The sequence below is a fragment of the Streptomyces sp. GSL17-111 genome, from assembly GCF_037911585.1.
GTDB lineage: Bacteria > Actinomycetota > Actinomycetes > Streptomycetales > Streptomycetaceae > Streptomyces.
Genome location: NZ_JBAJNS010000001.1, coordinates 1,049,296 through 1,106,966, shown reverse-complemented (window position 1 = coordinate 1,106,966; position 57,671 = coordinate 1,049,296). Strand labels below are relative to the sequence as shown.

45 protein-coding genes (2 of these 45 only partly in view) are annotated in these 57,671 nt (G+C 73.7%); 29 read left to right on the top strand and 16 right to left on the bottom strand.

The genetic code is table 11. From position 1 onward, the window contains the following. Positions 1 to 1,666: the 5' portion of a SpoIIE family protein phosphatase gene (locus tag V6D49_RS04590; protein ID WP_340557348.1), read on the bottom strand. The gene continues 959 nt to the left of window position 1, outside the view; the window shows 1,666 of its 2,625 coding nt (coding positions 1–1,666); its start codon is at positions 1,664 to 1,666; its stop codon lies beyond the left edge, outside the window. Positions 1,667 to 2,145: 479 nt separating this feature from the next. Here V6D49_RS04590 and V6D49_RS04585 point away from each other — a divergent pair, with 479 nt between their 5' ends. From V6D49_RS04585 to V6D49_RS04550, 8 genes are all read left to right on the top strand, one after another. Further along, on the top strand, positions 2,146 to 7,506 hold the full coding sequence (locus tag V6D49_RS04585) for a HAMP domain-containing protein (protein ID WP_445330618.1): 5,361 nt from the start codon (positions 2,146 to 2,148) through the stop codon (positions 7,504 to 7,506). 243 nt (positions 7,507 to 7,749) lie between these two features. Further along, positions 7,750 to 8,433: a response regulator gene (locus tag V6D49_RS04580; RefSeq protein ID WP_340557344.1), complete on the top strand. Its 684-nt coding sequence runs from the start codon at positions 7,750 to 7,752 to the stop codon at positions 8,431 to 8,433. Between the two features lie 159 nt (positions 8,434 to 8,592). Then, on the top strand, positions 8,593 to 11,364 hold the full coding sequence (locus V6D49_RS04575) for a DNA translocase FtsK (protein ID WP_340557342.1): 2,772 nt from the start codon (positions 8,593 to 8,595) through the stop codon (positions 11,362 to 11,364). Between the two features lie 237 nt (positions 11,365 to 11,601). Then, a complete protein-coding gene (locus V6D49_RS04570) occupies positions 11,602 to 12,429 on the top strand; it encodes a helix-turn-helix domain-containing protein (protein ID WP_340557340.1) in 828 nt (275 codons plus the stop codon). A gap of 118 nt (positions 12,430 to 12,547) precedes the next feature. Continuing rightward, positions 12,548 to 14,023 (top strand): 30S ribosomal protein S12 methylthiotransferase RimO, encoded by a 1,476-nt coding sequence (gene rimO / locus V6D49_RS04565; RefSeq protein ID WP_340557338.1) that lies wholly within the window; start codon positions 12,548 to 12,550, stop codon positions 14,021 to 14,023. Beyond that, positions 14,020 to 14,658: a CDP-diacylglycerol--glycerol-3-phosphate 3-phosphatidyltransferase gene (pgsA, locus tag V6D49_RS04560; protein ID WP_340557336.1), complete on the top strand. Its 639-nt coding sequence runs from the start codon at positions 14,020 to 14,022 to the stop codon at positions 14,656 to 14,658. The genes rimO and pgsA overlap by 4 nt, the downstream gene beginning before the upstream one ends. A gap of 101 nt (positions 14,659 to 14,759) precedes the next feature. After that, positions 14,760 to 15,263, top strand: a complete 504-nt coding sequence (locus V6D49_RS04555; RefSeq protein ID WP_445330617.1) for a CinA family protein — start codon at positions 14,760 to 14,762, stop codon at positions 15,261 to 15,263. A 94-nt stretch (positions 15,264 to 15,357) separates the two neighbouring features. After that, the gene (locus V6D49_RS04550; protein WP_191209893.1) at positions 15,358 to 15,738 is read left to right on the top strand and encodes a helix-turn-helix domain-containing protein; all 381 of its coding nucleotides are present in this window, start codon (positions 15,358 to 15,360) and stop codon (positions 15,736 to 15,738) included. Positions 15,739 to 15,869: 131 nt separating this feature from the next. Here the strand turns inward: V6D49_RS04550 and V6D49_RS04545 are convergent, their stop codons facing one another. Further along, on the bottom strand, positions 15,870 to 16,613 hold the full coding sequence (locus tag V6D49_RS04545; RefSeq protein ID WP_340557332.1) for an SDR family oxidoreductase: 744 nt from the start codon (positions 16,611 to 16,613) through the stop codon (positions 15,870 to 15,872). A gap of 74 nt (positions 16,614 to 16,687) precedes the next feature. On the opposite strand from V6D49_RS04545, the gene V6D49_RS04540 reads away from it, so the two are divergent. Continuing rightward, positions 16,688 to 17,167: an RrF2 family transcriptional regulator gene (locus V6D49_RS04540; RefSeq protein ID WP_340557331.1), complete on the top strand. Its 480-nt coding sequence runs from the start codon at positions 16,688 to 16,690 to the stop codon at positions 17,165 to 17,167. A gap of 42 nt (positions 17,168 to 17,209) precedes the next feature. Here the strand turns inward: V6D49_RS04540 and V6D49_RS04535 are convergent, their stop codons facing one another. Together V6D49_RS04535 and V6D49_RS04530 are read right to left on the bottom strand one after the other, a co-directional pair. After that, the gene (locus V6D49_RS04535) at positions 17,210 to 18,028 is read right to left on the bottom strand and encodes an Fpg/Nei family DNA glycosylase (protein WP_340557330.1); all 819 of its coding nucleotides are present in this window, start codon (positions 18,026 to 18,028) and stop codon (positions 17,210 to 17,212) included. A gap of 12 nt (positions 18,029 to 18,040) precedes the next feature. Further along, positions 18,041 to 22,642 (bottom strand): ATP-dependent helicase, encoded by a 4,602-nt coding sequence (locus tag V6D49_RS04530; RefSeq protein WP_340557329.1) that lies wholly within the window; start codon positions 22,640 to 22,642, stop codon positions 18,041 to 18,043. A gap of 157 nt (positions 22,643 to 22,799) precedes the next feature. On the opposite strand from V6D49_RS04530, the gene V6D49_RS04525 reads away from it, so the two are divergent. The 3 genes from V6D49_RS04525 (at position 22,800) to recX (ending at position 25,079) form a co-directional block, all read left to right on the top strand. After that, the gene (locus V6D49_RS04525) at positions 22,800 to 22,994 is read left to right on the top strand and encodes a DUF3046 domain-containing protein (RefSeq protein ID WP_340557327.1); all 195 of its coding nucleotides are present in this window, start codon (positions 22,800 to 22,802) and stop codon (positions 22,992 to 22,994) included. Between the two features lie 300 nt (positions 22,995 to 23,294). Next, on the top strand, positions 23,295 to 24,446 hold the full coding sequence (gene recA / locus V6D49_RS04520) for a recombinase RecA (RefSeq protein ID WP_340557325.1): 1,152 nt from the start codon (positions 23,295 to 23,297) through the stop codon (positions 24,444 to 24,446). 15 nt (positions 24,447 to 24,461) lie between these two features. Beyond that, positions 24,462 to 25,079 (top strand): recombination regulator RecX, encoded by a 618-nt coding sequence (recX, locus tag V6D49_RS04515; protein ID WP_340557323.1) that lies wholly within the window; start codon positions 24,462 to 24,464, stop codon positions 25,077 to 25,079. Position 25,080: 1 nt separating this feature from the next. Here the strand turns inward: recX and V6D49_RS04510 are convergent, their stop codons facing one another. Both V6D49_RS04510 and V6D49_RS04505 read right to left on the bottom strand, forming a co-directional pair. Further along, the gene (locus V6D49_RS04510; RefSeq protein ID WP_340557321.1) at positions 25,081 to 26,511 is read right to left on the bottom strand and encodes a sensor histidine kinase; all 1,431 of its coding nucleotides are present in this window, start codon (positions 26,509 to 26,511) and stop codon (positions 25,081 to 25,083) included. Positions 26,512 to 26,521: 10 nt separating this feature from the next. Then, entirely contained in the window at positions 26,522 to 27,256 is a 735-nt protein-coding gene (locus tag V6D49_RS04505; RefSeq protein WP_340557320.1) for a response regulator transcription factor, read from the bottom strand. A 292-nt stretch (positions 27,257 to 27,548) separates the two neighbouring features. Here V6D49_RS04505 and V6D49_RS04500 point away from each other — a divergent pair, with 292 nt between their 5' ends. The 5 genes from V6D49_RS04500 (at position 27,549) to V6D49_RS04480 (ending at position 32,620) form a co-directional block, all read left to right on the top strand. Further along, the gene (locus V6D49_RS04500) at positions 27,549 to 28,334 is read left to right on the top strand and encodes an amino acid ABC transporter ATP-binding protein (protein WP_340557318.1); all 786 of its coding nucleotides are present in this window, start codon (positions 27,549 to 27,551) and stop codon (positions 28,332 to 28,334) included. Positions 28,335 to 28,378: 44 nt separating this feature from the next. Further along, the gene (locus V6D49_RS04495; protein WP_340557316.1) at positions 28,379 to 29,197 is read left to right on the top strand and encodes a glutamate ABC transporter substrate-binding protein; all 819 of its coding nucleotides are present in this window, start codon (positions 28,379 to 28,381) and stop codon (positions 29,195 to 29,197) included. A gap of 86 nt (positions 29,198 to 29,283) precedes the next feature. Then, positions 29,284 to 29,961, top strand: coding sequence for an amino acid ABC transporter permease (locus tag V6D49_RS04490; protein WP_340557313.1), 678 nt, complete (start codon positions 29,284 to 29,286; stop codon positions 29,959 to 29,961). Continuing rightward, positions 29,958 to 30,872: an amino acid ABC transporter permease gene (locus V6D49_RS04485; protein ID WP_340557311.1), complete on the top strand. Its 915-nt coding sequence runs from the start codon at positions 29,958 to 29,960 to the stop codon at positions 30,870 to 30,872. Before V6D49_RS04490 ends, V6D49_RS04485 begins: the two co-directional genes overlap by 4 nt. Positions 30,873 to 31,042: 170 nt before the next feature. Continuing rightward, a complete protein-coding gene (locus V6D49_RS04480) occupies positions 31,043 to 32,620 on the top strand; it encodes an FAD-dependent monooxygenase (RefSeq protein ID WP_340557309.1) in 1,578 nt (525 codons plus the stop codon). Here the strand turns inward: V6D49_RS04480 and V6D49_RS04475 are convergent. Continuing rightward, positions 32,610 to 33,605 (bottom strand): TAXI family TRAP transporter solute-binding subunit, encoded by a 996-nt coding sequence (locus V6D49_RS04475; protein ID WP_340557307.1) that lies wholly within the window; start codon positions 33,603 to 33,605, stop codon positions 32,610 to 32,612. The genes V6D49_RS04480 and V6D49_RS04475 overlap by 11 nt on opposite strands. Positions 33,606 to 33,698: 93 nt before the next feature. Here V6D49_RS04475 and miaB point away from each other — a divergent pair, with 93 nt between their 5' ends. Further along, the gene (miaB, locus tag V6D49_RS04470) at positions 33,699 to 35,180 is read left to right on the top strand and encodes a tRNA (N6-isopentenyl adenosine(37)-C2)-methylthiotransferase MiaB (RefSeq protein ID WP_340557306.1); all 1,482 of its coding nucleotides are present in this window, start codon (positions 33,699 to 33,701) and stop codon (positions 35,178 to 35,180) included. 132 nt (positions 35,181 to 35,312) lie between these two features. Then, positions 35,313 to 36,020, top strand: a complete 708-nt coding sequence (locus V6D49_RS04465) for a class III extradiol dioxygenase subunit B-like domain-containing protein (protein ID WP_340557305.1) — start codon at positions 35,313 to 35,315, stop codon at positions 36,018 to 36,020. Between the two features lie 78 nt (positions 36,021 to 36,098). Here V6D49_RS04465 and V6D49_RS04460 read toward each other — a convergent pair whose 3' ends face one another. After that, positions 36,099 to 36,359, bottom strand: a complete 261-nt coding sequence (locus tag V6D49_RS04460) for an antitoxin (RefSeq protein WP_340557303.1) — start codon at positions 36,357 to 36,359, stop codon at positions 36,099 to 36,101. Positions 36,360 to 36,829: 470 nt separating this feature from the next. On the opposite strand from V6D49_RS04460, the gene miaA reads away from it, so the two are divergent. The 8 genes from miaA (at position 36,830) to V6D49_RS04420 (ending at position 46,630) form a co-directional block, all read left to right on the top strand. Further along, complete coding sequence (gene miaA / locus V6D49_RS04455) at positions 36,830 to 37,786, top strand: tRNA (adenosine(37)-N6)-dimethylallyltransferase MiaA (RefSeq protein WP_340557302.1); 957 nt, start codon at positions 36,830 to 36,832, stop codon at positions 37,784 to 37,786. A gap of 224 nt (positions 37,787 to 38,010) precedes the next feature. Next, a complete protein-coding gene (locus V6D49_RS04450) occupies positions 38,011 to 38,430 on the top strand; it encodes a hypothetical protein (protein WP_340563677.1) in 420 nt (139 codons plus the stop codon). Between the two features lie 98 nt (positions 38,431 to 38,528). Further along, positions 38,529 to 39,416, top strand: a complete 888-nt coding sequence (dapF, locus tag V6D49_RS04445) for a diaminopimelate epimerase (protein ID WP_340557300.1) — start codon at positions 38,529 to 38,531, stop codon at positions 39,414 to 39,416. Positions 39,417 to 39,638: 222 nt separating this feature from the next. Then, positions 39,639 to 41,699 carry a RelA/SpoT family protein gene (locus V6D49_RS04440; RefSeq protein ID WP_340557298.1) on the top strand — a complete coding sequence of 687 codons (2,061 nt, stop codon included), beginning with the start codon at positions 39,639 to 39,641 and terminating at the stop codon, positions 41,697 to 41,699. Positions 41,700 to 41,839: 140 nt separating this feature from the next. Continuing rightward, positions 41,840 to 43,336: a M1 family metallopeptidase gene (locus V6D49_RS04435; RefSeq protein ID WP_340557296.1), complete on the top strand. Its 1,497-nt coding sequence runs from the start codon at positions 41,840 to 41,842 to the stop codon at positions 43,334 to 43,336. 170 nt (positions 43,337 to 43,506) lie between these two features. Continuing rightward, the gene (gene hflX / locus V6D49_RS04430; protein ID WP_340563675.1) at positions 43,507 to 44,994 is read left to right on the top strand and encodes a GTPase HflX; all 1,488 of its coding nucleotides are present in this window, start codon (positions 43,507 to 43,509) and stop codon (positions 44,992 to 44,994) included. Positions 44,995 to 45,430: 436 nt separating this feature from the next. After that, positions 45,431 to 45,961: a hypothetical protein gene (locus V6D49_RS04425; RefSeq protein ID WP_340557294.1), complete on the top strand. Its 531-nt coding sequence runs from the start codon at positions 45,431 to 45,433 to the stop codon at positions 45,959 to 45,961. 54 nt (positions 45,962 to 46,015) lie between these two features. After that, positions 46,016 to 46,630: a hypothetical protein gene (locus V6D49_RS04420; RefSeq protein ID WP_340557292.1), complete on the top strand. Its 615-nt coding sequence runs from the start codon at positions 46,016 to 46,018 to the stop codon at positions 46,628 to 46,630. A 157-nt stretch (positions 46,631 to 46,787) separates the two neighbouring features. On the opposite strand, the gene V6D49_RS04415 is transcribed toward V6D49_RS04420, so the two are convergent. From V6D49_RS04415 to V6D49_RS04405, 3 genes are read right to left on the bottom strand one after another with little or no spacing between them, the layout of a single operon-like run. Beyond that, positions 46,788 to 47,186, bottom strand: coding sequence for a cation-transporting P-type ATPase (locus V6D49_RS04415; RefSeq protein ID WP_340557291.1), 399 nt, complete (start codon positions 47,184 to 47,186; stop codon positions 46,788 to 46,790). Next, positions 47,173 to 48,051 carry a universal stress protein gene (locus V6D49_RS04410; protein ID WP_340557289.1) on the bottom strand — a complete coding sequence of 293 codons (879 nt, stop codon included), beginning with the start codon at positions 48,049 to 48,051 and terminating at the stop codon, positions 47,173 to 47,175. Before V6D49_RS04410 ends, V6D49_RS04415 begins: the two co-directional genes overlap by 14 nt. Then, positions 48,048 to 48,953: a universal stress protein gene (locus V6D49_RS04405; protein ID WP_340557287.1), complete on the bottom strand. Its 906-nt coding sequence runs from the start codon at positions 48,951 to 48,953 to the stop codon at positions 48,048 to 48,050. The genes V6D49_RS04410 and V6D49_RS04405 overlap by 4 nt, the downstream gene beginning before the upstream one ends. A gap of 341 nt (positions 48,954 to 49,294) precedes the next feature. Between V6D49_RS04405 and V6D49_RS04400 the strand changes: the two genes are divergently transcribed. Continuing rightward, a complete protein-coding gene (locus V6D49_RS04400; RefSeq protein WP_340557285.1) occupies positions 49,295 to 50,017 on the top strand; it encodes a response regulator transcription factor in 723 nt (240 codons plus the stop codon). 43 nt (positions 50,018 to 50,060) lie between these two features. Here V6D49_RS04400 and V6D49_RS04395 read toward each other — a convergent pair whose 3' ends face one another. The 3 genes from V6D49_RS04395 to V6D49_RS04385 form a co-directional block, all read right to left on the bottom strand. Then, positions 50,061 to 51,767, bottom strand: coding sequence for a sensor histidine kinase (locus V6D49_RS04395; protein ID WP_340557283.1), 1,707 nt, complete (start codon positions 51,765 to 51,767; stop codon positions 50,061 to 50,063). Between the two features lie 72 nt (positions 51,768 to 51,839). Continuing rightward, complete coding sequence (locus tag V6D49_RS04390) at positions 51,840 to 52,529, bottom strand: helix-turn-helix domain-containing protein (RefSeq protein WP_340557282.1); 690 nt, start codon at positions 52,527 to 52,529, stop codon at positions 51,840 to 51,842. A 149-nt stretch (positions 52,530 to 52,678) separates the two neighbouring features. Next, positions 52,679 to 53,560 carry a universal stress protein gene (locus tag V6D49_RS04385; protein ID WP_340557280.1) on the bottom strand — a complete coding sequence of 294 codons (882 nt, stop codon included), beginning with the start codon at positions 53,558 to 53,560 and terminating at the stop codon, positions 52,679 to 52,681. A gap of 266 nt (positions 53,561 to 53,826) precedes the next feature. On the opposite strand from V6D49_RS04385, the gene V6D49_RS04380 reads away from it, so the two are divergent. Further along, on the top strand, positions 53,827 to 54,750 hold the full coding sequence (locus tag V6D49_RS04380) for a universal stress protein (RefSeq protein ID WP_445330464.1): 924 nt from the start codon (positions 53,827 to 53,829) through the stop codon (positions 54,748 to 54,750). Between the two features lie 37 nt (positions 54,751 to 54,787). On the opposite strand, the gene ppdK is transcribed toward V6D49_RS04380, so the two are convergent. Continuing rightward, positions 54,788 to 57,436: a pyruvate, phosphate dikinase gene (gene ppdK, locus V6D49_RS04375; RefSeq protein ID WP_340557276.1), complete on the bottom strand. Its 2,649-nt coding sequence runs from the start codon at positions 57,434 to 57,436 to the stop codon at positions 54,788 to 54,790. A 45-nt stretch (positions 57,437 to 57,481) separates the two neighbouring features. After that, positions 57,482 to 57,671: the 3' portion of a universal stress protein gene (locus V6D49_RS04370; RefSeq protein ID WP_340557274.1), read on the bottom strand. The gene runs 692 nt beyond the window's last position; 190 of the gene's 882 nt are visible here — the last part of the coding sequence; its start codon lies off the right edge, out of view — the gene reads right to left on this strand; the stop codon is at positions 57,482 to 57,484.

Below are 57,671 nucleotides of genomic sequence, written 5' to 3'. Positions count from 1 at the left end.
GGCTGCGGAGCGAGGTGCGCAGGGCGGTCGAGTGGGCCGCGTCGCCGGGTGCGCTCCAGCCGCGGGCGCCGGGCGCGAGCAGCGGCTCGGGCGGGTCCACCTTCGACAGGAGGGCCTTGAGCCCGTCGATGCGGTCCTCGTCCTCGTGCAGCACATAGGCGAGTTCGGGGTCGGAGGCCGGATCGGCGATGGTGTAGACGGCGCACCAGGTCGCCAGCGTGGGCACGGTCATCTGTGCCATCAGCGCGAGCGTCTGGTCACGGTCCAGCGTCCCGGCCAGCAGGTCGGAGGCCTCGACGAGGAACGACAGGGAGCCGCGGCGCAGCCGCTCCAGTTCCGTCAGACGGGCCGACTCGACGGCGAGGGCGATCCGGTCGGCAGCGAACTGGAGCCGCAGCGCCTCCTCGTTCGTGTAGCGGCCGGGGCTCTCGGAGGCGACCCCGAGCGAACCGGTCAGCCGCCCCTCCACCTTCAGCGGCACGGTGACCACGGAGCGCATCCCGGTGCCCGTGAGCACCGGCACGGCGCCGGGCACGGCCGTCAGGTCCTCGTGGACGGACGGCATGCGGGCACTTCCGTAACGCCCGGTGCCGGCCTCGACGGGTACGCGGGCGAAGCGCTGCCGGGCGGAGGCGAGCCCGGTGGAGGCGCGAACCTCCAGCTCCGTCTCGTCGTCGGTGGCCAGCAGCAGGTAGGCGGCGTCGGCGTCGAGCATGTCGCGGGCGCGCTCCACGGTGCGCTGGAGCAGTCCGTCGAGATCCTCGGGCGCCGGGGAGCCGATGAAGATCTCGAACGGGTCCGTCGCGCGTTCCCGGCTCTCGCCGGGCCCGCTGCCGGCCTCCGGAGCGGTCGGCCGCTGCGGGGTCTGGAGCACGGCCCGCTCGTGGTCGCGGACGAAGAGGCACACGGTCGAGGGCTCGCCCTCGGCGTCGCGCACCCGCAGGTGGGAGGCGTATACGGGCACGGTGCGGCCGTCGGAGCGGCGGAGTCCGTAGGTGCCCTCCCAACGGGAGAGCAGCAGCGCCTCGGCGATCCCGGTGCCGGTGCCGGGGGTGTGCGGCCAGGCGGCGAAATCGGTGAACGGCTTCCCGGCCACCCGGTCGGCCGGATACCCGGACAGCTCGGCGGCGTCGTCGTTCCAGACGGTCACGGCACCGACGCGGTCGGTCTGGACGACGCCGACGCGGACGCGGTTCTCGGCGACGGGCAGCGCCTCGTCGGGCAGCGCCGGACCGGCGCTGCGGGTGCCGACGGGCCGGTCGGGCAGCTGGAGGCGGAACCAGACACGCTTGTCGGAGGACGTGTAGTCCACGCCCCAGCGCGTCGCGAGGGCGGCGCAGAGCAGCAGGCCGCGGCCCCCCTCGCGATCGGGACCGGGGACGGCGGTGGTGGCGTCCCTGAGGGGAATCTCACGCTCCGGGTATCGGTCGACGACCTCGACGCGCACGCCGTCGCCGTCCCGAAGGCAGAGCACCTCGGCGGAGGTGCCGGCGTGCACGACGGCGTTGGTGACGAGCTCGCTGGTCAGCACCACGGCGTCGTCCACGATGTCGGCCAGGCCCCAGCCCTGCAGGGTGTCGCGCACGAAGCCGCGCGCGGCGGCGACCGACCGCCCCACCGGTTCGAAGGTGGCTGCGGCCCGTGCGGTGATCACTGCGCTCCTCATGGATGTCTCGGTCGTGCGGCTCGTCGGCTCCGCGCCCGTCCGCGGGGTCCGCTGGGCGCCTACGCGACCGGCTTGCCCCAGACCGGCGCTCTGCTTGTCCACCCCGGCGCCCTCTCCTTGCCCGATTGCTGCCCGTTCCCGCGCGGCGGTCGACCCGCGCCGCCGTCGGAGCCAGGTTACTGACGTCGGACGGGCGGACGGGTGCCGGATGCGAGTGTTTCCCCCTGCCGTCACGGTGGCGGGCCGTGTGCGATGCTGCCGAACTGTTATCGCCTCCTCCGGTCGAGGTGAAACACTGGGAAGGTTGGTTCAGGCAGCCGAACGAGAATGGTCGACCCTGCAGGAGGGACGCGGTGGACTCCAGCGGAGCGGCGCGCAGCAGCGCGAGCACGCGACCGAAGGGCGGACGGGCCCGCAGAAGCGGGACCGTCGAAGTGGACAGGGCTGCCCTGGACCGGCTCCGGGTCGCGCTCGTCGCCATGCGCGACGGCAATTTCCGTAAGCGGCTCACTGTCGCGGGTGAGGGACCGATGGCCGAGATCTCGGCCATTTTCAATGAGGTCGCCGATCGCAACCTGCACCTGACGAACGAGCTCAGCCGGGTGCGCCGGGTCGTCGGCCGGGAGGGCCGGCTGACCGAGCGCCTGGCGGCGGGGGCGTGTGAAGGGTCCTGGCTGACGGCCGTGGACGCCTCGAACGCGCTCGTCGACGATCTCGTGCGGCCCGTCTCCGAGGTGGGGCGGGTGCTGAGCGCTGTGGCCGAGGGCGACCTGGGCCAGCGCATGGACCTGCGGGTACAGGGCTCCGACGGTGCGCCGCCGCACGCCCTGCGCGGAGAGTTCCTGAAGGTCGCCCGGACGGTGAACGGGCTGGTGGACCAGTTGTCGGTGTTCACCGACGAGGTCACCCGGGTGGCCAGCGAGGTCGGCACCGAGGGCAAGCTGGGCGGTCAGGCCAAGGTCCGGGGCATGTCCGGCTCCTGGAAGGACCTCACCGACTCCGTCAACACGATGGCGTCCCGGCTGACGGCGCAGGTGCGGGACATCGCCCTGGTGACGACCGCCGTGGCCAAGGGCGACCTCTCGCGCAAGGTCACGGTGCACGTGGCCGGGGAGATGCTGGAGCTGAAGAACACCGTCAACACGATGGTGGACCAGCTCTCCTCCTTCCAGTCCGAGGTGACGCGCGTCGCCCGGGAGGTGGGTACGGAGGGCGAGCTGGGCGGCCAGGCCCGGGTCGAGGGCGTCGGCGGCGTCTGGCAGGACCTCACGGACTCGGTCAACCTGATGGCGGGCAATCTCACCTCCCAGGTGCGGGAGATCGCCCGGGTCACGACCGCCGTCGCCAACGGGGACCTCTCGCAGAAGGTCGCGGTGAACGCGCGCGGCGAGGTCGCGCAGCTCGCCGACACGATCAACACGATGACGGAGACGCTGCGGACGTTCGCCGACGAGGTGACGCGGGCCGCGAGCGAGGTCGGCACCGAGGGCATCCTGGGTGGTCAGGCGCAGGTGCCGGGCGTCGCGGGGACGTGGAAGGACCTGACGGACTCCGTCAACACGGCGTTCCGCAACCTCACCGCGCAGGTACGGGACATCGCGCAGGTGACGACGGCGGTGGCGAACGGTGATCTGTCGCAGAAGGTCACCGTGGACGTGGCCGGGGAGATGCTGGAGCTGAAGAACACCGTCAACACGATGGTCGACCAGCTCTCGTCCTTCGGCGCCGAGGTGACGCGCGTCGCCCGGGAGATCGGCGTCGAGGGTTCGCTCGGCGGCCAGGCGCAGGTGCCGGGCGCCGCCGGGACGTGGAAGGACCTGACGGACTCCGTCAACACGGCGTTCCGCAACCTCACCGGCCAGGTGCGCAACATCGCCCACGTGACGACGGCGGTGGCGAACGGTGATCTGTCGCAGAAGGTCACCGTGGACGTGTCCGGCGAGATGCTGGAGCTGAAGAACACCGTCAACACCATGGTCGACCAGCTCTCCTCGTTCGCGGAGCAGGTCACCCGGATGTCCCGGGACGTGGGGACGGAGGGCCGCCTCGGCGGTCAGGCCCGCGTCGACGGCGTCTCGGGCACCTGGAAGGACCTCACGGACTCCGTCAACTCGATGGCGGGGAACCTCACCGACCAGGTGCGGCAGATCGCGCAGGTCACCACCGCCGTCGCGCGGGGCGACCTGTCGCAGAAGATCCAGGTCGACGCCCGGGGCGAGATCCTGGAGCTGAAGAACACGATCAACACCATGGTCGACCAGCTGTCCGCCTTCGCGGACCAGGTCACCCGGGTGGCCCTGGAGGTGGGCACGGAGGGCCGGCTCGGCGGTCAGGCCCAGGTGCCCGGCGTCGCCGGCGTGTGGCGGGACCTGACCGACTCGGTGAACGGCATGGCCGGGAACCTCACGTCGCAGGTGCGGAACATCTCGCAGGTGGCCACGGCCGTCGCGCGCGGTGACCTGTCGCAGAAGATCACCGTCGACGCCCGGGGCGAGATCCTGGAACTGAAGACGACGATCAACACGATGGTCGACCAGCTGTCGTCCTTCGCGGAGCAGGTGACGCGGGTCGCGCGTGAGGTGGGCACCGAGGGCATCCTCGGCGGTCAGGCGGAGGTGAAGGGCCTCTCCGGTACCTGGAAGGACCTCACCCAGTCGGTGAACGGGATGGCCAACAACCTGACCTCCCAGGTCCGCAACATCGCCGAGGTCACCACCGCCGTCGCCCAGGGCGACCTGTCCAAGAAGATCACCGTGGACGCGAAGGGCGAGATCCTGGAGCTGGTCACCACGGTGAACACGATGGTGGACCAGCTGTCGTCGTTCGCGGAGCAGGTGACGCGGGTCGCGCGCGAGGTGGGCACCGAGGGCAAGCTCGGCGGTCAGGCCCAGGTGCGGGACGTCTCCGGCATCTGGAAGAACCTCACCGACAACGTGAACCTGATGGCGAACAACCTCACCGGTCAGGTGCGGAACATCTCCGAGGTGGCCACCTCGGTCGCCAACGGTGACCTGACGAAGAAGGTCACCGTCGAGGCGAGCGGCGAGGTCGCCCAGCTCGCGGACACCGTCAACACGATGGTGACCACGCTGTCGTCCTTCGCCGCCGAGGTCACCCGGGTGGCCCGAGAGGTGGGCACCGACGGCATCCTGGGCGGTCAGGCCCGCGTTCCGGGCGTCTCGGGCACCTGGAAGGACCTGACCGAGTCGGTGAACTCCATGGCGAACAACCTCACCGGCCAGGTGCGGAACATCGCCCAGGTGACGACGGCCATCGCCAAGGGCGACCTGACCAAGAAGATCGACATCGAGGCGCGCGGCGAGATCCTGGCGCTGAAGACCACGATCAACACCATGGTCGACCAGCTGTCGCTCTTCGCCGAGCAGGTGACCCGGGTGGCCCGTGAGGTGGGCACCGAGGGGATCCTCGGCGGCCAGGCCCGGGTGCGGGACGTGGCGGGCACCTGGAAGGACCTCACCGAGTCCGTGAACGAGATGGCGGGCAACCTGACCCGCCAGGTGCGCGCCATCGCCGAGGTGGCCACCGCCGTCACCCGTGGCGACCACGCGGTGAAGATCGACGTGGACGCGGCCGGCGAGATCATGGAGCTCCAGGGCTACCTCAACGAGATGATCCGCAACCTGCGCGAGACGACGCTCGCCAACCGCGAACAGGACTGGCTCAAGGGCAACCTGGCGCGCATCTCCGGCCTGATGCAGGGCCGCCGCGACCTCAAGGACGTGGCGCAGCTCATCATGAGCGAGCTGGCTCCGGCCGTCTCCGCGCAGCACGGTGCGTTCTTCCTCGCGGTGCCCAGGGGGCCGGAGGCGGAGAAGGCGGGCGTCGGCGAGGGCGACGGTGACTACGAGCTGCGGCTCCTCGGCCACTACGGCTACGCGCCGGGCACGATGCCCACGACGTTCTCACCGGGTGAGTCGCTCGTCGGGACGGCCGCCGCGGAGAAGCGCACCATCATCATGGAGAACGTGCCGCCGGGCTACCTCAAGATCACCTCGGGGCTGGGCGAGGCGCCGGCGGCCGACGTCATCCTCATGCCGGTCGTCTTCGAGGGGGAGGTGCTCGGCGTCGTCGAGCTGGCGGCGTTCCAGCCCTTCACCCAGATCCAGAAGGACTTCCTCAGCCAGATCGCCGAGATGATCGCCACGAGCGTCAACACCATCAGCGTCAACACCAAGACAGAGGTGCTGCTCCAGCAGTCCCAGGAGCTGGCCGAGCAGTTGCAGGAGCGCTCCGGGGAGCTGGAGAGCCGGCAGAAGGCGCTGGAGAAGTCCAACGCGCAGCTGGAGGAGAAGGCCGAACAGCTGGCGCAGACCAACCGCGCGGTGGAGATCAAGAACTCCGAGATCGAGCAGGCCCGGCAGGTCCTGGAGGAGCGCGCCGAGCAGCTGGCCGTCTCGATGCGGTACAAGTCCGAGTTCCTGGCGAACATGTCGCACGAACTGCGCACGCCGCTGAACTCGCTGCTGATCCTGGCCAAGCTGCTGGCCGACAACGGGGAGGGCAACCTCAACCCCAAGCAGGTGGAGTTCGCCGAGACGATCCACAGCGCCGGCTCGGACCTCCTCCAGCTGATCAACGACATCCTCGACCTGTCGAAGGTCGAGGCGGGCAAGATGGACGTCAGCCCGACGCGGATCGCGCTGGTGCAGCTCGTCGACTACGTCGAGGCGCACTTCCGCCCGCTGACGGCGGAGAAGAACCTCGACTTCTCCGTGCGCGTCTCGCCCGAGCTGCCGCCCACCCTGCACACGGACGAGCAGCGGCTCCTCCAGGTGCTGCGGAACCTGCTGTCGAACGCGGTGAAGTTCACCGACACCGGTGCCGTGGAGCTGGTCATCCGCGCCGCGCGCAAGGACGTGCCGGTCGCGATCCGCGAGCAGATGCTGGAGCAGGGCGCTCTGCGGGACGCCGACGCCGAGCTGATCGCCTTCTCGGTGACGGACACCGGCATCGGCATCGCGCAGAGCAAGATGCGGGTGATCTTCGAGGCGTTCAAGCAGGCGGACGGCACGACGAGCCGCAAGTACGGCGGGACGGGACTCGGGCTGTCGATCAGCCGCGAGATCGCCAGACTGCTCGGCGGCGAGATCGACGCCACCAGCGAGCCCGGCCGCGGGTCGACGTTCACCCTGTACCTGCCGCTCCACCCGACGGAGCTGCCGCCGCCGCGCTTCGAGCAGCCCGACGGTGCGCCGCTGGCCCTGCCCGGCCTGCCCGAGCCGGGCGTCCTCGCGCCGTCCGCACGCCCCGCGCCGCAGCCCGCGCTGCCGGCCTCTCCTCCCGGCCCGGCCGACGGCGTCGCGCCCGAGGCTCCCGTCGCGCCGCCGCAGCCGTCCGCCGCCGAGCCGTTCGGGCCGCCGACCGGGTCCGTCGCCGACGGGCCGGAGCGGGTGCAGGACGGCCCGCCGCAGCGGCGTCCGGCACCGGTGGACCCGAGCCGCTTCGAGGGCCGGAAGGTGCTGATCGTCGACGACGACGTCCGGAACGTGTTCGCGCTCACCAGCGTGCTGGAGCAGAACGGGCTGCAGGTGCTGTACGCGGAGAACGGCCGGGAGGGCATCGAGGTGCTGGAGCAGCACGACGACGTCGCCCTGGTGCTGATGGACATCATGATGCCGGAGATGGACGGCTACGCCACGACGCAGGCGATCCGCCGCATGCCGCAGTTCGCGGGGCTGCCGATCATCGCGCTCACCGCCAAGGCGATGAAGGGGGACCGCGAGAAGAGCATCGAGGCGGGGGCGTCCGACCACGTCACCAAGCCGGTCGACCCGGACCACCTGCTCGCCGTCATGGACGACTGGATGCGTGCGGGCTGATATGCGGCTCTTCGCCCCGGCCGTGTATGTTGACTGACTGTGGCCGGTTCCGGAGGGAACTGCGCTATTCGGGAACCTTCCGGTCGGGTGGGGCGTTGCCGGTGCGTGCACAGTGACATTGCGGTGACAGGGTGTGGTGGGCGCCGGGGTGCGGCTACCATGACCGGCACAAGGACGGGCGGCGTAAAGGAGTCGTCCCCAGGCGTGGCGCCCATGGCGTCACCGGGGCGAGGAGGACGGGCCATGGTGCAGAAGGCCAAGATCCTCCTGGTCGATGACCGGCCGGAGAATCTGCTGGCGCTGGAGGCGATCCTCTCCGCGCTCGATCAGACACTGGTGCGGGCATCGTCAGGGGAGGAAGCGCTCAAGGCATTGCTCACGGACGATTTCGCCGTGATCCTGCTGGATGTCCAGATGCCGGGGATGGACGGCTTCGAGACGGCCGCCCACATCAAGCGTCGGGAGCGCACGCGCGACATCCCGATCATCTTCCTCACCGCCATCAACCACGGGCCGCACCACACGTTCCGGGGATACGCGGCCGGAGCGGTCGACTACATCTCCAAGCCGTTCGACCCGTGGGTGCTGCGGGCGAAGGTGTCCGTGTTCGTGGAGCTGTACATGAAGAACGTGCAGCTGCGGGAGCAGGCGGCGCTGCTGCGGCTCCAGTTGGACAACGGCAACGGCCGGGAGTCCGGGGCGGCGACGGAGACGGCGGCCGGAGTGCTGGCCGAGCTCTCGGCCCGGCTCGCCGCCGTGGAGGAGCAGGCCGAGGCGCTGTCCAAGCAGCTGGGGGACCACGCGGACGCCGGAGCGCTCGCCACCGCCGCGCACCTGGAGCGCAAACTGACCGGGCTGCGCAGGGCCCTTGACGCCCTGGAGCCCGGCACGGACGGCCGCCCGGCGTCGGTCCCCTCACAGCAGTGACGGCGCGGTCACCGCGTCCGCGCCGCTGAGGGTCGGGGCTGATCGGGCGTCAGTTCCGCCCACGCGCCCGTCCGGTGCGGTGTGCGGCGGCCTGTCCGGTGCGCGGTCACCCCTGATCCATCCGTGCCTCACCCGCCCCGCGGCGGTAACCTCGCCATCATGGCCTCACGTACGTCCGGCAGCCGGGCAGCAGCCGCCAAGGCGCCCGCCAAGAAGTCAGCGGCGAAGCCGCCGGCCAAGCCGGCGAGCCGGGCCACCGGGAAGAAGCCGCCCGCCCGGAAAGCGGTGAAGAGGACGGCCGCCAAGAAGCCGCCGAAGCCCGCACCGTCGCCCACGGGCGGCATCTTCCGTCTCGTGCGCGCGATCTGGCTGGGCGTCGCCCACACGATCGGTGCGCTCCTGCGCGGCATAGGGCGCGGCGCGAAGGGTCTGGACCCGGCGCACCGCAAGGACGGGCTGGCGCTGCTGCTGCTCGGCCTGGTCATCGTCGTCGCGGCGGGCACCTGGTCGAACCTTCAGGGCCCGGTCGGAGAGCTCGTCACGATGCTGGTCACCGGTGCCTTCGGGCGGCTCGACCTGCTCGTGCCCGTTCTGCTCGGCGTGCTGGCCGTGCGGCTCATCCGGCACCCCGAGCAGCAGGAGGCGAACGGGCGCGTCGTCATCGGGCTGTCGGCGCTGGTCGCCGGGGTGCTCGGGCTCGTGCACGTCGCCTGCGGCTCACCCACTCGGGACGAGGGCGGGGCCGCGCTGCGGGACGCGGGCGGACTCATCGGCTGGGGTGCGGCGCAGCCCCTCGTGCTCACCGTCACCGAGGTCCTCGCCGTGCCGCTGCTGCTCCTGGTCACGGTCTTCGGGCTCCTCGTCGTGACGGCCACGCCGGTGAACGCGATCCCGCAGCGGCTGCGTCAGGCCGGCGTCCGCCTGGGCCTCGTGGCGGCTGCGGAGGAGGAGTACGAGGAGGACGCCGAGGAGTACGACGACGCGCGGGAGGACGCGGCCCCCCGCCGCCGACGCCGGCCGGACCTGCGCAAGGACATCGGCCCGGAGGACGCGGAGAAGGAGGCGCTGGACCGTCGGCGTACCGCCCGCCGACCCCGGCGCGTGGCGGACGTCGAGGGCGGGGAGCCGGCCAGGGTCCTGCCCGCCGAACGGCACCCGACGTCGCACGCGCGCCGGGACGGCCGCTCGCTGGACGCCGTCGACCTGGCCGCCGCTGCAGCCGCCGATCTGGACGGTGCCCTGCTCCACGGCGTCCAGCCGTCCCGGCTGCTGGCCGACATCAGTACGACCGTCTCCGCCGAGCGCGACGGGGGCCGGCCGAAGCGTTCCGCGTCCGGCCCCGGCCGCCCGGCCGCCGGAGCCGGCGCTTCGGGGGGTGTGCCGGACCTGACCAAAGCGGCACCCGAGCCGGCCGGGGACCTGCCGTCGCGGGCCGAACAGCTCCAGCTCTCCGGGGACATCACCTACGGGCTGCCCTCGCTGGACCTGCTGGAGCGGGGTGGGCCCGGCCGGACGCGCAGCGCGGCCAACGACGCCGTGGTGGAGTCGCTGACGACGGTCTTCACGGAGTTCAAGGTGGACGCCGCCGTCACCGGCTTCACCCGCGGCCCGACGGTCACCCGTTACGTGGTGGAGCTCGGGCCCGCGGTGAAGGTGGAGAAGATCACCGCGCTGACGAAGAACATCGCCTACGCCGTCGCCAGCGCGGACGTGCGGATCATCTCGCCGATCCCCGGGAAGTCGGCCGTGGGCATCGAGATCCCCAACAGCGACCGGGAGATGGTCAACTGCGGCGACGTGCTGCGGTCGGCGGACGCGCAGGGCGAGGAGCACCCCATGGTGGTGGCGCTCGGCAAGGACGTCGAGGGCGGCTACGTCAACGCGAACCTCACGAAGATGCCGCACATCCTGATCGCGGGTGCCACCGGATCGGGCAAGTCGTCCTGCATCAACTGCCTGATCACCTCTGTCATGATGCGGTCCACGCCGGAGGACGTGCGGATGGTCCTCGTCGACCCCAAGCGGGTCGAGCTGACCGCCTACGAGGGGATTCCGCACCTGATCACGCCCATCATCACCAACCCGAAGAAGGCCGCCGAGGCCCTGCAGTGGGTCGTGCGGGAGATGGACCTGCGCTACGACGACCTGGCCGCCTTCGGCTTCCGGCACGTCGACGACTTCAACGCCGCCGTGCGCGCGGGCAAGGTGAGCGCACCGGAGGGCAGTGAGCGGGAGCTGACGCCGTACCCCTACCTGCTGGTCATCGTCGACGAGCTCGCGGACCTCATGATGGTCGCGCCGAGGGACGTCGAGGACGCGATCGTGCGCATCACCCAGCTCGCCCGGGCGGCCGGGATCCACCTCGTGCTGGCCACGCAGCGGCCGTCCGTCGACGTCGTCACCGGGCTCATCAAGGCGAACGTGCCGTCCCGGCTGGCGTTCGCGACGTCCTCCCTCTCCGACAGCCGCGTCATCCTGGACCAGGCGGGGGCGGAGAAGCTCATCGGCAAGGGTGACGGGCTGTTCCTCCCCATGGGGCAGGGCAAACCCACCCGTATGCAGGGCGCCTTCGTCACCGAGGACGAGATCCGCGCCGTCGTCGCCCACTGCAAGGAGCAGATGGCGCCCGTCTTCCGCGACGACGTCCTCGTCGGGCAGGGGAAGAAGAAGGAGATCGACGAGGAGATCGGTGACGACCTCGACCTGCTGTGCCAGGCCGCCGAGCTGGTCGTCTCCACGCAGTTCGGCTCCACCTCGATGCTCCAGCGCAAGCTTCGCGTCGGGTTCGCGAAGGCCGGGCGACTGATGGACCTGATGGAGAGTCGCGACATCGTGGGGCCCAGTGAGGGATCCAAGGCACGGGACGTGCTCGTCAAGCCGGACGAGCTGGACGGGGTGCTCGCTCTCATCCGCGGGGACACGAACGGGTAACTCATAAAGAGTAGGTCTCGTAACGACAGGGCGGACAACCGTTCCCTCTGGGCATACGTCCAGTTAGGCGGGTAAGCGGAACATCACCCGTACCGCTGCGGCGGTGCGCGGGTCCAGCATCAGGACGGTCGGCCATCCTGATGGTGGACAAAGCCCGTCCGACCGCTTGCCCGCCCGTTTCCGGACCCCCCTAGACTGAATGCCCAGCAGGTGGCTACACGCTCGAAAGGCGCTCCCGTGTCCATCGGCAACTCACCCGAAGAGGAACGGCCTTCGGCCGTCCCGCACGAGGACCGGCCGGCCGTCGGCCGCGTCCTCCGCCAGGCCCGCATCCAGGCGGGGCTGACCGTCGAAGAGGTCAGTGCCGCCACACGTGTACGCGTCCCGATCGTGCAGGCGATCGAACAGGACGACTTCTCCCGCTGCGGCGGGGACGTGTACGCGCGCGGGCACATCCGTTCGCTCGCCAAGGCGGCGGGCCTCGATTCCGCCCCCCTCGTCGACCAGTACGACGCCGAGCACGGCGGGCGTCCCCAGGCCACTCCGGCCGCTCCACTGTTCGAAGCGGAACGCATCCGACCCGAGCGTCGTCGGCCGAACTGGACGGCCGCGATGGTCGCCGCGATCGTCGTGGTCGTCGGCTTCGTCGGCTTCACCCTGGTCGGCGGCGACGACAAGGGCCGCCCCGTGGCCGAGTCCAGCGACCGCGAGTCGGCCGAGGCCGAGCCCAGTCCGTCTCCCGAGAAGCCCGAGTCGAAACCCGAGCCGAAGCCTTCCGACAGCGCCATCGCGGCGGCCCCGGCCGACAAGGTCACCGTCAAGCTCGTCGCCAGCAACGGCGACACCTGGATCTCCGCCGAGGACCACACCGGCCGCCTCATGCACGAGGGCGTGCTGGAGGAGGGCGACAGCCAGACGTTCACCGACGACGAGCAGATCGACCTCGTCCTCGGCAACGCCGGAGCCGTCGAGCTCTATGTCAACGGCAAGAAGGTCGACCAGGTGGGCGAGGTCGGCCAGGTCCAGCGCGTCAGCTACACCAAGGGCGACCCGGCCCAGGGCTGACCCGGCCCCGTCCGGCATCGACGGCCGGACGCCCGCCCACGCCCGACCGCGGCCCCGGCCGTGCCCCGCTCAGCAGGGCACGGCCGGGGCCGCGGTCGTGACGAAGTAGGCTGAGCGCATGCCCGAACGCCGCACCGTCGCCCTGGTCACACTTGGCTGCGCCCGTAACGAAGTGGACTCGGAGGAGCTGGCAGGCCGCCTGGCGGCCGACGGCTGGGACCTCGTCCACGACGCGGCGGAAGCCGACGTCGCCGTCGTCAACACCTGCGGGTTCGTCGAAGCGGCCAAGAAGGACTCCGTCGACGCCCTGCTCGAAGCCGGTGACCTGAAGGGCCAGGGTCGTACCCAGGCCGTCGTGGCGGTGGGCTGCATGGCCGAGCGCTACGGCAAGGAGCTCTCCGACGCCCTGCCCGAGGCGGACGGCGTCCTCGGCTTCGACGACTACGCCGACATCTCCGGCCGGCTCCAGACCATCCTCTCCGGCGGCGTGCACGCTCCGCACACGCCGCGCGACCGCCGCAAGCTCCTGCCCATCACCCCGGCCGAGCGCCAGGACTCGCAGGTGGCCCTGCCCGGGCACGGCGACGCGCTCGCCTCCGCCCCCGCCGACCTACCGGACGGCGTCGCGCCCGCCTCCGGCCCCCGCGCCCCCCTGCGGCGTCGGCTCGACACCGGCCCCGTGGCGTCGGTGAAGCTCGCCTCGGGCTGCGACCGACGCTGCTCGTTCTGCGCGATCCCCTCCTTCCGCGGCTCGTTCGTCTCCCGGCGCCCCTCCGACGTGCTCGGCGAGACCCGCTGGCTCGCCGAGCAGGGCGTGAAGGAGATCATGCTCGTCTCGGAGAACAACACCTCCTACGGCAAGGACCTCGGCGACATCCGCCTGCTGGAGACGCTGCTGCCCGAGCTGGCCGCCGTGGACGGCATCGAGCGCGTCCGGGTGAGCTACCTCCAGCCCGCCGAGCTCCGCCCCGGGCTGATCGACGTCCTCGCCGGTACCGAAGGGGTCGCGCCCTACTTCGACCTCTCCTTCCAACACGCGGCCCCCTCGGTCCTGCGCGCGATGCGGCGCTTCGGTGACACGGACCGCTTCTGGGAGCTGCTGGAGACGATCCGGTCCAAGGCGCCCGAGGCCGGTGTGCGGTCGAACTTCATCGTCGGCTTCCCCGGCGAGAGCGAGGCCGACTTCGCCGAGCTGGAACGCTTCCTCACCGGCGCGCGGCTCGACGCGATCGGTGTCTTCGGCTACTCCGACGAGGACGGCACCGAGGCGGCCGGGTACCCCGGCAAGCTCGACCCCGACGCCGTGGCCGAGCGTCTGGCACACCTGACGCCGCTCGCCGAGGAGCTGACGGCACAGCGCGCCGAGGAGCGCGTCGGCGGACGGCTGTCGGTGCTGGTGGAGCGCGTCGACGCGGAGGAGGGCGTCATCGGCCGCGCCGAGCACCAGGCGCCCGAGACGGACGGGCAGGTGCTGCTCACCGGCCCGGGCTGCGCCGGACTCGTGCCCGGACGTATGGTCGAGGCGAAGGCGGTGGCGGCCGAGGGCGTTGATCTGGTCGCCGAACCAGGACCGGTCGAGGAGGAAGCTCCATGACAGGCGTCCCGGCCTCAGCGGCCGGGGGCGGTCGGTTGGCGGAGTCGCGTCGGCCGGCGGCCCGGCAGGCGGGCGTGTGGAACATCGCCAACATCCTGACCATGATCCGGCTGGCCCTCGTGCCGGGCTTCGTGGCCCTCATGGTCGTCGACGGCGGCCACGACCCGCGCTGGCGGGCGCTGGCGTGGGCGGCGTTCACGATCGCCATGATCACCGACCTCTTCGACGGGGAGCTGGCCCGCCGGTACGACCTGGTGACCGACTTCGGCAAGATCGCCGACCCCATCGCCGACAAGGCGATCATGGGCGCGGCCCTGATCTGCCTCTCCGCGCTGGGGGACCTGCCCTGGTGGGTGACCGTGGTGATCATCGGCCGGGAGCTGGGCATCACGCTGCTGCGCTTCTGGGTGATCCGCTACGGCGTCATCCCGGCCAGCCGGGGCGGCAAGCTCAAGACGCTCGCCCAGGGTGTCGCGGTGGGTATGTACATCCTGGCGCTCACCGGTCCGCTGGCCAGCCTGCGCTGGTGGGTCATGGCGGCGGCCGTCGCGCTCACCGTGGGGAGCGCGGTGGAGTACGTCCACCAGGCCGTGAGCCTGCGCCGGGCGGGCGCGGTGGCGGAGCGGTCGGCGTGAGCGGCGGCGAGGACGTCCGGGAGCCCGGGGCCCCCCAGGAGACACAGGGGTCGCAGGAGACGCGGCAGGTCCAGGGCCTCGACGCCGTCGCCGCCGAGGCCCTGGACCTGCTGGTGCACCGGGGGGAGACGGCGGGCGCCGCCGAGTCCCTCACCGGCGGGCTCGTCGCCGCGGCGCTGACGGCCGCCCCCGGGGCCTCCCGTGGTTTCCGCGGCTCGGTGACGGCGTACGCCACCGAACTCAAGCAGCAGCTCCTCGGCGTCGACGCCGACCTGCTCGCCCGCGAGGGGGCGGTGCACCCCGAGGTCGCCCGCCAGATGGCACGTGGTGTTCGCCGATTGCTGGGTACCCACTGGGGCGTGGCCACCACGGGCGTCGCCGGTCCGGAACAGCAGGACGGGAAGCCGGTCGGCACGGTGCACATCGCCGTCGCCGGTCCCGGTGGCGCCGTGGCCGCCCGCCGGCTGGACCTGGCGGGGGACAGGAGAGCGGTCCGCGAGGGCAGCGTCCGAGCCGCTCTCGACCTGCTCCGCACGGAACTGCGGGAAAATCGCGGGGGACAGGATACGGAACAGAGCGGGGGTAAGGGATGTTTGCAGCCCTGAGTGAACACGACATCGCTCCCCGCACGGCCGCGGTTGTAGGCGGTACGGTGGGGCATGAAGGATTCAGGTCCACGGTCCGAGGAGGGAGCCACCGATGATTCTGCTCCGTCGCCTGCTGGGTGACGTGCTCCGTCGGCAGCGCCAGCGTCAGGGCCGTACCCTGCGCGAAGTCTCCGCATCCGCGCGCGTCTCACTCGGTTACCTGTCGGAAGTGGAGCGGGGGCAGAAGGAGGCTTCCTCCGAGCTGCTGTCGTCCATCTGCGACGCACTGGACGTACCGATGTCCGAATTGATGCGCGAGGTCAGCGACGAGCTGGCCCTGGCCGAGCTGGCCCAGTCGGCCGCCGGCGATGCGGTGCCGGCGCCGATGCGGCCCGTACTCAACCCGGTGTCGGTCACCTCCGTCACCGGCCGTCCCGACGAGCGCGTGACGATCAAGCGGCCCCAGGAGGCCGTGGACGTCGTCGCCGCCTGAGGCTCCGCGCGATGCCGTGAGCCCGGGCTCACGGACGCACCGCACACGAACGCCGGGCGGGCTGCCTTCGCAGCCCGCCCGGCGTTCGTGTGTCACGCGCCCTGCCGTGCCGGTGGATCGTCCGCGGTCGTTCAGTGCTGTTCGGCGAGCCACTTCTCGAACGTCGTGGGCATGATGCGGGCGTCCTCCCCGGGCAGCAGCACGTCACCGGCCATGGCGGTGCCGAAGGCCCCCGACCAGGTCGGGACGAGCCGCACCTCGCGGCCCCGCGCCTGGTTGGTGCGTCGGGCCATGTCCACGAGATCCTGGGTCTCCGGGCCGGCCACGTCGACGTGGCGCCCCTGCGGCGTCCCGGCCGCGACCTCGGCGAGCACCGCGGCCACGTCGGCGGGGGCGACGGGCTGGACGAGCAGCGGTGCGACCGTGGCGGCGCCGTCCTGCTCGGTCCAGCTCGTCACCATCGCGGCGAAGTCGTGGAACTGCGTCGTCGGGACGATCGTCCACGGCACCGGGCCGTCGGCGACCAGACGCTCCTGTTCCCGCTTGCCGGCGTAGTGCGCGTTGCCCTGGGTGCGGCCGACTCCGACGATCGACAGCAGGACGTGGTGCCGGACGCCCGCCCGCTCCTCGGCGGCGAGCAGCGTGCGGGTGGTGGTGCCGAAGTAGGCCACGGACGCGGCCCGGTCGGCGGGGGGCGCGTTCGTCGTGTCGACGACGGCCTGAACGCCGTCGAGGGCGGCGTCGAGCCCCTCACCGGTCTGCAGGTCCACGCCGAGCGAGCGGCTGATGCGGACGACGTCGTGCCCCTGTTGCTCCAGGGCGGTGACGGTGCGGGCCCCGATGTTCCCCGTGGCTCCGGCGACTGCGATGCGCATGCTGGTCTCCCCTTCTTCGGTGGACACATTATGGACTATGGAGATCCATAATAGCGAGTATTAGACTCGAAGGCGTGAAGCTGCCAGCGAGCACCGAATGGGTCCTGCACTGCGCCACGACGCTGGCGCAGCTCGAGCCCGGCACCAGCGCGTCCACGGCGCAGCTCGCCCAGTACTTCGACCTGCCGCCCGCCTACCTCGCCAAGCAGCTGAAGGCGCTCGTCAAAGCCGGGCTGCTGAGCGCGGCGACCGGGCCCAGGGGAGGCTTCCGGCTGGCGCGGCCACCCGCCGCGATCACGCTGCTCGCGCTCGTCGAGGCTGTCGACGGGACCTCCTCGCCCTACGAGTGCCGGGAGATCCGGCAACAGGGCAGCGGCGCACTGCCCCCGGACGAGTGCCGCCGCACCTGCGTGCTCGCGCAGAAGATGGCCGACGCGCACCAGGCGTGGCGCGGCAGCCTGGACGGCGTCACGCTCGCCGACATCCTGGCCACCCTGCCGCCCGCCGCGCGCGCCCGTACCCGGTCCCGCCTCACCGGAGCCCCGTCGCCCTGACGTGGGCGCCGACGACGCGGGGCGGGCGCCCACGTCGTCCCGTCAGGACCCCGGCGCCGCCCGGCGTCCCGGCGCCTCCGGCTGGCACCGGGGGCACCAGTACACCGGGCGCGGCGCCCCCGGTGGCCCGGCGGCCTCCCGGCGCGCCACCGGCGTCCCGCACCGCAGGCACGGCCGGTGCTGCCGCCCGTACACCCACAGCTGCCGCCCGCGCCGCCGGTCGCCGGTGGTCACCCGGTCCGCGCGGGCCTTGTTGACGTCCAGGAGCCGCCGGGCCAGATCGACGATCCGGTCCAGCGACGCCACCTCGCTCACCGGCGTCCACGGCGGAACGCGCGCCATGAAGCACAGCTCGGACCGGTACACGTTGCCCACGCCCGCCAGGTTGCGCTGGTCCAGCAACGCCTCGCCCACCTCCCGGCCCGGCGCGGACCGCAGCCGACGCAGGGCCTCGGCCGCGTCCCAGTCCGGACCGAGCAGATCCGGGCCGAGATGCCCGACGACGCGCTCCTCCTCCCGCGTCGGCAGCAGCTCCAGGACGGGCAGCCGGTAGCCGACGGCGGCCCGCTCCGCGTTCTCCAGCACCGCGCGGATCTGGTGGCCAGGCCCGCCCGTCCAGCGCTCCCCGGCCGCGTACAGCCGCCACGCGCCGTCCATCCGCAGGTGCGAGTGCAGGGTCAGCCCACCGCTCAGCCGCGTCAGCAGGTGCTTGCCGCGCGGCAGCGTCTCCAGCACCTCCCGCCCCGCGAGGTCGGCCGTGGCGAAGGCTGGCACCCGCAGCTCCCCCCGGCTCAGCCGCGCCCCGGACAGCGCCACGTGTAGACGTCGCGCCGTGCGCCACACGGTGTCACCCTCCGGCATCCCGCCCCCTTCCTACGGCCGCAGCCGCAGCCCGCGCGGCGTGGCGTGGAACCCGGCCGACTCCAGGACGCCGCCGAGCGGTGAGGTCAGTACCGGCGCACCGTTGGCCCGCTCGACGGTGAGCGCGCCCAGCAACCCGGACCGGGCGGCACCGGCCAGCGCCGCCGTGGCCGCCTCCAGCGCGGCCCCCTCGCTCCACGCCAGCAGCGACCGGCCGCCACGCTCCAGATACAGGGCCAGCTCGCCGTCGACCAGCACGACGAGCGCCCCCGCCTTGCGTCCCGGCTTGTGACCCGCGCCCTCCGGCGGCTCCGGCCACGGCAGCGCCGCCCCGTAGGCGTTCGCCGGATCGGCCGCCGCCAGCACCACGGCCCGCTGCTCCCGCTCCCGTTCCCGGGCGGTGTGGACGGCCCGCAGCCGGTCCACCGCGCCGTCCATCGCGAACTGGGCCGCACCCAGGTGCTCCACGACGTACCCGCGCCGCGCCTGACCGCTCTCCTCGAACGCGGACAGCACCCGGTAGGCCGCCGCGAAGCCGCCCGGCACCCCTTCGGCCGCCACCGCACCGCGCGTGACGACACCGTGCCGGTCGAGCAGCGTACGCGCCGAGGCGTGGGCCCGCAGCGTGGCGTCCTCAGCCCGCTCCGGCAGCAGCGACCAGCGGCCCGCGACGGTGGGCGGCCCGTTCCGCGACGCCGTCCGCACCCCCAGCGAGCCGTACCGGCCGCGCGGCACCGCCCGCTTCGCCCGGTGTGCCGTCGACCCGGCGGTGCGCCCCGAGCCCAGCAGGGCCCGCAGCGGCGCCAGCGAGTCGTTGGTGAGCCGCCCCGACCAGGCCAGCTCCCACACCGTCTCGGCCAGCAGCAGGTCCGTCACCTCCGGCTCCACCGCCCGCACCTGCTCGGCGATCTGCCGGAAGAACAGGCCGTACCCGCCCTCCAGCGCCGCCAGCACGGCCCGGTGGCGGGACGTCAGCTCGAGCGGGTGCGGCTCGGGGAGCAGGAGCGGCGCGTTGTCCGCGGGGTACAGCGCGACCCAGCCGTCCTTGCCGGGGAGCGTCCCGGCACCCGCCCACAGGACCTCACCGGTCGTCGTCAGCTCGTCCAGCATCGCGGGCTCGTACCCGACGACCCGCCCCGGCAGCACCAGCCGCTCCAACGCCGACGCCGGAACGGCGGCGCCCTGTAGCTGCTCCACGGCGCGCGCCAGGCCGTCGACGCCGCGCAGTCCACCGGCCCCCACGTGCTGCCAGCGGGGCAGGAACGCCGCCAGGACCGGCCCGGGCACCGGCTCCAGCTCCTGCCGCAGGGCGGCCAGCGACCGCCGCCGCAGCCTGCGCAGCACCGCCGGGTCGCACCACTCCTGACCGGCCCCCGCCGGATGGAACTCGCCCCGCAGCAGCCGGCCCTCGGCGGCCATCCGGTGCAGCTGCCCGTCGACCACCGCCTGCCCCAGCCCGAACCGGGCGGCGGCCCGGGCGGTCGTGAACGGACCGTGCGTCCGGGCGAACCGGGCCAGCAGGTCCCCCAGCGGATCGGGCACCGGCTCGGTGAACGCCTCCGGCACACCGACCGGCAGGGCGACCCCCAGGGCGTCCCGGAGCCGCCCGGAGTCCTCCACCGCGGCCCAGTGCTCCCGCCCGGCGATCCGCACGGCGACCGCCCGCCGCGCCGCCGCCAGCTCCGCCCCCCAACCCGGCTCGGCACCGCGCTCGCCCAGCTCCTCGTCCGTGAGCGGCCCGAGCACCCGCAGGGCGTCCGCCACCCCTTCCACGTCCTTGACCCGCCGGTCCTTTGTGCGCCACTGGAGCTCCGCCTCCAGCTCCGCCAGCACCCCCGCGTCCAGCAGTTCCCGCAGCTCCGCCCGGCCCAGCAGCTCGGCGAGCAGCCGGGAGTCCAGCGAGAGGGCGGCGGCGCGCCGCTCGGCCAGCGGGGTGTCGCCCTCGTAGAGGAACTGCGCCACGTACCCGAACAGCAGCGAACGGGCGAACGGCGACGGCTCCCGCGTGGTCACCTCCACCAACCGCACCCGGCGGGCCGCGACGTCCCCCATCAGCTCGGTCAGCCCGGGCACGTCGAACACGTCCTGCAGGCACTCGCGCACCGCCTCCAGCACGATCGGGAACGAACCGAACCCGCTCGCCACCTCGAGGAGCTGTGAGGCACGGCGGCGCTGCTGCCACAGCGGCGTCCGCCGCCCCGGGTCGCGGCGCGGCAGCAGCAGCGCCCGCGCCGCGCACTCCCGGAACCGTGCGGCGAACAGCGCCGAACCGCCCACCTGCTCGGTGACGATCCCGTCGACCTCACCGTGGTCGAAGAGCACGTCCTGCGCGCCCACCGGCGCCTGCTCGGCGTCGAAGGACCGGTCCGGCTCCAGCGCGCCGTCCGGGGTGTCCAGGCCCAGCAGGTCCGCGTCCGGCAGCCGCAGCACGATCCCGTCATCGGCGTGCATCACCTGGGCGTCCAGACCGTAGCGCTCGGTCAGCCGGGCCCCCAGCGCCAGCGCCCACGGCGCGTGCACCTGGGCACCGAACGGCGAGTGCACCACCACCCGCCAGTCACCCAGCTCGTCCCGGAACCGCTCCACCACGATCGTGCGATCGTCCGGCACGTGCCCGCACGCCGCGCGCTGCTCCGCCAGGTACGCGAGCAGGTTTCCGACCGCCAGCCCGTCCAGACCGGCCGCGGTCAGCCGCTCGCGCGCCGCCGCCTCCTCCAGCGCGCCCACCTCGCGCAGGAACGCCCCCAACGCCCGGCCCAGCTCCAGTGGACGCCCCAGCTGGTCGCCCTTCCAGAACGGCAGCCGGCCCGGCACTCCGGGGGCGGGGGAGACGAGCACCCGGTCCCGCGTGATGTCCTCGATGCGCCAGGACGTCGTACCCAGCGTGAACACGTCCCCCACCCGGGACTCGTACACCATCTCCTCGTCCAGCTCGCCGACCCGGCCGCCGCCCCGCTTCGGGTCCGCCCCGGCGAGGAAGACACCGAACAGGCCCCGGTCGGGGATGGTGCCGCCCGAGGTGACGGCGAGCCGCTGCGCCCCCGGCCGCGCGCTCACCGTCCCCGCCACCCGGTCCCACACGACGCGGGGCCGCAGCTCGGCGAACGCGTCCGACGGATAGCGGCCCGCCAGCATGTCCAGCACGCCGGTGAACGCCGACTCCGGCAGCGCCGCGAACGGAGCGGCCCGCCGCACCAGGGACAGCAGCTCCGTCACGTCCCACACGTCCATCGCGGTGATCGCCACGATCTGCTGCGCCAGCACGTCCAGCGGGTTGGCCGGAACGCGCAGCGCCTCGATCGCACCCTGCCGCATCCGCTCCGTCACGACCGCCGACTGCACCAGGTCCCCCCGGTACTTCGGGAAGACGACGCCCGCCGACACCGCCCCCACCTGGTGCCCCGCCCGGCCCACGCGCTGCAGCCCCGACGCCACCGACGGCGGCGACTCCACCTGGACGACGAGGTCCACCGCCCCCATGTCGATGCCCAGCTCCAGGCTGGAGGTGGCGACCACCGCCGGCAGCCGCCCGGCCTTGAGATCCTCCTCCACCAGGGCGCGCTGCTCCTTCGACACCGACCCGTGGTGCGCCCGGGCCAGCACCGGCGGGGCGCCCTCCGCCGCGCCGGAACCGCCCATCAGCTCGGCGGGCGCGTGGTCCTTCGGCAGCGGTTCGCCGGTGGCCCGCTCGTAGGCGATCTCGTTCAGCCGGTTGCACAGCCGCTCCGCGAGGCGGCGGGAGTTGACGAAGACGATCGTCGAACGGTGGGCCTGCACGAGGTCGCAGATGCGCTCCTCCACCGACGGCCAGATGGACGGTCTGTCGCCCCCCTCGCCGCCGTCAGCCACCGGGGAGCCGCCGAGCTCGCCCATGTCCTCCACCGGCACGACCACCTGGAGGGCGAACTCCTTCTCCGCCGGGGGCTGCACGATCGTCACGGGCCGCTGCGGGGAGAGGAAGCGCGCGACCTCCTCCACCGGGCGGACCGTGGCCGACAGTCCGATCCGGCGTGCGGGGCGGTCGAGCAGCGCGTCCAGCCGTTCCAGGGAGAGCGCCAGGTGGGCCCCGCGCTTGGTGCCCGCCACGGCGTGCACCTCGTCGAGGATCACCGTCTCCACGCCGCCGAGCGCCTCCCGCGCCTGCGAGGTGAGCATGAGGAACAGCGACTCGGGTGTCGTGATCAGGATGTCCGGCGGACGGCGGGCCATCGCCCGCCGGTCGGCCGCCGGGGTGTCCCCGGAGCGGATCGCCACGCGCACGTCCGGCTCCGGCATGCCGAGCCGCAGCGCCTCCTGCCGGATGCCGGTCAGCGGGCTCCGCAGGTTGCGCTCGACGTCCACCGCCAGCGCCTTCAGCGGTGACACGTACAGCACGCGGCACCGCTTCAGCGGCTCGGCGGGCGGGGCCGCGGCCGCCAGCCGGTCCAGCGACGCCAGGAACGCGGCCAGCGTCTTCCCCGAGCCCGTCGGCGCGACGACCAGGGCGTCCGACCCCTCCGCGAGCGCCCGCCAGGCCCCCTCCTGCGCCGCCGTGGGCGCACGGAAGGCCCCGGTGAACCACGCGCGGGTGGCGGGGGAGAAGTCGTCGAGTGCGTCGGTGGCAGCGTGAGCCATGCCCCCATCGTGCACCGGGGTACCGACAGCGGCCCGCTCCGTCGCCGCTCCACCTCCGGCGGCGGAGGGGCGGAGCCGGGGACCATGTTCACCGTCGGTGTGCGAGCCGGGATGGCTGACGGTCGGGCGCCCGCGCGGCCTGCGCGATACTGGACGCATGCGGCTGACGGACTTCTGGGAGCGGATGACGGCGCACTTCGGCCCGGCGTACGCCGACTCCTTCGCGCGCGACCACGTCATGTCCGAGTTGGGCGGTCGTACGGTGCGGGAGGCGCTGGAGGCCGGGTGGAACGCGAAGGACGTCTGGCGCGCGGTGTGCGCGGCGATGGACGTCCCCGCCGAGCTGCGTTGACGTCAGCCTGTGCCCACCTCATCTCACCCCTTCGGGTGGCGCGAGGGTCCACAAGGAGCGCGATCAGGGCTGTGAGCTGGGGATTCTTCGGTCTCCACAGGGTCGGCGGGTTCACTTGACACAAAAATCGAACATGGATTCCCATGGAGGCGGCGGAAGCGCTCCTGGCCCTTCCCGGTCTCCGACCCCAGCAGGCAGGCCCGCACGCGGGTCGGGGAGAGGACCTGGGTGGCCCGATTGTCAGTGGCAGCCGCTAGCGTCCCGGATGTGAAGCGATCGAACCAGAAACCGGTGGCACCCATGGCAGGAACCGACCGCGAGAAGGCGCTCGACGCCGCGCTCGCACAGATTGAACGGCAGTTCGGCAAGGGCGCCGTGATGCGTCTCGGTGAGCGGCCGAACGAGCCCATCGAGGTCATCCCCACCGGGTCGACGGCGCTGGACGTGGCCCTGGGGGTCGGCGGCCTGCCGCGCGGCCGTGTGGTGGAGGTCTACGGCCCGGAGTCCAGCGGTAAGACGACGCTCACCCTGCACGCCGTGGCGAACGCGCAGAAGGCCGGCGGCACCGTCGCCTTCGTCGACGCCGAGCACGCGCTGGACCCCGAGTACGCCAAGAAGCTCGGGGTCGACGTCGACCAGCTGATCCTCTCGCAGCCGGACAACGGCGAGCAGGCGCTGGAGATCACCGACATGCTCATCCGGTCCGGCGCGCTCGACCTCATCGTGGTCGACTCGGTGGCCGCCCTGGTGCCCCGCGCCGAGATCGAGGGCGAGATGGGTGACTCCCACGTCGGCCTCCAGGCACGGCTGATGAGCCAGGCGCTCCGCAAGATCACCGGCGCACTCCACCAGTCGAAGACGACGGCGATCTTCATCAACCAGCTCCGCGAGAAGGTCGGAGTGATGTTCGGCTCTCCCGAGACGACGACCGGTGGCCGGGCGTTGAAGTTCTACTCCTCGGTGCGTCTCGACATCCGGCGGATCGAGACACTCAAGGACGGTACCGACGCGGTCGGCAACCGCACCCGCGTCAAGGTCGTGAAGAACAAGGTCGCGCCCCCGTTCAAGCAGGCCGAGTTCGACATCCTCTACGGCATCGGCATCAGCCGTGAGGGTGGCCTCATCGACATGGGCGTGGAGCACGGCTTCATCCGCAAGTCGGGCGCCTGGTACACCTACGAGGGCGACCAGCTCGGCCAGGGCAAGGAGAACGCCCGCAACTTCCTGCGTGACAACCCGGACCTGGCCAACGAGATCGAGAAGAAGATCAAGGAGAAGCTCGGCATCGGCGTCCGCGCCGAGGAGCCCGCTGCCGAGCCCGGCGAGGACGCCGCTCCGGGCACCGCCCCCGCCCCCGCCCCCGGCCTCGCGGACCCGGTCGCGAAGGCCGCTCCGGTGGCGGCCGCGAAGGGGAAGTCCGCCAAGGCCGCCGGTACCGCGGCCAAGAGCTAGTCCGGACGCCCCGGTATGACACGGCGGACGGACTGGCCGGGGGGCGCCCCGGCACCCGAGAACGGCGGTGCCGTCTCCTCGTCGAGGGCCGAGGAGGCGGCACCGTCCGGGCCGCGCGATCCGGCGGAGCAGGCGCGGGCGATCTGCCTGCGGCTGCTCACCGGGACGCCCCGCACGCGCAGTCAGCTCGCGGAGGCGCTGCGCAAACGCGGCATTCCCGACGAGGCGGCCGAGGAGGTGCTGACCCGTTTCGAGGAGGTCGGCCTCATCGACGACGCGGGGTTCGCCGACGCCTGGGTGGAGTCCCGTCACCGCGGCCGGGGCCTCGCCCGCCGGGCGCTCGCGCGGGAGCTCCGCACCAAGGGCGTGGACTCCTCGGTGATCGACGGCGCGCTGGGGCAGCTGGACGCCGAGCAGGAGGAGGAGACGGCACGCGCCCTGGTGGAGCGGAAGCTCCGGACCACCCGGGGGCTGGCGCCGGAGCGGCGGCTGCGCCGCCTCGCCGCCATGCTTGCCCGCAAGGGGTATCCGGAGGGCTTGGCGCTGCGCGTCGTCCGGCAGGCCCTGGTGGAGGAGGCCGAGCACCAGGAGGAGGACGCCACCGAGTGGGAGGAGTACCTCCCGGACACCTGACTCAGGGCCCCGACCGGGGGAGGGTGAGTGTGACGCACAGCCCCTGCGGCACACGGGGTGAGTAGGCGATCGACGCGTCACCGGCCGCGAGCAGGGCCCGGGCGATGGAGAGTCCGAGCCCGGAGCCGGAGACGTTCTGATGGCGGCCGCTGCGCCAGAACCGGTCACCGATCCGGTCGAGCTCGTCCTCGGTGAGCCCCGGGCCCTCGTCGGCCACCTCCACGGTGACGTGGTCACCCGCAGCCGCGACGGCGACGGTCACCGCCTTGCCGCGCGGTGTGAACTTCACGGCGTTGTCCACCACGGCGTCCAGCGCGCTCGACAGTGCGATCGGATCGGCCCACGCCGTCAGGGCGGCCGGTCCCTCCCGGCCGAGCTCCACCCCTTCGCGTTCCGCCACCGGGCGCCACGCGGCGATGCGCTCCGTGGCCAGCGCTCCGACGTCGGTCAGCCGCAGGTCCGCGCGGCTGTGCTCCGCCGTCGCCAGGCCCAGCAGGTCGTCCAGCACGCGGGCCAGCCGCTTGCCCTCCGTCTGTACGGCCTCGAAGCCCGCGCGGTCGCCCGGTAGCTCCAGCCCCAGCAGCTCGATGCGCAGCAGCAGCGCGGACAGCGGGTTCCGCAGCTGGTGCGAGGCGTCGGCGACGAAGGCGCGCTGCTGCTCCAGGATGTCCTCCACGTGGTCGGCCATCTCGTTGAAGGAGTGCGCCAGCCGACGCAGCTCGGGCGGCCCCCCGGCGGCGGCCACCCGCGAGGTGAGCCGTCCGGTGGCGATGTCGTGCGTCGCCTTGTCCAGGTCGCGCACGGGGCGCAGCACCCACCCCGAGAGCCGGGCCGCCGCCGCGAGGGCGAGCAGCATCGCGGCCGCCTCCCCGGCGGCCAGCGGTACCCAGTCGCGCAGGATGCGGGAGCGCAGTTGCCCGGTGGGGGAGTCGGTGAGCACGACGGCCACCACGTCGCCGTCCCGGATGACGGGGGAGGCGACGGCGATGCGGTGTGTCTGCCAGGGCCACACCTGGGGCGGATCGTGGCTGCGCCGCCCGGCCAGGGCCTCGGCGAACGCGTCGGCGCCCGCCCCGGTGTCCGGCACGCGCCAGCCCCCGGGGGAGGCGGCCATGGCCTGCCCGTCCCGGAAGAAGACCCCGGCGTTGATGCCGTAGAGGTCGTGGTAGCGGGCCAGCTCGTCGGTGAGGGTGGAGAGGCGTTCGTCGCGGTTGCCGTCCTCGATGCGGGCCTCGGCCGTCGGCTGCGAGACCTCTCCCGGCCGCGAGGTGACGAACTGGGCGAGCGAGGCGAAGCGGGCGGTGTCGTCGATGCGGTCGACGACGAGGCGCTGCTGCTCGGCCGCGGCCATGCTGGCGGCGAGGGGGAAGCCCAGGGCGAGGAGCACACCGGCCATCAGGACGATGAGCAGGGGCAGCAGACGGGCGCGCACCGGCGGAACGTTACCGGGGCGGGTCGTCTGGCACCGACAGCCGGTAGCCGACGCCGCGCACGGTCTCGATGAGTGCCGGCAGGCCGAGCTTGGACCGCAGCGAGGCCACGTGCACTTCGAGCGTGCGGCCGGTGCCCTCCCAGCTGGTCCGCCACACCTCGCTGATGATCTGTTCCCGCCGGTAGACGACGCCCGGGCGCTGGGCGAGCAGCGCCAGCAGGTCGAACTCCTTGCGGGTGAGGGCGACGGCCTCGCCCGCGACCGTGACGCGGCGTCCGGCGGTCTCGATCAGCACCGGCCCGAGCCGCAGCCCGGGGTCCGCCTCCCGCTCGCCCTCCCCGGCGGCGGCGAGGGAGGGCGCGGGCCCCTCACCGTGGGCCGTCCGGCGGCTGACGGCGTGGATGCGGGCGAGGAGTTCCCCGGTGTCGTAGGGCTTCACGACGTAGTCGTCGGCCCCGAGGTTGAGCCCGTGGACGCGCGAACGCACGTCGGCGCGGGCTGTCACCATGATCACGGGGACGGCGGTGCAGCGCCGGATACGGCCGCAGACCTCGAAGCCGTCCTGGTCGGGAAGGCCGAGGTCGAGCAGGACCACGTCGAAGGACGTGCCGCCTTCGGAGGGCAGGACCTGCTCCAGGGCCTCCGCGCCGCTGCGCGCGTGGACGACGGTGAAGCCGTGCCGGGCGAGCACGGCGGACAGCGCGGCGGCGACGTGGTCGTCGTCCTCGACGAGCAGCACGCGCATACCGCCTCCGTCCCTGTGCTCATCGTGTGCCTACGCGGCCCCCATTGTCCCGCCGAACGCCTCGGGGGGAAGCCCGCCTGCATCCACGCCGACGGCGACGCCGCACGTCAAGGCGGTTCCGGGCCGCCGGGCGTTCCGTTATGCAGCCGGTACGCGGCCGTGCGGCCCCCTCACGCACCGTCGTGGCGCGTGGCTGGATCGTTATGCTCAAGTTCCGCTCAGATGTGATGACGCTGCTCCGAGCCGGTCACTAAGGTCCCACCAACCGACGAGGACGGAGCGAGTGACGCCGATGAGCGCAGTATCGGTGACCAAGGACGCCGGAGGCACGGCGGACCCGGCGGAACCCCTGGTCGTACTGGACAACGTCAACAAGCACTTCGGCGCGTTGCACGTGCTCCAGGACATCGACCTGACCATCGCCCGGGGCGAAGTGGTCGTCGTGATCGGTCCTTCCGGGTCCGGCAAGTCCACCCTGTGCCGCACCATCAACCGCCTGGAGACGATCGACTCGGGGTCGATCAGCATCGACGGGAAGCCGCTCCCTGCCGAGGGCAAGGAACTGGCCAGGTTGCGCGCGGACGTGGGCATGGTCTTCCAGTCGTTCAACCTCTTCGCCCACAAGACGGTCCTGCAGAACGTCACGCTGGGTCAGACGAAGGTGCGCAGGACGCCGAAGGCCGAGGCCGAGGAACGGGCCCGCGCCCTGCTGGACCGGGTCGGCGTGGGCAACCAGGCCGACAAGTACCCCGCCCAGCTCTCCGGCGGCCAGCAGCAGCGCGTGGCCATCGCCCGCGCCCTGGCCATGGAGCCGAAGGTGATGCTCTTCGACGAGCCGACCTCCGCGCTCGACCCCGAGATGATCAACGAGGTCCTCGAGGTCATGCAGCAACTGGCCCGGGACGGCATGACGATGGTCGTCGTCACCCACGAGATGGGCTTCGCCCGGTCCGCGGCGAACCGCGTGGTCTTCATGGCCGACGGGCGGATCGTCGAGGAGGCGACGCCGGACCAGTTCTTCAGCAACCCGCGCAGCGACCGGGCGAAGGACTTCCTCTCGAAGATCCTCGCGCACTGAACGACCGTACGGGCCCCGCCCACCACTTCACCAAGGGAAACCACATGAGATTCCGCAAGACCGGTGCCGCCGTCGCCGCCGCGCTCGCCCTCGCCGTCTCCGCCACCGCCTGTGGCGGGGACAGCGGGAGTGACGACACGATCACGATCGGCATCAAGTTCGACCAGCCGGGTCTCGGCCTGAAGACGCCGGACGGCGCCTACGAGGGCTTCGACGTCGATGTGGCGACGTACGTCGCCAAGGAGCTCGGCTACGAGGCCGAGGACATCGAGTGGAAGCAGTCGCCGAGCCCGGAGCGGGAGAACCTGCTCAGCCGTGGTGACGTGGACATGATTGCGGCCACGTACTCCATCACCGACGAGCGCAAGGAGAAGGTCAGCTTCGCCGGCCCCTACCTCATCGCGCACCAGGACCTGCTGATCCGCTCGGACGAGACGGCGATCACCGACGCCTCGGACCTGAACGACAAGAACCTCTGCTCGGTCGGTGGTTCGACGTCCGCGCAGAACGTCAAGAACGAGCTGGCACCCGAGGCCGAGCTGCAGGAGTTCGACACCTACTCCAAGTGCCTGGACGGCCTCAGCAAGGGCACCGTCGACGCGCTGACCACGGACGACGCCATCCTGGCCGGGTACGCCGCGCAGGAGAACTACGAGGGTCAGTTCAAGCTCGCCGGCCTCAGCCTGAGCGACGAGAACTACGGCATCGGCCTGAAGAAGGGCGACACCGAGATGCAGGAGAAGGTCAACGCGGCCCTGGAGAAGATGGTCGAGGACGGCTCCTGGAAGGAGGCCGTGGACAAGCACTTCGGCCCGGCCGGCTACGACCCGGGCGAGGCTCCGGAGATCACCGAGAAGAGCTGACCCGGCGGCGGTCAGACAAAGCCACGGGGCGCGTCGGATTCCGCCCGGCGCGCCCCGCCTTCCATGAGGTGAGAGCGCGGTAGACAGTGTTCGATTTCCTTGATTCGCCTCAGTACAACCTGCTCGGGGCGTTCTGGCTGACGGTGCAGCTCACCGTCTTCTCCGGGATCGGAGCCCTGGTCTGGGGCACGGTCCTGGCCGGTATGCGGGTCAGCCCCGTCCCGGTGATGCGGGCCTTCGGCACGGCGTACGTGAACGTCGTGCGGAACACCCCGCTGACGCTCATCATCGTCTTCACGTCCCTCGGCCTGTACAACTCGCTCGGCATCACGCTGGGTGCCGAGGGCGATATCGAATCGATCAACTTCCGGCTGGCCGTCCTGGGGCTGGCCGCCTACACGGCGACCTTCGTCTGCGAGGCGCTGCGGTCGGGGATCAACACCGTCGGCCTCGGCCAGGCGGAGGCGGCCCGCGCGCTGGGTCTCAGCTTCTTCCAGGTGCTGTGGTCGATCGTGCTGCCGCAGGCCTTCCGTTCGGTGGTGGCGCCACTGGCGAACGTCCTCATCGCCCTCACCAAGAACACGACGGTCGCCGCGGCCATCGGTGTCGCCGAGGCGGCGTTGCTGATGAAGGAGATGATCGAGAATGAGTCCGACGCGATCCTGCTGGTCTTCGCGGTGTTCGCCTTCGGGTTCATCGTGCTCACCCTTCCCACCGGCCTGGTGCTCGGCTGGCTCAGCAAGCGCGTGGCGGTGAAGCGATGAGTTCCGTCCTGTACGACACGCCGGGGCCGCGTGCCAAGGTCCGCAACGTCCTCTACACGGTCGGGTTCCTCGTCGTGCTCGGCGCCGCGCTCTACTGGGTGCTGCGGACGCTGGGTGACGCGGGGGAGCTGGAGGCCGACAAGTGGTCCCCGTTCTTCACCGACTCGCGGGTGTGGACGACGTTCCTGCTGCCCGGGCTGGTCAACACCCTGAAGGCGGCGGCTCTCGCGATGGCCATCGCGCTGCCGCTGGGCGCCGTGCTCGGCATCGCGCGACTCTCGGACCACGCCTGGGTCCGCAGCACCGCGGGCGCGATCGTGGAGTTCTTCCGAGCCATTCCGGTGCTGCTCCTCATGGTCTTCGCGAACGAGGCCTACGCGATGTGGACGAACGTCGACTCCGACGTCCGGCCGCTGTACGCGGTCGTCACCGGCCTGGTGCTGTACAACGCCTCGGTGCTCGCCGAGGTCGTGCGGGCGGGCATCCTGTCCCTGCCGCGCGGCCAGACGGACGCCGCGCAGGCGATCGGGATGCGCAAGTGGCAGGTCATGACCTTCGTCCTGCTTCCGCAGGCGGTCACGGCGATGCTTCCGGCCATCGTCAGCCAGCTGGTCGTCATCGTGAAGGACACCGCGCTCGGTGGGGCGGTGCTCGGCTTCAGTGAGCTGCTGCGCCAAGGCGACCTGATCACGGTCAACTACTCGAACCCCATCGCCGCCTACCTCTTCGTCGGCGTGCTGTTCATCGTGCTCAACTTCGCCCTGACCAGTGGCGCGAGTTGGCTGGAACGGCGCATCCGGCAGGGCCGCAAGTCCTCCGGCGCGGTCCTCGGCACCGAACAGCTGGAGGAGCTGGAGAACGTCGGCCCCGAGCCGGTGACGGAGCGGGGCGGGCAGACCGACCGGACCTGAGGGGTTCCGTCCCCTCCACGCAACCCGCTGCCCGGGCGGCCGTCACTTGACGGTTGCACGGGCAGTGGGTTGCATACGGGTGTGATCACGCACGGCGTCCGGCCCCCGGCCCCCACTCCCGTCCCCGTCGGGGACCCCCGGCACGGACCGAGGCGTCGGAACGGGGTGCGGTGGAGCCGGTGATCGTGGTCGGCGCGGGCCCGGTGGGGCTGGCGCTGGCGCTGGCGCTCGCACGGCACGAGGTGCCGTCGGTGCTGCTGGAGACGGGGGACGGGGAGGCGCCCGTCCGCCCGGCGCGCACCTGCGTCCTGCGGCCCGACACCGCCGCACTCGCCCAGCGGCTGGCCGGCCCGGCCGCGCTGCCGGGCACCCACTGGCGCGTCTGGCGCACGCTGCGCCGCCGTCAGTGCCTGGACCAGGAGGACTTCGCGCCGGGCGACGCGCCCTTCCACCTGCCGCAGCACACCCTGACCGGCGCGCTCACGGCCGCCGTGCGCGGCAGCGGGCTCGTCGACTTCGTCCCCGGCCGCCGTCTGACGGAGCTGGAGCAGCACGCCTCCGGCGTGCGGGCCCGTACCTCCGGCGGGCTGGGCGCCACGTGGTCGGGGAGCTACCTCGTCGGCTGCGACGGAGCCCGCTCGACCGTCCGCAAGCTGCTCGGCGTCCGCTTCCCGGGCCGGACGTCGGTCGAGCGCCGGGCGGTCGCCGCCCTGCGCGTGCCGCTGCCCTGGCCGGACGAGGCACTGCTGCACCGCGATCCGCCGGACGGCGCCGGCGAGGTCAGCGCCCGCTCGCTGCCCGGTGGCCGGTGGCGGCTGGACTGGCGGCTGCCGCCGCGCGGGGATCTCGTCACCCCCGAGGACCTGCTGCGGCGGATCGAGAGCACGCTGGCGGCCTGGTCGGAGGAGGCGGGGCCGCAGGACGGTACGCCCGCCTACGAGTTGCTGGACACCGGCGTCCACACGGCGCACCAGCGGCTGGCCCGCCGCTGGCGGTGCGGGCGCGCCTTCCTGGCCGGGGACGCCGCGCGGCTGCTGGGCGCGCTCGGCACCCAGAGTGTCGACGAGGGGCTGCGCGACGCCGACAACCTGGCCTGGAAGCTGGCCGTCGCCTGGCACGGCAAGGGCGGTGCGGCGACGGACGCGCTGCTGGACACCTACGAGAGCGAGCGGCGCGGCGTCTCGGTCGCCCGGCTGCGTGCCCTGGACCAGGCGCTGCCCCTGGTGCAGGGCGGCAGCGGTCTGCGTTCCCTCCTTCCCGGTGGCCGGGGGCCGCTCGGGCTGCTCACCGACGGCCACGCGGGCCGGGGCCCGCTGGGTGCGCCCGGGGCGTACGCGGCATCCCCGCTGACGTCGGCCGCCCTGCCGGGGATGCCGGTCTCCGCCGAGCTGGGACGGCCGGCCGCCGACGTTCCGGTGACCCCGCCGGGCGGGGAGCGGCAGCCGCTGCGCGGTCGGCTGGGCCGACGCCTGCTGGTGGTGCTCGTGGCGCCCGGCACGGGCGTGTGGGAGAGCCGGCACTGGCGGAACGCGGGCGTCATGCCTCAGCTCGCGGCGGCCGTGCGCGGGTTGCCGCTCCCCGCCGAACTGCTGGTCGCCGAGGCGTACCCGGGCGCCGAGGCGCACAGCGTCCTGCTGGTCCGTCCGGACGGGCACCTGGCGGCGGCGCTGCCGGGCGTGGACGCGGCGGCACTGCACGCGAGCGTCGTGCGGCTCGCCGGTGGTGACGGCGCGGACGTCAGGGCTTGACCGCGCGGTAGTAGCGCCTGGCCCCTTCGTGCAGGGGGAGCGGGTCGGTGTAGATGGCGGTGCGCAGGTCCACACGCTGGGCGGCGTGGACCTCGTGGGCGATGCGGTCCCGGCTGCGGATGAGGACGCGCGTCAGTCCGGCGGTCACGTCCGGGTCCACCCGCTGCGCCGTCACCAGCAGGTTGGCCACGGCGACCGTCTCCACCCCTTCGCCGCGCTGCACCTCGGGGTAGGCGTCGGCGGGCATGACGGCCGCGCGGTAGTGCCGGGCGACGGGGTCCTGGGCGTGCAGCGCGGGCACCAGGTCGCCCAGGCCGACGAGCCGGACGTCGCTGCGGGCGGCGAGGCTCTGGACGGCGCCGGTGGGCAGCCCTCCGCTCCAGAAGAAGGCGTCGAGCCGGCCGCCTTCGAGCATGCCCGGCATGGTGTCGATGCCCTCGTGCACGGTGGTCACGTCCCGGTCCGGGTCCAGCCCGGCGGCGGTGAGCAGCCGGCGGGCGATGGGCCGCACCCCGGACTCCAGCTCGCCGACCCCGACCCGCAGCCCCGCCAGGTCGGCGGCCGTGCGGACGGGGGAGTCGGCGGGAACGACGAGTTGGATGTAGTCGTCGTAGAGCCGTGCACAGGCCCGCAGCCGCGCGGCGTCCTCGCCGCCCGCACGGAGGTGGGCGGCGACGGCGTCGGCCTGGGCGATGGTGAAGTCCGCCTCGCCGGAGAGCACGCGCCGGATGTTCTCCACGGAGCCCTGGCTCGGCCGCAGCTCGATCTCCAGCTCCGGCAACTCCGTCCGCACGCGCTGCTCCAGCAGGGCGCCGTAGCGCTCGTAGACGCCCGTCGGCACCCCCGTGGCGAACGTGACCCGGCCGCCGGGGGCCGGGTCGTCGGCGGGCAGCAGCCACCACGCGAGCAGCGCGAGCGCGACCAGCGCGGCGGCGGCTTCGAGCGCCCGGCGCCGGCCGAGGCGGCGGATGCGGAGGGTGGCCATGGGCCGATCCTGCCATCCGCGCTCCGCCGGGCGGCAGGTACGTGCACCGGAGGGGCGGGGGGCTCGGGGGAACGCGTACCCTGGTCGACTGAGATGACTGCGAAGACTTATGAGCTGCGCACCTTCGGCTGCCAGATGAACGTCCACGACTCCGAGCGGATGGCCGGTCTGCTGGAGGACGCCGGCTATGTGCGCGCGCCCGAGGGGGCCGACGGCGCCGATGTCGTCGTCTTCAACACCTGTGCGGTGCGGGAGAACGCCGACAACCGGCTGTACGGGAACCTCGGTCAGCTGGCGCCCAGGAAGGCCGCCCGGCCCGGCATGCAGATCGCGGTGGGCGGGTGCCTGGCCCAGAAGGACCGCGACACGATCGTGAAGAAGGCGCCCTGGGTGGACGTCGTCTTCGGTACCCACAACGTCGGCAAGCTGCCGGTGCTGCTGGAGCGGGCCCGCGTGCGGCGGGAGGCGCAGGTCGAGATCGCCGAGTCGCTGGAGGCGTTCCCCTCCACCCTGCCCACGCGCCGGGAGTCGGCCTACGCGGCGTGGGTGTCGGTCTCCGTCGGGTGCAACAACACGTGCACGTTCTGCATCGTGCCGCAGCTGCGCGGCAAGGAGAAGGACCGCAGGACCGGCGACATTCTCGCCGAGATCGAGGCGCTGGTCTCCGAGGGCGTCATCGAGATCACCCTCCTCGGCCAGAACGTGAACGCCTACGGCAGCGACATCGGCGACCGGGAGGCGTTCGGCAAGCTGCTGCGTGCCTGCGGGGAGATCGAGGGGCTGGAGCGCGTCCGCTTCACCTCGCCCCACCCGCGTGACTTCACCGACGACGTCATCGCCGCCATGGCGGAGACGCCGAACGTCATGCCGCAGCTCCACATGCCGCTGCAGTCCGGCTCCTCCAAGGTGCTGAAGGACATGCGGCGCTCCTACCGGCAGGAGCGCTTCCTGAAGATCATCGAGAACGTGCGGGTGGCGATGCCGCAGGCGGCGATCTCGACGGACATCATCGTGGGCTTCCCCGGCGAGACCGAGGAGGACTTCCAGGAGACCCTGCACGTCGTCCGGGAGGCCCGCTTCGCGCAGGCGTTCACCTTCCAGTACTCCAAGCGTCCGGGCACCCCGGCCGCCGAGATGGACGGCCAGATCCCCAAGGCGGTCGTCCAGGAGCGCTATGAGCGCCTGGTGGCCCTCCAGGAGGAGATCTCCTGGGCCGAGAACAGGGCGCAGGTCGGCCGGACGTTGGAGGTGCTGGTCGCCGAGGGCGAGGGGCGCAAGGACGAGGCCACCCGACGGCTGTCCGGCCGGGCCGCCGACAACCGGCTGGTGCACTTCGCGCGTCCCGAGGAGCCGGTGCGCCCCGGCGACATGGTGAGCGTCGAGGTCACCTACGCCGCCCCCCACCACCTGCTGGCGGAGGGCCCGGCGCTCGCCGTCCGGCGCACGCGCGCCGGTGACGCCTGGGAGGCCCGCACCGCGGCACCCGCACCCTCGGGCGTCATGCTCGGTCTGCCCACGGTGGGAGCGCCCGCCGCGCAGCCCGCCGCGCAGGGCGACGGCTGCCGGGCCTGCTGACGGCGGGCCCCTCCGTCGCCGGGCGACGGGTCGGGGACGCCCCGTCGGGCGACGGACCGCACCCGTTGCCGAATATGCCGATCCGCGCCGGATACGGGGGCACGGCGTCCCCACGGCGCTAGGCTGCCGCCCATGCTTGCCGCTGCCGCCGCCTGCCCCTGCCCCCCACTGCTGGTGCCCGAGGTCGCCAAGGGCGCCGCACCCGAGATGGACGACGCCCGCGCCGCCTGCGCCGAGGCCCTGGACGCGCTGGCCGCCGCCCGCCCCGACCGCCTCGTCGTCGTCGGGCCCGCCAATCCGCTGGCCCGGGGGACGTACCCGCCGGGCAGCCGCGGCTCTTTCCACGGCTACGGCGTGGACCTCGCGGTCCCGCTCGGTCAGGGCGACGGCGGGGACCGCCGGCTGCCGCCCTCCCTGGCCGTGGCCGCCTGGCTCCTCGACCACCACGGCTGGCGGGCCGCCCCGGTCACGGGGCGCGGTGTGGCGGAGACGCTGACGCCCGAGCGGTGCGCCGCCACGGGCCGCGAGCTGGCCGGGGACGGCGACCGCGTCGCGCTGCTCGTCATGGGCGACGGCAGCGCCTGCCGCACGCTCAAGGCACCCGGCTACTTCGACGAGCGGGCCGCCGCGTTCGACGCGGAGGTCGCGCGGGCCCTCGGCGCCGCCGACACCGGGGCGCTGGCCGCCCTCGACCCCGAACTCGGCTACGAGCTCCAGGCCTCCGGCCGGGCCGGCTGGCAGGTGCTCGCCGCAGCCGCCGGACGGACCCGGCTCACCGGCAAGCTGCTCTACGACCGCGCGCCCTACGGCGTCGGATACCTCGTGGCGTGCTGGTCCTGACCCCGGATGTCCGCCGCGTCGGCCGCGTGACCCTGCTGGTCACTCGGCCGACACGGCGGACGGGGGACGTGGCGGACGTCAGCGCGGCCCGCCCGGCTGACCGCCGGGGCCCGGACCGCCGGGGCCGGGGTGACCGCCGGGGCCGCCCGGCCCGCGCCGCCGCTGTTCGTCGGCCAGCCGGTCCACGGCCTGGCGGGCCTTCTGGCTGCCCGTCCGCAACTGGCCGCTGTACTTGCCCTTGGTCTTCTTGTCGGCCATCTGCGCCGCTCTGTCGACGGCCTGGCCGACCTTGCTCTCATGCTTGACGAGCAACCCCTTGAGCTTGTCCAGCATGCTCATCGCAGTCACCTTCCTCGACGTCGGATCTCATGTACGGGCACCGTCGCCGCTTTCGGTGGCAGCGGCTTCACTGGCGGACTGCTGCTGGGGGATCTCCACGTCCTCCCGAGCCTCCCCCGGCGCGCCGTCCGTCCTCGTGGCAACGGCGGCGGGCCCCTCAGGGTTCCCCGCGCCGTCCTCGGACGTGTTCCCCCGGGGTTGCGCCGCACACGTGTCGGCGGCGTCGGCGCCCCCACTCCCGGCCGCTCCGGCGGCGGTTTCCTGCCCGGTGGCGTCGGGGGCATCGGCTCCCGCCCCGGACGACCCGTCGGTCGGCTTCCTGCGGAACCAGCTCAGTACGCCCATGACAACTCCCCATCGTGCGGGTGCGGCTCGCGCGCCACCACCTCTGTGAAGCGCAACGACGGTGCCCGGGTGGCGTCACGTCGCCCGTTCGTGAGGGGGCGGCCCGGTTTGGGAGACTGGCCGGTGTGAAGAGCCCCCCTCCCTCCCCCTCCGCCCCGCAGGTCGTCGCCGTGGTCGGCCCGACCGCCGCCGGCAAGTCCGACCTCGGCGTGGCGCTCGCCCGTGCGCTGGGCGGCGAGGTCGTCAACGCCGACTCGATGCAGCTCTACCGGGGCATGGACATCGGCACGGCCAAACTGACCCGGGAGGAGCGGCGGGGCGTTCCGCACCGGCTGCTCGACGTCTGGGACGTGACGGTCACCGCGAGCGTCGCGGAGTACCAGCGCCTGGCCCGGAAGGAGATCGACGGCCTGCTCGCGCGCGGCCGCACGCCGGTGCTCGTGGGCGGGTCCGGGCTGTACGTGCGCGGGGCGCTGGACGCGCTGGAGTTCCCCGGCACCGATCCGGCGGTACGGTCCCGGCTGGAGGCGGAGCTCGACGAGCACGGACCCGGGGAGCTGCACCGCCGCCTCGCCGCCGCCGACCCCGCCGCCGCGGCGGCCATCCTGCCCGGCAACGGCCGCCGGATCGTGCGCGCGCTGGAGGTCATCGAGATCACCGGGCGTCCCTTCACCGCGCAGTTGCCCGAGCCGGGCGCCCGGCGGGACGTGTACGACACGCTGTACGTCGGGGTCGACGTGCCCCGGCCCGAGTTGGACGAGCGGATCGCCCGCCGGGTGGACGTCATGTGGGAGGCGGGGCTGGTCGAGGAGGTCCGCGCGCTGGAGGCGGTGGGGCTCCGGGAGGGCCGGACGGCCTCCCGCGCCCTGGGGTACCAGCAGGTGCTGGCGGCGCTCGCCGGGGAGTGCGCCGAGGAGGACGCCCGCCGGGAGACGGTGCGGGCCACCAAGCGCTTCGCGCGGCGCCAGGACTCGTGGTTCCGCCGGGACGATCGCGTGCACTGGCTGAGCGGTGCGGCGGAGGACCGAGGCAGCCTCAACGGACACGCGCTGTCGCTGGTCGAACGGGCGGTCACAGCCTGATCACGTCATGGCATCGGGACGCCCGGAGAGCGCTGACCGGCAGGTCCGACGTGCCATCATCGACGCTCTAGCCGCAATGCCGTGGTGATTCGGGAGGGCACGTGGCGACGGATGCCGGCCCTCGTGGCGGCGACGAACCGGGACGGGAGCCGGGCCCCGCGACGCGGGTGCACGAGGGCTCCCGCGAGAGCGCGGTGACGTCCGCGCGCGTCGGGACCGACGGAATGTCCGGGACGGTCGAGGTGCCCGCGGCCCGGTTCGCGGTGGACGGCGTCCCCGACGACGGCGAAGGGGAGCCGTACCCCGAGGAGTCGTACGCGGAGCTGCGGCCACCGCGCCGGCTGCGACTGTGGCAGCTCGCCCCGATCGTCGGCCTCGCCGTGCTGGGCTCGCTGATGTTCGCCTTCCCCCTCGCCTTCGACATCGGCGACGGCGGCGCCGTCGTCGCGATGCTGGGCCTGCTGATCACCGGCTGCGCGGCGGGCTGGGGCCTGATGGCGGCGCGCCGCGTCGGGCACGCCTGGCCCGGCATGCCCGCCCGTGGCTCGGGGGAGCGCCCCGACTGGCGCGTCGTGACCCTGTACGCGTCGGTCTGCCTCGTGCTCGTCGCGCTGGCGGTGTGGCGGGTGGCCCGCCTCCGGTAGACCGACGGCCGCACCCGGCGACGGCACCGCCCCGGCGGCGTGCCCCGTGCGGTCGCGGCCGGGCGGTCGCGCCGTGCCGGCTCCCGTACGATCGCCGTGTGAGCACCGCACCGCAGCCCCCCGCCCCTCTGGTCTTCCTCAAGGGCCACGGCACCGAGAACGACTTCGTGATCCTGCCCGACCCCGAGGGGCTGGTGGAGCTGCCGGCCCGCACGGTGGCGCGGCTGTGCGACCGCCGGGCGGGTCTGGGTGCCGACGGGGTGCTGCACGTGGTGCGGTCCGCCGCGCACCCCGAGGCGCGGGCGATGGCGGCGACGGCCGAGTGGTTCATGGACTACCGCAACAGCGACGGCAGCATCGCCGAGATGTGCGGCAACGGCGTCCGGGTCTTCGCCCGCTACCTGCACCGCGCCGGCCTGGTGAAGGACGAGGCGTTCGCCGTCGCCACCCGGGCCGGTGTCCGGCACGTCCGGCTGGGGGAGGACGGACGGGTCACCGTCGGCATGGGCCGGGCGACGCTGCCGCCGCAGGAGGACGCGCCGGTCACCGTCACGGTGGGGGAGCGCACCTGGCCGGCCCGCAACGTGAACATGGGCAATCCGCACGCCGTCGCCTTCGTCGCCGACCTCGCGGACGCCGGGCACCTGCTGGAGGCCCCGCTCGTGGCTCCGGCGACCGCCTACCCGGAGGGCACGAACGTCGAGTTCGTCGTCGACCGTGGCCCCGGGCACGTCGCGCTGCGCGTGCACGAGCGCGGCTCGGGCGAGACCCGCTCCTGCGGCACGGGGGCCTGCGCCGTCATGGTCGCCGCCGCCCGCCGGGACGGGGCGGACCCCGCCGTGCGGGGCGTGCCGGTGACGTACACGGTGGACGTGCCGGGAGGGCGGCTGGAGATCACCGAGCGCCCCGACGGCGAGATCGAGATGACCGGCCCGGCCGTCATCGTCGCCGAGGGCCTCGTCGAGCCGGGCTGGCTCGCGGCCTAGGGTGCCGGGCTGGCTCGCGGCCTAGCGTGCCGCCGGTGCGTGCCTCAACTCGCCACGCGGGACGCGGGTATCGCCCGATGGGGTGATCCCTCCGTCGGGCGGCACCACCCACGGGGTGCCACGTGGTGAGGTCGGTAGCATCGAGCAACTGACGGTGCGACACCTGGACAGGGGGCTGCCTTGAGCGCGGTACGGGGCCTGAGAAAACTCAGCCGGGCTGCGATGAGCGGCTCCGCCCCGCGCGGCGGCCTCCCGGACGCCCTGGAGCACGTGGCCCAGGCCCACCGCGCCCACCACCCGCGCGCCGACCTCGCACCGCTGTGCCGGGCCTACCTCCTGGCCGAGTCCTCGCACCGTGGGCAGATGCGCAAGAGCGGCGAACCGTACATCACGCACCCGCTGGCCGTGACCCTCATCCTGGCGCAGCTCGGCGCGGAGACGACGACGCTGACGGCGTCGCTGCTGCACGACACGGTGGAGGACACCGACGTCACGCTGGACCAGGTGCGCGCCGAGTTCGGCGCCGAGGTGGCCTACCTCGTGGACGGCGTCACCAAACTCGAGAAGGTCGACTACGGCGCCGCCGCCGAGCCGGAGACGTTCCGCAAGATGCTCGTCGCCACCGGCAACGACGTCCGCGTCATGACCGTCAAGCTCGCCGACCGGCTGCACAACATGCGCACCCTCGGCGTCATGCGGCCGGAGAAGCAGGCCCGGATCGCCAAGGTGACGCGGGACGTGCTCATCCCGCTCGCCGAACGGCTCGGCGTCCAGGCACTCAAGACGGAGCTGGAGGACCTGGCGTTCCAGATCCTCCACCCGGAGAGCTACGCGCACACCCGGGAGATCATGCGGGCCCACACGGCCGGGCCCGATCCGCTCCGGGCCGTCGCCGACGCCGTGCGCGGCGTGCTGCGGGACTCCCCGGTCAGCGCCGAGGTGCAGATCCGGCCGCGGCACGCCCTGTCCGTGCACCGCGCCGTGATGAAACGCGGGCCGCTGGGCCCCTGCGACTTCGGACGGCTCCTCATCCTCGTCGAGGACGACGCCGACTGCTACGCCGTGCTCGGGGAGCTGCACACCTGCTTCACCCCGGTGATCTCCGAGTTCAAGGACTTCATCGCGGTCCCGAAGTTCAACCTCTACCAGTCCCTGCACACGGCGTTCGCCGACACGGAGGGCCGGGTGGCGGAGGTTCTGATCCGCACCCACCGCATGCACCGGGTCGCCGAGGCGGGCGTCATCGCGCTCGGCGACCCGCATCGCCGCGCTCCCGTCGAGGGCGCCGACGACGCCGAGGGCACCGCCGACGGGTCGGCCGGGGCGCGTGGCAGCGAGGCGGAGCGGGCCGACCCGACCAGGCCGGGCTGGTTGTCCCGGCTGCTGGAGTGGCAGAGCGACGCCCCCGACCCCGACACGTTCTGGGCCCACCTGCGGGAGGACCTGGCGCAGGACCGTGAGGTCACCGTCTTCTGCGGCGGCGGCACCCTGCACCTCCCCGCCGGGGCCACCTGCCTCGACGCCGCCTACGCGCGGTACGGGCCCCGGGCGCACACCTGCATCGGGGCCCGCGTCGACGGACGGCTCACCACGCTCGGCACCGTCCTGCGGGACGGGGACGCCCTCCACCTGCTGCTCGCCCCGGAGGGCGCCTCGGGGCCCTCCCCGGACTGGCTCGAACACGTCCGCACGCCCGCCGCGCGGATCGCCGTCCGCCGGTGGCTGGAGGCCCACCCCGAAGGCAGCGCCCCGGCCGAGGCCGCGCCCGGGCCGGTGGCGGACGCGTCCGGGCCGGGTGGTGCCGGGCGTCCGTCGCCCGCTCCCGGTGCGGAGCGGGCCGCCGTGGCGGTGGACCTGCCGGACCGCCCGGTGCGGCTCGCCCGGTGCTGCACGCCGGTGCCCCCCGACCCGGTCACGGGCTTCCCGGTACGCGGCGGCGCCGTCACCGTGCACCGCGACGCCTGCGCCGTCGCGGGGCGGATGACGGCGGCGGGGCGCCGGCCCGTTCCCGTCCGCTGGGAGGCCGGCGGAGGCGGGTGCCGGGTGACGCTGCTGGCCGAGGCGTTCGGACGGCCCCGGTTGCTGGCCGACCTGACCGAGGCCATCGCCGTGCAGGGCGCCGCCGTCATCTCCGCCGACGTCGAGCCGCCGCGGGAGCAGCGGGTGCGGCACCGGTACACGCTGCGGCTGCCGGACGCCACGGCGCTGCCGGCCCTCATGCGGGCCATGCGCGGCGTGCCGGGCGTCTACGACGTGGTCCGCGCCACCCGTCCCGTGGTGTGAGGCGACCGGTCCGAGGCGATCCGACCTGCCGTCCGTGGCCGTTGCGGGCGCACCCGGCGGTTGCGGTATGACCATCCGATCGGGTGGCCCGGTGATGCGCCGTCACCGAAGCGGCCGCTCCGGCTGGTACCTGATGGATCATGACCTCCCCCAGCCCGTACCCGGCCCCCCGGACCCCACGCCCCCGACCCGCCCGTGCCCGCCTGCGGTCCCGGCTCACCGCCACCGCCGCCGTAGCCGTCTCGCTCGGCCTCGTCGCCTCCGCGCCGCAGCCCGAGGCGCTGGGCATCGGCGACCGCCTCTTCCCCACGCTCGGGAACCCCGGCTACGACGTCCTGCGCTACGCCATCGACCTCCGCTACGGCGGGGACAACACCCGTCCCCTGGAGGCCGGGACGCACATCACCGCCCGCGTCACCGGTGATCGGCTGGAACGGCTCAACCTGGACTTCGCCAACGGCACGGTGCGCGAGGCCCGCATCGACGGCGAGCGGGTGCCGTGGACGTCGGTGGGGGAGGACATCGTCCTCAGCCCCGACCGGGAGCTCAAGCGGGGCGACGTCGTGCGCATCGACGTCCGGCACACCAGCCCCACCTCCGGAGCCCGGCCCAGCGGCTGGATCAGGACCGAGCGGGACGGGCTGGTGATGGCCAACCAGGCCGACGCCGCGCACCGCGTCTTCCCGGCCAACGACCACCCGTCCGACAAGGCGCAGTTCACCTTCCGCATCACCGCTCCGACGGGCTTCACCGCCGTGGCCAGCGGGCGCCGGGCCGGTGAGCGGACGCACGGCGACACCGTCACCCGTACCTACCGGACCGTCCGCCCGATGGCCACCGAGCTCGCGCAGGTCGCCATCGGCCGGTCCGTCGTCGTCCGGGACGAGGGGCCGGGCGGCCTGCCGCTGCGCCACGTCGTGCCCGAACAGCACCGGGCGGCGCTGGAGCCCTGGCTGGAGAGGACGCCGGAGCACCTGAGGTGGATGCGGGAGAAGGTGGGCGCCTACCCCTTCGAGAACTACGGCCTGCTCGTGGCCGAGGCCGACCTCGGCTTCGCCCTGGAGACGCAGACCCTGTCGCTGTTCTCCGTCGACTTCCTGACCAACCCCCGCTACCCCGCCTGGCACCGGGAGGCCGTCATGATCCACGAACTGGCCCACCACTGGTACGGCAACAGCGTCAGCCCGCGCCGGTGGGACGACCTGTGGCTCAGCGAAGGGCACGCCACCTGGTACGAGTGGCGCTGGGCCGCCGAACACGGCGGCCCGTCGCTGGCCCGGCTCGCCCGCAAGGCGTACGAGGCGTCCGACGCCTGGCGCCGCGACTACGGGCCGCCCGCGCGGATCCACCGGCCCGAGGACGACGACAAGCTCGGCATCTTCCGTCCCGTCGTCTACGAGGGTTCGGCCGTCGCCCTCTACGCCCTGCACCAGAGGATCGGTGCGCGGGCGTTCGACGAGCTCCAGCGGACGTGGGTCGAGCGGCACGCCCACGGCGTCGCCTCCACCGCGGACTTCGTCGCGCTCGCGAGCGAGGTCGCCGGGGAGGACCTCACCGCGTTCCTGCACGCCTGGCTGTACGGCGAGCGCACCCCGCCCATGCCCGGGCACCCGGACTGGCGCGGCACGGCGCGCTGACCGCGCGTCTCGGTGGATACTCACGTGACGCCGCCGCCCGGCCGTGCCACCATTTCCCCCGAGGGCCTGGGCCCGCCCCGCGCGCCCGCCCCTCAGCCCTCGGGGGAATGAACGCCGACCGTCGTGCGTTGGTGCCTACCGAGGTCCATTCCATCGACGTGAGGACACCCTTGACCTTCTCTTCTTCTCTTCCGCACCTCGGCCAGCGCAACGACCCGACCACGCGCCGTGCTGACGCCCTGATGGAGGAGGACGTCGCATGGAGCCACGAGATCGACGGGGAGCGTGACGGCGAGCAGTTCGACCGCTCGGACCGGGCGGCGCTGCGCCGCGTCGCCGGCCTCTCCACCGAGCTCCAGGACGTCACGGAGGTCGAGTACCGGCAGCTGCGCCTGGAGCGCGTCGTCCTCGTGGGCGTCTGGACGTCCGGCACGGCACAGGACGCGGAGAACTCGCTGGCCGAGCTCGCCGCGCTCGCCGAGACCGCCGGCGCCGAGGTGCTCGACGGCGTCATCCAGCGCCGTGACAAGCCCGACCCGGCCACCTACATCGGCTCCGGCAAGGCCGAGGAGCTGCGCGACATCGTGCTCGAGACCGGCGCCGACACCGTCGTGTGCGACGGTGAGCTCAGCCCCGGGCAGCTCATCCACCTGGAGGACGTCGTCAAGGTCAAGGTGGTCGACCGCACCGCCCTGATCCTCGACATCTTCGCCCAGCACGCCAAGTCCCGCGAGGGCAAGGCTCAGGTCTCGCTCGCCCAGATGCAGTACATGCTGCCCCGGCTCCGTGGCTGGGGTCAGTCGCTGTCCCGGCAGATGGGCGGCGGTGGCTCCGGCTCGTCCGGCGGCGGCATGGCCACCCGTGGCCCCGGTGAGACCAAGATCGAGACCGACCGCCGGCGCATCCGCGAGAAGATGGCGAAGATGCGCCGCGAGATCGCGGAGATGAAGACGGGCCGCGAGGTCAAGCGGCAGGAACGGCGACGCAACCAGGTGCCGTCCGTGGCCATCGCCGGCTACACCAACGCGGGCAAGTCCTCCCTGCTCAACCGACTCACCGGCGCCGGCGTCCTGGTGGAGAACGCCCTGTTCGCCACCCTGGACCCGACGGTCCGCCGGGCCGAGACGCCCAGCGGACGGCAGTACACCCTGGCCGACACCGTCGGCTTCGTCCGGCACCTGCCGCACCACCTGGTGGAGGCGTTCCGCTCCACGATGGAGGAGGTCGGTGACTCCGACCTGATCCTGCACGTGGTCGACGGCGCCCACCCGGTCCCCGAGGAGCAGCTCGCCGCCGTACGGGAGGTGATCCGCGACGTCGGCGCCACGGACGTGCCGGAGATCGTCGTGATCAACAAGGCCGACGTCGCCGACCCGCTCGTCATCCAGCGGCTGCTGCGCAACGAGCAGCACGCCCTCGCCGTCTCCGCCCACTCCGGCGCGGGTATCGAGGAGCTGCTCGCGCTGATCGACGCCGAGCTGCCCCGCCCCGCCGTGGAGGTGGAGGTCCTGGTGCCCTACACCGAGGGCGGCCTCGTCTCCCGCGTGCACACCGAGGGCGAGCTGCTGTCCGAGGAGCACACGGAGACGGGCACGCTGGTCAGGGCCCGCGTCCACGACGAGCTGGCGGCGGCCCTGCGCCCCTACGCGGCGGCCTGACGGGCGGGCGGCGCGCTCACAGGGCGTGCCGCCGCAGCCGCTTCTCCTCGGTGAGTGGTGTGCATCGTGAAGTTGCTGGTCACGGGTCTGGTGTGAGGAACGGGAGAGCTACTCGCGCTGGTCGGCGGCCGGTGTCCACGGTGAAGATCGTCTGACTGGTCGGCCGGGGCGGTTCTCGGGTTCTGCTGCGCCTGCCGGGAGGGCCCGCCTGGCACCCTGACCGACGCACTGGCCCGCCGGGACGCACTGCGCCTGCGGCGCGCCGTACTCACCGCCGCGGCGGACGCCACACCTGACGGGACGCGCCAACTGAAGTGCTCCGATCGATTGAGGCGCGATCCGGACCCGGCCGTTACCGGCCCGTTAGTCGCACCGTGCAGGCTTTTGCCGCATGTATCCACCCCGCCGCCCTGCCGCCATTTCAGCGCGTCTCTGCGTGGTTGCCCTGCTGCTCACGGCTGCGGGGTGCGGCACGGACTCCGATCCGGCCGGCTCCGGCACCACTGGCTCCGCCGGCACGGTGGAATCCGGCGGCCAGGGCGCCCCGCCGAAGGCCGTTGCGGGCTCCCTCACTTGGGAGTTCGAGTACATCGCGGACTTCAGCGGAAAGCTCGCCGATGTTGCCGTCCTGGCCGAGGACGACATCTGGGCGGTCGGGACCGAGAACAACGGCAAGGTCAACGCCCACCTGCTCCACTACGACGGTACGCAGTGGAAGCGCGAGCCCCTTCCCGAAGCTCTCGGCACCACCGACTCCCCGCCACTGTTCGAAGAAGTCGGCGAGAAAGCACTGTGGCTGCGGCCGCAGACCTCCGCACAGCGCACCGGCGTGAACCCCTGGGCACAGTGGGACGGCACCCGCTGGTCCGCGGTGCCGAACCCCCCGCCAGGCAAAGTCAGGGACTTCGAGGCCGCGGGCCCGGACGACATCTGGGCCCTCGACGGCGAGCGGATCGCCCAGCACTGAGACGGCACGTCCTGGACCACGACCCGGCTGCCGTACGGCGCCTCCGACCTCGCCGTGGCGGGACCGGACGACGTCTGGGCGGTCGGCAGCCGCTCGACCGGGCCGGGCACCGAGCGGGGCCACGGCGAGCGGTACAGCCAGCCCGCCTCGATGCACTGGGACGGCACGTCCTGGACGTCGGTGGAGACTCCACAGGCCCGCTTCGAGGAGCCGATCCCGCCGGAGCCCGGCGCCAGCCTCGGTCAGGTCTTCGCGCTCGACAGCGGTGAGGTGCGCGCGTACGGCAAGAACACCTTCAACCACGGAGAGGTCGAGGACGAACCCGCGGACGAGTACATCCGGCTGCGCTGGGACGGCTCGAAGTGGGTCGAGCAGCCGCCCGCGCCCGGCGGGTGCACTCTGCGGATCCCGGTGGGTCAGGACGACGAGGGCCTGTTCCTCAGCGGCAACTGGTACCTGACCGACGACGGCCGGTGTGTGAAGATCAAGCGCCCCCGCCTGCCGCTGTCGACCGGTGCCCGCAAGGGGTCGAACCAGTCGCTGTGGCTGGAGGAGATCCACCGAGTGCCCGGCACCGACGACTGGCTGGGGGCCGGACACGTCCAGGTCAACCAGTCCGGCGATCCCTTCGGCGCCCCCGTCGTCGTACGCCTGAAGCGCGGCGGCTGACCTTCTCGGCCGGCAACCGGCCGATACGCGCCGCCACCGGCACGGCCACGAAAGGCCGGCGCGCCCGCGGAGACCCGCACCAGGTCCCCGGGCACCGGATCGGCGGAGGGCACCGACCGGTCACGGCCGCCGCGTACCACGACGGCCGTGGTGTCCGTCAGCGCGCGCAGCCCGCCAACGCCGCTTCGGCCTTCGACTCCTGGGCGGACCCGATGGCCGCGTTCACCAGCACCACGCCGAGGATCACCGAGGCGTCCACGTACTCGCCCAGGGCCGTGGTGACCGCGCCCGCCGCCAGGAGCACGTAGACCAGCGGATGGTGGAACTGCCGCAGCACGCGCGTCAGCAGCCCGCCGCCCGCCGCCGGGGGCAGGACGTTGGGGCCTAACCGCTCCTGTCGCCGCGCCGCCTCCGGTGGGCTCAGGCCGTCCTCGGCGTCGCTCTCCAGCAGCAGCACGACCTCGTGGGCCGGCAGGGTGTGGTGCGCGTCGGACGGGCGGACCGCCGCCCGCCCGAGCGCGCCGTCGGCCTCGCCGTCGGCGTCAGCGCCGGACATCGGGGCGCCGCACGACGGCGACCGGGCAGCGGGCGTGGTGGAGGACGGCCTGGCTGACCGACCCGAGGAGCAGCCCGGCGAAACCCCCGCGTCCCCGGGCACCGACCACCAGCAGGCCGGCGTCCGCGCTCGCCTCGATGAGCGTCTCGCGGACGCCGCCGCGCACCACCGCCCGCTCCACGGGGACGTTCGGGTGGCGCTCGCGCCGACCGGCCAGGCTCTCGGCCAGGAGCCGCTCCTCGTCCCCGCCCGGCGGATCCGACGGCGTGGGCGCGCCGGGCGGCAGCGGGGTAGCGGCGTGCAGGGCCCGCACGCCGGTGCCCCGGAGCGCCGCCTCCTCGAAGGCGAACGCGACCGCCGCCGCTCCGGTCGGCGATCCGTCCACGCCGAGCAGCACCGGGCCGGACGCGTCGCCCTCGCCGCGCACCACCAGGAGCGGGCAGTGGCCGTGCGCCGCCAGGTGCACCGCCGTCGAGCCCAGGAGCAGGCCCCGGAACTCCCCCCGTCCCCGGCTCCCGACCACGACCATGGCCGCTGAGCGCGAGGCGGCCTCCAGCATCGTCAGCGGCTCGCCGGGCAGCACGGCACCGCTGACCCGCTCGCCCGCCCCCGCCGCGCGGGCCGTCTCCACGGCCTCGGCCACCAGCGCCTCCGCCCGGTCCCACAGGCCGCCCTCACCGGGGGCGTCGGGCGGGCCGGGTGGCCGGAGGGGTACGGGTGTCGTGAGGGCGTGCACGACGTGCAGGGCCCGTCCGCGCAGCCGCGCCTCGCGGGCCGCGAGGACCACCGCCGCCCGGCTCGACCGCGATCCGTCCACGCCGACCACCACGGCGCCGGGTGCCGACGCCGTCTCCGCCGCGCTCACCGGTGCGGGACCACGGCCACGGGCGCGTGGGCGTGGTGCAGGACGGCGAGGGCGACCGGACCGACGTGGGTGCCGAACGGCGACCGGCGCACGCGCCGTCCGACGACGACGAGCGCGGCGGAACCCGCGTCCTCCACGAGGTGGTCTGCCGGGCCGCCGCTGACCACCTGCGCGGTGACGCGGACGCCGGGGAACTTCTCCTCCCACGGACGGAGCATCGTCCGCAGGTGCTCGGTCGCCAGGTCGGAGACGTCCGTGTACACCTCGGGCGGCAGGACGTAGGGGTCGGCGCCGTAGATGAGGGGCATGCGCCAGCTGTGCACGGCCCGCAGCGGGGCGTCGTGGCGCGCGGCGGTCTCGAAGGCGAAGGCGAGGAGTTCCGCGCAGGGCTCGTCCACGTCCACCCCGACGAGGATCTCCCGGGGCCGGTCGGCCGAGCCGGGGGCGCCGTCGTCCGCACCGCGCTCCCCGGCGCCTCCGTCCGGCTGCCGGGACCTCACCAGGACCACGGGGCACGCGGTGTGCGGCACGGTCCGCAGGCCGACCGAGCCGACGAGGTGGCCCAGCAGCCGCCCCAGGCCGCGTGAGCCGAGGACGAGCAGGTCCGTCTCGCCGGAGGCCTCGACGAGCTCCTGGTGCGGACGGCCCTGGCGCACGTCCGTGCGCGTGGGCAGGCCGGGGTGGCGGCGGGACGCCCGCTCGGCGGCCTCCGCGCAGATCCGGTGCGCGGCCCGGGACTCCGCGTCCGCCTCCACGACGGCCGAGTACGGCACGGGCACGGGCTGGTAGACCTGCACCAGCCGCAGCGTGGCCCCGCGCAGCGCGGCTTCGTCGGCCGCCCAGTCGGTCGCCGCGAGGCTTTCGGAGGAGCCGTCGAGCCCCACGGTCACGGTGTGCGTCATGGTCTTCCTTCGGCAGTGGCGAGGGGCGGCGGGCGGCCGCTCCGGTCCTTCGTGTGCGGAGTACCGCGCCGGGGAGCGCTGTAACGGGCCGGACCACTCCGGCGTCCGAACGGTCCCGTCCGGCCGCGTGCCCCGGCGCCGTCCCCGCGGCACCACCGTCGCCCGCTCGCCCCGGCCCGCACAGGTGGCCGACCGGCCCTGTGCGGGTGCCGGAGGTCCCGGGAGTGCCGGCCGGGACGGGAGCCAGGCCCGGAAGAGGGCCGGACGGCCCTGGCCCGCAGGGGCGGCCTCGCCCAGGATGGAGGAGTCCTCCCGCCCCGACCTCAGCAGGGAACTCCGCCATGACAGACCGGCCCGGCTTCACCGCGGCGCACCCCGTGCGCGTCTTCCTCCTCGACGACCACGAGGTCGTGCGACGGGGGGTGCACGACCTGCTGGACGCGGAGCCGGACCTGGAGGTCGTGGGGGAGGCCGGCACGATCGAGCAGGCCCTCTCGCGCGGCCCCGCGCTGCGTCCGCACGTCGCCGTGCTGGACGTGCGGCTGCCGGACGGGGACGGCATCGGCGTCTGCCGTGAGCTGCGCTCGCGCATGCCGGAGCTGGCCTGCCTGATGCTGACGTCCTTCGACGACGACGACGCCCTGCTGGACGCCATCCTGGCGGGCGCCGCCGGCTACGTGCTCAAGCAGGTCAAGGGCTCGGACCTCGTCACGGCGGTGCGTACGGTGGCCTCCGGGCAGTCCATGCTCGACCCCGCCACCACGGCCCGCCTGATGAGGACGCTGCGTGGTGACGCCCCCGGAGAGCGTCCGGCCCAGGGCGACGCCCTCGCGGGGCTGACGGACCGGGAGCGGGAGATCCTGGCCCTCATCGGCGACGGCCTGACGAACCGGCAGATCGGTGCGCGGCTCTTCCTGTCCGAGAAGACGGTGAAGAACAACATCTCGCGCCTGCTCGCCAAGCTGGGTGTCGAGCGCCGTGTGCAGGCGGCCGTCCTGGCCACGCAGGTCGGCCCCCGCGCCACCGAACAGCCCGGCGGACGGGCGCAGGGCCGCACGCCCTGAGCGACACCCGCCGGGCGGCCGGGCGGCCGGGCACGGCCCTCGCTCAGTCCTCGCGCAACGGAACCGTCCACCGCAGCCGCGTCCCGCCCGCGTCCGACGCGCCCAGCTCCAGCGTCCCGCCCAGCCGTTCGGCGCGTTCGGCCAGGTTGCGCAGCCCGCTGCGCCGCCCTCCGGCGCGCAGACCGACGCCGTCGTCGGTGACGCTGAGGGCGACCTGCCCGCCGCCGACCACGAGCGCCACGTCGACGCCGCGCGCACCGGCGTGCCGGGCGACGTTGCTCAGGGCCTCCGCCAGCACGGCGGTCACGTGCTCGGCGGTGTCGGCGGGCACCGAGGTGTCGACCAGGCCCTCCATGCGCAGAGACGGTGTGAAGCCGAGGGTCCCGGCCGCCTGTTCGAGAAGCTGGGCGACGCGGACCCGCAGGCCCTGACCGCCCGCGCCCTCCCGGCGGCGCAGCCCGAAGATGGACGACCGGATGATCTTCGCCGTCTCGTCCAGGTCGTCCACGGCGCGCGCGAGCCGTTCGCGGGCCTGCGGATGGTCGACGAACCGCTGCGCGCTCTGGAGCGTGATGCCGGTCGCGAAGAGCCGTTGGATCGCCACGTCGTGCAGGTCGCGGGCGATCCGGTCGCGGTCCTCCAGCAGGGCGATCTGCTCGGCGGACCGCCGCCGGTCGGCCAGCTCCATGGCGATCGCCGCCTGCCCGGCGTAGGCCAGCAGCGGCTCCGTGTCCCCCTCGCCGAACGCGACCCCCTGCTTCCCCCGCGCCAGCGCCAGGACGCCCCGCAGGCCCTCGCCCGTGCCCAGGGGCACCGCCACGGCGGGACCGAGGCCCGTCCAGGGCGAGACGTCGTCGACCGTCGGCTCGTCGCCGACGTCCGCGCGGGTGACCGCCGTGCCGGACGCGGCGGCCAGCCCGACGAAGGTGCCCTCGCGGGGCACCAGCACATCGCGGCGCTCCCGGGACCCGTCGCCGAGGGCCAGGGCCACCCGTAGCTCGGGGCCGCCCGGCACGGGCAGCAGCAGGGCGCCCAGGTCGGCGCCGAGGATGCGGCGGGCGTGGTCCACGATCATCTCCAGCGCGTGCGGCTCCTCGGCGCCGGACAGGAGCCCCTCGGTGACCCGCGCGTTGGCCTCCAGCCAGCGCCGGCGGGCGCGCTGCCGCTCGTAGAGCCGGGCGTTCTCGATCGCGACGCCCGCCGCCACCGCCAGCGTCGAGACGACCGCCTCGTCCTCCTCGTCGAAGTCCCCCCGGCCGCGCTTCTCGGTCAGGTAGAGGTTGCCGAACACCTCGTCGCGGACGCGGACGGGCACGCCGAGGAAGGACCCCATCGCGGGGTGGTGGGCCGGGAAGCCCGACGAGGCGGGATGCCGCGAGAGGTCCGGGAGCCGCAGGGGCTGCGGGTGGCGGATCAGCTGGCCCAGCAGCCCGTGTCCGGAGGGCAGCGGGCCGATCGCACCGGCCTCCTGCTCGGTGACGCCCACCGTCAGGAACTGCGCCAGCCCGCCGTCCTCCCCGATGACGCCGAGGGCTCCGTACCTGGCGTCCACCAGGTCGGTGGCCGCCTCCACGATGCGCCGCAGCACCTGCGGCAGCTCCAGCCCGCTGCCGACCGAGAGTACGGCGTCGAGCAGGCTGTGCACGCGGTCCCGGGTGCCCCGCATCGCGTCGATGCGCACCTGCAGTTCGTCCAGCAGCTGGTCGAGACCCAGTCTCGGAAGGTGCTCGGCCCCCGCGTCACGGTCCATGGACGACGCCTCCTCACCCCGGCGCCCCCACCGTAGCAATCGGGCCGGGGCCGCTCGGCGCTCGGCCCGTCCTCAACGGGACGCGACGCGGCGGCCGGTGAGGTGACGTGGGGTGATGCGCACCCACAGGGCCCGCTCACCCGGCGGCCACGGCCGTGAGTACGCCTGCTCCGCCAGGCGGCGTTCCTCGTCCTCGCCGGTCACCCGGCGGGCGGGGCCGCGCACCAGGACGCTCCAGCCCTCACTGAGCGCGTCGTCGATGCGGTCGACCTCGAAGGTGGTGTCGGTACCGGCGACGCCCGCCGGTCCGGCCCCGGGCGCTGTCCGGAAGACGATGTCGCCCTCCACGACGCTGTAGTTGACCGGCACGATTGCCGGGCCCTCGGAGGTGGCCGTGACCAGCCGGCCCACGCCGTGCGTCCCGAGCAGCTCCCGGCACTCCGCCGGGCCCAGCTCGTGCATCTCGGCGCCCGCCGCCGCGCGGCCGGTGCCCGGCGGAAGGTCGGTCACACCGCCGTGCAGCGCGGCGACCGTGGTCTCCAGCGCGTTCGCGATGCGGAGCAGGGCGCCGCTCCCCGGTGCGGCGCTGGGCCGCTCCTCCAGGTACTCCAGGTAGCCGGGTGCCGTGCCCGCCCGCAGGGCCACCTCCTCGCGGCTGAGGCCCAGCTCCTCGCGGCGCCGGGCCATGCGCCGTCCGATGTCGCCCCGGGCCCTGCCGTCCCCGGACGCCGGGCCCTCGGCCCCGGCCTCGTGTGCGGTCATGGTGGCGCTCCTTCACTCCCCGTGGAACCGGCGCGGTCACCGGGCTCGGGCGGTCGAGTCGAACGGTCTCCTTCCAGGGTGCCGCGCGGGAGGACGTCCGCGCCTCCCGGCCCGCGCGGCCCGGCCCGGGCCACCCCAAGGCTCCGGGATCACGCGTGCGGCACGACGGCCACGGGAGCCGTGGCGTGGTGCATCACCACCTGGGCCACCGGCCCGACGTGGGCCCCCGGACCGGTGTACGTCACCCGGCGTCCGACGACCACCAGCGCGGCCCCCTCGGCCGCCTCCACCAGCCGTTCGGCCGGGGAGCCGGTGACCGTCCGGGCCGTCACCGCGACGTCGGGGTACTTCTCCCGCCACGGCAGCAGGCGCTCCGCGAGCTCCGCCGCGACGACGCCGGTGGCGCCCGACTCCTCCAGGTCGCCGTCGTCGTCGTCGATGTCCTCCAGGAGCAGGGGCGAGGGGCGGCGCACGTGCAGCACCAGCAGCGGCGCCCCCCACCGCGCGGCCGTGCCGAAGGCGTGCCCGACGACCTCGGCGGCGGCCTCACCGCTGCCGAGACCGAGGACGACGCGGCCCGTCGGCACCCCGTCCTCGGCGTGGCCCTCCCGGGCCGTCCCCGCCCGCACCAGCACGACGGGGCACGCGGCGTGCGGGACGGTCCGGAGGGCCACCGAGCCGACGAGGTGGGCGCGCAGCCGGCCCATGGCGCGCGTGCCGAGGACGAGCAGCTCCGACTCCTCCGACGCCTCGGCCAGCACCGAGGGGGGTCGCCCGGCCGGGGTCTCGGTGCTCGTCCGCAGCTCCGGCCACCGGAGCGCGACGCGGTCGGCGGCCTCGCGGCACACCTGGCGGGCCCGCTCGAAGTCCGCCTCGGTCCTGGCGAGCGCGGCGTACGGGTACGGCGTGTTGTCCCGGACGCACACCAGGCGCAGCGTCGCCGCCCGGGAGGCGGCCTCCCGGGCCGCCCAGTCGGTGGCGGCCAGGCTCGCCGCTGAGCCGTCCAGGCCCACGGTCACGGTGTGTGTCATGGTCGTCCCTCCACGTTCGGCGGGGCGGTGTGCCCCCTCACCTCACGGTGCTCCTGCCGGGCCGTCCCGGTACAGGGCCGCCCGGCCCGGGCCCGTGGGCCGGTCGGCCTTCCGCGGGGCGGGCCGCCGCGCCCTTCCCGCGCCAGCCCACCACGTGGCACGGACCGGGGCTCCGGCGACAGGGCCGAACGGCCGCAGAAAGTGACCGATCGGCGCCTGCGGGGGCACGGTGGCGTGGAGCATCGTGGAGACAGGAGGTGGCGAGGATGCCGCGGAGGAACGCAGAGCAGGGGAGGCCGTCCGTGCCGGGACCGGTGGTTGTCGCAGTGGACGGATCGCAGTCGAGTCTGGCGGCCGTCGCCGTTGCCGTGGAGGAGGCCCGCACCCGGCACTGCGCGCTGCGCGTGGTGCACGCGTTCATCTGGCCGCTCATGCACGTGCCACTGGGCCCCTCCGAGCTCGGCCCGTCGGACGGCGGGCTGCGCCACCAGGCCGAGCGGCTGCTCGAGGAGGCGGCCGACCGGGCGCGGGAGCTGGCTCCCGAGCTGGAGATCACCCCGGCGCTCGTCACCGGTGAGCCGCTCACCGTCCTGGAGGCCGAGTCGCGCGCGGCGACGCTGGTGGTCGTCGGCAGCCGGGGGCTCGGCCGGTTCGTCGGGCTGCTGGTCGGGTCCACGGCGGTGCACCTGGCGGCCCACGGGCACTGCCCGGTGCTGGTGGTACGCGGCCGGGAGGACCCGACGGGGGACGTCCTGGTCGGCGTGGACGGCGGGCCCACCGACGAGGCGGCGCTCGCCTTCGCGTTCGCGGAGGCCTCCCGGTACGGCGTCGGGGTGACCGCCCTGCACGCGTGGGACGGCTGGAGCACCCCGGTCGAACTCGGCCCCGGAGACCCGCACACCGCGCTGTACGAGAAGAACCACCTCCAGCACCAGGAGGAGCGCCTCCTCGCCCAGACGCTGTCGGGCTGGCGGACCGCCTACCCGGACGTGCCGGTCGAGCGGCGGCTGGTCCGGGAGCATCCGCGTCAGGCCCTCATCGAGGCGAGCGGGACGGCGCGCCTCCTGGTCGTCGGCGCGCGCGGCCGGGGCGGGTTCACCGGACTCCTGCTCGGCTCGGTGAGCCAGGCGATGCTCCAGCACGCCCGGTGCCCGGTCGCCGTCGTCCGCACGGACAGCCACGGCCACTGACGGCGTTGACGGCGCTGACGGCGCCGCCCGTCAGCCGTCAGCCGTCCGCCGGGCCGCCGCCCGGCTCCAGGGCCGCGCGGGCCGCCTCCAGCCGGGCCTCCGGGACGCGGTAGGGGGAGCAGGAGACGTAGTCCAGACCGACGTCGTGGAAGAAGTGCACCGAGTCCGCGTCGCCCCCGTGCTCCCCGCACACCCCTGTCGGCAGGCCGGGCTGCGCGGCTCGGCCCTCCTGGACCGCCGTGCGCACCAGGGCGCCCACACCCTCCCGGTCCAGCACCTCGAAGGGGGAGACGGGGACGATGCCCCGGTCGAGGTAGGTGGGCAGCAGGGTGGCCTCGACGTCGTCGCGGGAGAGACCCCAGGTCGTCTGGGTGAGGTCGTTGGTCCCGAAGGAGAAGAAGTCCGCCTCCGCGGCGATGCGGCCTGCCGTGAGCGCCGCGCGCGGCAGCTCGATCATGGTGCCCACGGGGCAGTCCACCCGCTGGCCGCTCTCCGTCGAGACGGCGGCCAGCACCGCGTCCACCTCCTCGCGCACCAGACGCAGCTCCTCGGCGGCACACACCAGCGGCACCATGATCTCCGCGTGCGGGTCACCCCCGTCGCGACGCCGGGCCACGACCGCTTCGGCGACGGCGCGCACCTGTGTGGCCACCAGCCCGGGGACGACCAGGGCCAGCCGGACGCCGCGCAGCCCGAGCATCGGGTTCTGCTCGTGCATCCGCTCCACCGCCGTGTAGAGGCGCACGTCGCGCTCGTCCGGCGCACGGTCCGCCGCCTCCGCCGCGGCGACGCGGACGGCGAGCCGGGTGCGGTCGGGCAGGAACTCGTGCAGGGGCGGATCGAGCAGCCTGATCGTCACCGGAAGCCCGTCCATCGCGGCCAGGAGCGCGGTGAAGTCGGCCCGTTGCAGCGGCAGCAGGGCGCTCAGCGCGCGTTCCCGGTCGGCGTCCGTCCCGGCCAGCACGAGGTCCTCGATCAGCCGCCGGCGTTCGCCGAGGAACATGTGCTCCGTGCGGCACAGACCGATGCCCTGGGCCCCGAAGCGCCGCGCCCGGGCCGCGTCCTCGGGGGTGTCGGCGTTCGCGCGCACCTGGAGGCGCCGCACCGCGTCGGCGTGGTCGAGGGTACGGGCGACGGCGTCGGCGAGGCCGCCGCCCTCGCCCGTCTCGAAGTACCGCGTCAGCGGAGAGGCGACGAGCGGCAGGCCGCCGAGGTGGACGGTGCCGGCCGAGCCGTCGACGGAGACCACCGTGCCCTCCGGGAGCACGGTTCCGTCCGGCAGGGTGCAGCGCCGCGCGGCCGGGTCGACGGTGAGGTCCCGGGCGCCGCACACGCAGGCCCGTCCCATGCCCCGCGCCACCACGGCCGCGTGGCTCGTCTTGCCGCCGTGGCTGGTCAGCACGGCGCGCGCGGCGATCATGCCGGGCAGGTCGTCGGGGGTGGTCTCCCGCCGCACGAGGACCACGTCCTCCCCGCGCGCCGCGCGTTCCACGGCCGTTCCCGAGTCGAGGACGACCGCGCCCACCGCCGCTCCGGGGGAGGCGGGCACGCCGCGTGCGACGGGCTCACCGGCCGCCTCGGCGTCGAAGCGTGGGAACAGCAGGCGCCCGAGCTGCTCCCCGCTCACCCGCCGCACGCCCTCCAGCGGAGTGATGAGCCCCTCGCCGACCAGGTCGTCGGCGATACGGAACGCCGCCTCCGGGGTGCGCTGCCCGACGCGGGTCTGCAGGATCCACAGCTCGCCCCGCTCCACCGTGAACTCCACGTCGCACAGGTCCCGGTAGTGGGCCTCCAGCGTCCGCAGGTGCTCGCGCAGGGTGCCGTAGGAGACGGGATCGCTCGCTTGGAGCCGTTCGAGGGAGCCGGTGTCCCGGGTTCCCGAGACGACGTCCTCCCCCTGGGCACCGGAGAGGTAGTCGCCGTACGCGCCGGGCCGGCCGGTGGCCGGGTCGCGGGTGAAGGCCACCCCCGTGCCGGAGCGGGGGCCCAGGTTGCCGTAGACCATCATCTGCACGTTGACGGCCGTCCCGAGGTCGTCGGGGATGCGGTCGCGCCTGCGGTAGACGCGGGCCCGCTCGCTGTTCCAGGACCGGAAGACCGCCCGGACGGCCGCCACGAGCTGCTCGCGCGGATCCTCGGGGACGGCGCGCCCCGTCTCGTCCCGGACGACCCGCCGGAGGGCGTCCACCAGCGCGGGCCCGTCCGCCGGGCCCAGCGCCTCCCGCGCCCGGCGGAACCGTTCGGCCGCCACACCCATCGCCGTGCCGCCGAACATCTCGACGAAGCGGCGGTAGCAGTCCCAGGCGAAGGCCGGGTCGTCGGTGGCCCTGGCCAGGCCCGCCACCACGGCGTCGTTCACACCGAGGTCGAGGATCGTCTCCATCATCCCCGGCATGGACCGGGGTGCGCCGGAGCGTACGGACAGCAGCAGCGGGGTGCGCGGGTCGCCGAACGTCCGGCCGGTGGCGGCCTCCAGCGCCGTCAGCCGGTCGAACAGCTCCTCCGTCAGGCCCGGCGGTTCCGTGCCCTGCGCGAGGTAGGCGCGGCACGCCTCGGTGGTGACGGTGAAGCCGGGGGGTACGGGCAGTCCGAGCCCCGTCATCTCGGCCAGCCCCGCGCCCTTGCCGCCCAGGAGGTCCGCCATGTCGCGGCCGCCCTCGGCGAAGTCGTACACGTAGCGGGACATCTCGTGTTCACCTCGGACCTGGACGGGGGTGAGGCCGTTCGTTCCTCAGGGGTGCGGGACGACGGCGACGGGGATCTCGGCGTGGTGCAGCGCGGCGTGGGCGAGGGAGCCGATATGGGGCCCCAGGCGTCCGCGCCGGACGTGCCGTCCGACCACCAGGAGGCCGGCGTCCGCCGCCGCGTCGAGCAGGAGCCGTCCGGGCACGCCCACCACGGCCCGCGCCTCCACCGGCACT

Excerpts from the sequence above, each read along its gene's own strand:
- V6D49_RS04385 (WP_340557280.1), bottom strand. The coding sequence starts at position 53,560 with ATGACACACACCGTGACCGTGGGCCTGGACGGCTCAGCGGCGAGCCTG.
- V6D49_RS04390 (WP_340557282.1), bottom strand. The coding sequence starts at position 52,529 with ATGACCGCACACGAGGCCGGGGCCGAGGGCCCGGCGTCCGGGGACGGC.
- V6D49_RS04585 (WP_445330618.1), top strand. The coding sequence starts at position 2,146 with ATGCGCGACGGCAATTTCCGTAAGCGGCTCACTGTCGCGGGTGAGGGA.
- V6D49_RS04500 (WP_340557318.1), top strand. The coding sequence starts at position 27,549 with ATGAGCGCAGTATCGGTGACCAAGGACGCCGGAGGCACGGCGGACCCG.
- V6D49_RS04525 (WP_340557327.1), top strand. The coding sequence starts at position 22,800 with ATGCGGCTGACGGACTTCTGGGAGCGGATGACGGCGCACTTCGGCCCG.
- rimO (WP_340557338.1), top strand. The coding sequence starts at position 12,548 with ATGCCCGAACGCCGCACCGTCGCCCTGGTCACACTTGGCTGCGCCCGT.
- miaB (WP_340557306.1), top strand. The coding sequence starts at position 33,699 with ATGACTGCGAAGACTTATGAGCTGCGCACCTTCGGCTGCCAGATGAAC.
- pgsA (WP_340557336.1), top strand. The coding sequence starts at position 14,020 with ATGACAGGCGTCCCGGCCTCAGCGGCCGGGGGCGGTCGGTTGGCGGAG.
- V6D49_RS04485 (WP_340557311.1), top strand. The coding sequence starts at position 29,958 with ATGAGTTCCGTCCTGTACGACACGCCGGGGCCGCGTGCCAAGGTCCGC.
- V6D49_RS04435 (WP_340557296.1), top strand. The coding sequence starts at position 41,840 with ATGACCTCCCCCAGCCCGTACCCGGCCCCCCGGACCCCACGCCCCCGA.
- V6D49_RS04380 (WP_445330464.1), top strand. The coding sequence starts at position 53,827 with ATGCCGCGGAGGAACGCAGAGCAGGGGAGGCCGTCCGTGCCGGGACCG.
- V6D49_RS04460 (WP_340557303.1), bottom strand. The coding sequence starts at position 36,359 with ATGAGCATGCTGGACAAGCTCAAGGGGTTGCTCGTCAAGCATGAGAGC.
- V6D49_RS04505 (WP_340557320.1), bottom strand. The coding sequence starts at position 27,256 with ATGCGCGTGCTGCTCGTCGAGGACGACGACCACGTCGCCGCCGCGCTG.
- V6D49_RS04530 (WP_340557329.1), bottom strand. The coding sequence starts at position 22,642 with ATGGCTCACGCTGCCACCGACGCACTCGACGACTTCTCCCCCGCCACC.
- V6D49_RS04575 (WP_340557342.1), top strand. The coding sequence starts at position 8,593 with ATGGCCTCACGTACGTCCGGCAGCCGGGCAGCAGCCGCCAAGGCGCCC.
- V6D49_RS04415 (WP_340557291.1), bottom strand. The coding sequence starts at position 47,186 with ATGTCCGGCGCTGACGCCGACGGCGAGGCCGACGGCGCGCTCGGGCGG.
- ppdK (WP_340557276.1), bottom strand. The coding sequence starts at position 57,436 with ATGTCCCGCTACGTGTACGACTTCGCCGAGGGCGGCCGCGACATGGCG.
- recA (WP_340557325.1), top strand. The coding sequence starts at position 23,295 with ATGGCAGGAACCGACCGCGAGAAGGCGCTCGACGCCGCGCTCGCACAG.
- V6D49_RS04545 (WP_340557332.1), bottom strand. The coding sequence starts at position 16,613 with ATGCGCATCGCAGTCGCCGGAGCCACGGGGAACATCGGGGCCCGCACC.
- V6D49_RS04550 (WP_191209893.1), top strand. The coding sequence starts at position 15,358 with ATGATTCTGCTCCGTCGCCTGCTGGGTGACGTGCTCCGTCGGCAGCGC.
- V6D49_RS04400 (WP_340557285.1), top strand. The coding sequence starts at position 49,295 with ATGACAGACCGGCCCGGCTTCACCGCGGCGCACCCCGTGCGCGTCTTC.
- V6D49_RS04580 (WP_340557344.1), top strand. The coding sequence starts at position 7,750 with ATGGTGCAGAAGGCCAAGATCCTCCTGGTCGATGACCGGCCGGAGAAT.
- V6D49_RS04475 (WP_340557307.1), bottom strand. The coding sequence starts at position 33,605 with ATGGCCACCCTCCGCATCCGCCGCCTCGGCCGGCGCCGGGCGCTCGAA.
- V6D49_RS04465 (WP_340557305.1), top strand. The coding sequence starts at position 35,313 with ATGCTTGCCGCTGCCGCCGCCTGCCCCTGCCCCCCACTGCTGGTGCCC.
- V6D49_RS04440 (WP_340557298.1), top strand. The coding sequence starts at position 39,639 with ATGAGCGGCTCCGCCCCGCGCGGCGGCCTCCCGGACGCCCTGGAGCAC.
- V6D49_RS04405 (WP_340557287.1), bottom strand. The coding sequence starts at position 48,953 with ATGACGCACACCGTGACCGTGGGGCTCGACGGCTCCTCCGAAAGCCTC.
- V6D49_RS04450 (WP_340563677.1), top strand. The coding sequence starts at position 38,011 with ATGTCCGGGACGGTCGAGGTGCCCGCGGCCCGGTTCGCGGTGGACGGC.
- V6D49_RS04495 (WP_340557316.1), top strand. The coding sequence starts at position 28,379 with ATGAGATTCCGCAAGACCGGTGCCGCCGTCGCCGCCGCGCTCGCCCTC.
- V6D49_RS04395 (WP_340557283.1), bottom strand. The coding sequence starts at position 51,767 with ATGGACCGTGACGCGGGGGCCGAGCACCTTCCGAGACTGGGTCTCGAC.
- V6D49_RS04535 (WP_340557330.1), bottom strand. The coding sequence starts at position 18,028 with ATGCCGGAGGGTGACACCGTGTGGCGCACGGCGCGACGTCTACACGTG.
- recX (WP_340557323.1), top strand. The coding sequence starts at position 24,462 with ATGACACGGCGGACGGACTGGCCGGGGGGCGCCCCGGCACCCGAGAAC.